We start from the raw sequence: 46,715 nt of genomic DNA on the forward strand, positions 1-46,715 counted from the left end.
AATCAGATCCTTCTAATTTAATTAGGGTGGATAAAATGGTTAATCAACACACCTGTAAATATATCATGGTCTTCTAAGGGGCATTTGAAAAAAGAAGCAGAGAAAAGTGAGATAGGATAAATGTCTTTAAAATGGAAATTGAAGAAACAATAAAAGCTACCATCATATACATCGAGTAAGATGGGCTGCTTTTACTGTTTTTTCAGTGGGTGGGTAATACATAACATTTATTCCTACTTCCTTTATAACTTAATACTTCAACAGCAGCATTGCGTATTAACAAGGATAATAGGGCTATTTTAATCATTTTTATAAACTACAGAGGGCTTGTTTTTTAATTTGGTCCTGCAATTGAAGCATGTTAAAATAATATAAAATATGAAGATTAAGATTTATGACCAAACTTTTAATGAACGAAAGAGGTGATGGTTGTGAGCGAAAAGGCTTTACGTAGAATTCCGCTAACGAAATTGATGGATCTGAAAGTAGACTATGCATTTAAGCAAATGTTTGGTAGTGAAAAAAATAAACGTATAACCATTGTTTTTCTTAATGCGATTTTAAAACGCACAGGTCGAAATACCATTCAAGAAGTAGCTTTTATGAGCCAAGAAGTTGGTGGTGAATACAAGGAGGTTAAGCAGTCAAGATTAGATATTGTGGTGAAAACACAGGATCAGCAGATGATCAATATTGAGATTCAATTGTCTAATCAGCACGATATGTTCAAGCGTACATTATATTATTGGGCACAACTATATACATCACAATTACAAAAGGGTATGGGATATTATAAACTGGTGCCGACTATTACTGTTAATATATGTAATTTTACGGTGTTTCCTCAAAATGTAGATTATCACAGCACCTTTCATTTATATGAGGATAAAACATTAAAGCGATTAGCTATACAGGATGATGTTTTGGAAGTGCATTTTATTGAAATGAATAAATTCCTTGAACAATGGCACAAAGGACAACTAAAGCCACTTGATGATATTTTAGCACGCTGGTTATTGTTATTAGGTATGGTCGATGCACGAAAGAAAAAGGTTTATGATAAAATTTTTTGCGAATTGGAGGAGCTGGCGATGAAGGACGAACATCTATTAGAGGCATTCAATGCCTGGGAAGAGTTAAGTTTATCTCAGGAAGATGTTATTGCCTATCAATCACGGTTAAAGTATATCCTTGATGAAGAGGCGAAGCTAGAGGATGTGAAGCATATGGCAGAGCAAAAGGGTATAGAAGAAGGGAAAAAAGAAGAAAAAGAAGAAATTGCCAACAATCTTTTAGCGAATAATATGGATATTGATTTTATTAGTAAAATAACAGGCTTATCTGTCGAGCGTATTGAAGAAATCAAGGAAGGGCTAATCCAAAAAAATGACGAATAAACAACGTTAGGGTTAACGAGGCTACGATTTCAAGGAAGAGCTAAGTTATGAAATGTAGGGTGGTTTGAGCAGCAATTGTACGACAATGTGTGTAAAATCAGCAGTATGGGAATATTTGCATTAATTAATAAATTACCAATAAATAGTATTTACTTTAAGGGAATGTCTTTAAAATGGAAGTTGAAGAAACAATAAAAGCTGCCATCATCTACATTGAGTAAGATGGGCAGCTTTTACTGTTTCTTCAGCGGGTTGGTAATACATAACATAACTATCGTTCCTACTTCCTTCATAACTTATTACTTCATTTACGGCTTAAATGAAATTCGGAAAAAATGTTGCCTAAAAAATTTATCTAGTTTTGTTCGCACGACTCTGATGATTCGGCCTTTCGCAAAATGTTGGCAAGAAATTGGTGTACCATTTGCCATTAATGGGAGGAGTTACGTTCACACATATTCAAGATATTGAACAGAAGAAGGTAACATCAATTAATGATAAAAAATATCACACGCTTGCGACATATGGTCAAAGCCTTCTTGGTCGTGAAAACAGGCTTACTGTTTGTTCACTTATCTCGTCATGTACATTTACTATGCGGGTTAAAACAAAGAATTTCTAAGGGAAAGTGTTCACTTTTATTTGATTTCTTAGATGATTGATTACACCCGTCATCTTTCAACACAATATTCAATTGTAAGCCCGCTGAAGTTGTTTAATCTGTTAAAACATAGTTCTTATACATCACTGAAATAATGAACGTACAGAACAAATTAATGTTCTGTACATTTATCATACAGTATTCTGAAAAATTAGTCAATTGAAAGGATCTAACTTTTTTTACTTTTTATCGAGAAGAGAGGTTACTTAGCTTTCAACTCCTCTAAACTATACAGTATAATCGTAAAGGAAGGGAATGAATAAAAAATATGAACAATTTAATGAACAAAGTACGTGGGATTTATGAACAGTTTGATGCTAGCCATGATTTTCAACATATTGAACGTGTTTATCAAAATGCGTTAGCGATTTTACATACTGAACCGGAAGCTGATGCGGAGGTCGTAAAAATTGCTGTGCTTTTGCATGATGTAAGCGATAAAAAGTATACCGATAGTAAAGAGCAGGAAAATAAGTTAATTGCCGAGTTGTCTTTAAGCGAGGAGAAAAAGCAACATATCCGAGATTGCATTGCACAAGTATCGTTTAATGGTGGCAATGAGTTAGAAGCAACTTCTATTGAGGCAAAAGTTGTACGAGATGCAGATCGATTAGATGCCATTGGAGCAATCGGCATTGCACGCACATTTGCTTTTGGTGGGGCTAAAGGTAGAAAGCTTTACGATGAGGAAGAGGACGCTCGTACGGATATGACAGAGGAGGAGTATCGCAGTAAAAATACATCCTCAGTTACCCATTTTTACGAGAAGCTTTTATTGTTGAAGGATTTAATGATTACAGAGAAGGGCAAGCAAATGGCTAACGAACGCCATCAATTTATGGTACAGTTTTTAGAGCAATTACAAAATGAAATAGGTAAATAAAAATGTACACTGCTTTTCAAAGCGGATGCAAATTTATCATCTAAAAGTTAGATATGAGCAACAGGAAAAGGTATAAGCTTCTATTGAATAGTAAGCTTATACCTTTTCGTTTGCCTTCATCTGTTTATTGTTGATCTAATCCTTCGCGTCTAAAATACAAAGCACAAACATTTCATCATTATTTAATTAAATATTTACCAAAGCCATTTTCTGTTTCTCCTACATATTCGATATTGCTACCTTCAGGAATAACTTTTTGTGCTTCCTTAGCAGAGAGGTAAATGATTTTTGTATTTGCTAGGAACGGTATAAATGACCAGTTGTTATCTGCAGCAGGATTAATTGTTTTGTTTACCATAATATAATCAATGATAGTTTGTTACGTTAGTGCCATCTGTTTCTATCAGTGATGAGGCACTAAGTTAGATCGAGTAGAAAGTTTAAGCTTCTTCATTTTGCGGTTAATGGAGGAGGTGTGTTTTTTCGATAAAGAAACAGAGTTTGTTGTCCTTTGTTTACCTGTCATTTGGTGTTATGATAAAAATGGATATCAATAATAAACTACATATAAAAGTAGTGTGGGCATTAAACAACACCTAAATGAAAGAGATGGACAGTGTAATGAGTCATTTAATTGTACAAAATTTAACGAAAACAGTGGGCGATAAAACGCTCTTTCAAAATATTGAATTTACGATTTATGAGGGGGAGCGAGCAGGGCTAATTGGTATTAATGGTACTGGTAAATCTACATTGCTTTCTATTTTAGCAGGTGAAATCGAAGCGGATTCAATGAATGTAGACCGCCCAAATAAATACCGTATTGCTTATTTACCACAGGAGCCTACTTTTAACAGTGGCGAAACTGTGTTACAGGCAGTATTTGCAGGAGATTCACCTATTTTAAAACTTAATCGTGAATATGAGGAGACGGTTGCTGCACTTGCACTAAATCCAACGTCAGAAAGTTTACAAAAAACGTTATTTAGCTTACAGCATCGCATGGATGAAGAGCAGGCGTGGGATGTCAATGCACTGGCTAAGACAGCACTTACGAAGCTTGGGATTGAAATGTTTGATAAGGAAGTATTAACTCTGTCAGGTGGACAGCAAAAGCGCGTCGCATTGGCTAAAGTCTTAATTGAGCCAGCAGATCTTTACTTATTGGACGAGCCGACCAACCATTTAGATGTGCAGTCAACGGAATGGCTACAAGAAATGGTTTTACGATTAAAGGGAGCAGTCATATTCATTACCCATGATCGTTATTTCTTAGATGAGCTATCCACTCATATTTATGAGCTTGCTGACCAAACAATGTATCGCCATACAGGGAATTACGGAGATTATCTCGAAGCACGTGCTATTCGTGAGGAAATGAAAGCAGCCTCTGCTCAAAAGGACCGCAATCGCTATCGTTCGGAATTAAAATGGATTCGTCGTGGAGCGAAGGCGCGTTCTACGAAGCAAAAGGCACGTATCCAACGCTTCGAACAGTTAGAGGATAACCTAGAGCGTAAGTCAGAAGATGTTTCTCTTGAGATGGGCCTAGCTACAACGCGTCTCGGTCGAAAGGTTTTAGAGGCAGAAAAGATTTCGAAGGCATTTGGCCATCAAAAGATTCTAGAAGACTTTTCATTTTTACTGCAACAGGGCGACCGAATTGGTATTATCGGAGCTAATGGTGTAGGAAAATCAACATTATTGAACATGCTTGCAGGTGAACTTACACCTGATTTAGGTGAAATTCATGTTGGTTCGACGGTGAAGCTAGCGCATTTTAAACAAACATTACCGAAAATGAATGAAAATGAGCGTATGATTGAATATATTCGAGAAGCTTCAAATGATATAACAGATGCAGAGGGTGTGCGCTATTCGGCAGCTCAAATGCTGGAGCTTTTCTTATTCCCGCTTAATGCGCATGGTACACCGATCGGTAAATTATCGGGTGGCGAGCGTAAACGTCTCCATTTATTACGATTATTAATGGAACAACCAAACGTACTGTTACTAGATGAGCCTACAAATGATTTAGATATTGAAACACTAGGTGTGTTGGAGGATTTCATTGAGCATTTCCCTGGGGTCGTTATAACGATATCCCACGATCGCTTTTTCTTAGATCGTATTGTGAAAAAGTTATGGATTTTAGATGGTCTTGGACATGTTGAAGAGACACTTGATGTTTACAGTGACTATTTACAAAAACGTGAACAGGAAACCGTTGTAAAGGTAGAGGCGCCAAAGGTCGAAAAACCTAAGACGGAAAAGCCTAAATCGGACAAGAAAAAATTATCCTTTAAAGAGCAAAAAGAATGGGAAACGATTGCTGATGACATAGAAAAGACAGAGACAGCGATTATGGAAACCGAAGAGGGTATTGCCAACGCTGGTGCTGATTTTACAAAGTTACAGGAGTTAACGGCGAAGCTAGATGAGCTAAATGCACAATATGAACATCTTATTGAAAGATGGTCGTATTTAGATGAAATCGTAAACGGATAAGGAGCGATATGTATGAAGATTATGACAATTGAACCGACACCAAGTCCTAATTCTATGAAGATTGTCGTTGATACAGAGTTACCTTTTGGCAAAAGCTATAATTTTACAAAGAATAATAAAGATGAAGCAACTGGAGAAGCAGCGGCGATTTTAGCAATTGAAGGTGTGAAGGGCGTTTATCATGTAGCCGATTTCTTTGCTGTTGAGCGTAACGCAAAGTATGCATGGGAAGGTATTTTAGCAAGCATTCGTCAAGTGTTAGGTGAAGACGTACAGGAAGAAAATGAAACACAGGTAGCTAATGAATTTTATGGTGAAGTGTACGTTCATGTACAGTTTTATAAGCAGGTGCCACTACAAGTAAAGGTGTTTGATAATCAACGTGAGCACCGTATAAGCTGTGGTGAGCGCTTTGTCGAAGCTTTCAATAAAATTATTGAGACAGCAGTTGATGAAAATTATATTTTCCAACGTAAGTGGATTGACTATGGTGTACGATATGGCGAGCTTGAGGAAATTGCGGAAGCAATAAAGCAGGAAATCGATGTGACATATTCTGAGGAACGATTAGTAGAGATTGTCGAAATGATGAATGACGCCGAAAAAACAATTGAGAAACCAGCTAAGCTAAAAATTACTGTTGCACAGTTTAAGCAACCTGAGTGGGAAAAACGTTTCCAATTACTTGATCAGATGGCAGATCCAGAGCTAGATGATTTACCACTTTTAGATTTGGCGTTACAAGATGAGCAAATGTCGATCCGTCGACTGGCAACCGTTTATTTAGGAATGATTGAAGATGTGTCGGTTGTTCCATATTTAGAAAAGGCATTACAAGACAAAAGTGCAGCGGTACGCCGAACTGCAGGAGATTGTATGAGTGACCTTGGCTTCGTGGAATTTGAAGTCGCGATGCAGCAAGCATTGCAAGATAAAAATAAGCTTGTTCGTTGGCGTGCAGCCATGTACTTGTATGAGGTCGGTACTGAAAAGTCATTAGCGGCATTAAAGGCTGCTGAAGAGGATAAAGAGTTTGAAGTGAAACTACAAGTAAAAATGGCGATTGCTCGCATCGAACAGGGCGAGGAAGCAAAAGGTTCTGTTTGGAAGCAAATGACAGAGTCTCGCCAGCGATAAAACGAATAAACCAGCATCTATTTGAGCTATTCAAAATAGATGCTGGTTTTTTATATTTCATTAGTTAAATACAATTTTCCCCTGACAATTTCAACCTCGGGTAAATGATAAAACGTACTTGTCGTTTCGAAATTGTCTACATCTTCATTTGGTGAATAAAATATATTTTTTTACTTGTCCAAGTGCTATTCCAAATTCTATATGGCGTCCTTTTCTGGTTGGCAAAATGACGATAAGAAAGTCTGCTTGCAAGACCGCATTTCTTTCGGAGGTTCCAATTTTTCTTATATTTTCAAATGTTGTAGCTCTATCATTTTGTTCATCGGACGCCCCCCAGGAAGCTTTGCTCTGTGCGAAAGCGAAGCGTCAGCAACAAAGCGCCCAGTCGGAACGGAAATCAACCCCATGTTATGGTAATGATCCAGTCTCTTTTTATCGGGAAATAACAAAAAGTAGATAATTTTGACGTTCTCTAGCTTTTTAATACTAAACAAAAAGTTAATAGCATTATATGTTTTATTAACAAATTGTCTAATACATATCTATAAGGACAATGTTAAAATAATTTGAATTCAGAATATTCGCTTTAAATAAGGGGGGCCTTTAAATGACAGTAACAAATTTAAAGAAAACGGAATCTTATTTGCGTGATCGAGAAGTAGTTATTGAGCTTACACAAAAGCTAGTTCGTATTGAAAGCGTTTATCGAGAAAATGATCCAAATGGCAATGAACAAGAAGTGGCAACTTTTGTCGCTCAATGTTTACGTAATATCGGGATTGAAACACATGTGGAGGAGGTTGTGCCAGGTAGGCCGAATGTGATTGCTATTATTGATTCGGGTAAACCAGGGAAAACGCTACTCTTTGAAGGACATACAGATGTCGTTACTGAAGGAAATCGTGAAGCATGGACGTACGATCCATTCGGTGCAGAAATTATTGATGGTCGAATGTATGGCCGAGGTACAAATGATACAAAAGGAAATCTTGCATGTATGATTACAGCTTGCCAGTCGTTGTTACTGGATCAGGAGGAATTTACAGGCAAGATTATTTTATGTATTCCTTGTGATGAAGAAGGGTTGATGCTTGGCATTAAACATTTTATAAAAAATGGTTGGGCAGATGATGTAGATGGGGCTATTATATGTGAACCACAGGAAAATAATGTCAGCATTGCGCAGCGTGGAGCGATACGTTTGAAGGTGGATATTTTTGGGAAGATGGCGCACGGTGCAATTTCTTGGAGCGGTATTAACCCGAATTGGCGTATGGCACGTTTTATTGTGGAGCTTGAAAAATTAGAAAAAGAAGAGCAAGCACGTTTAGGACGTGATCCAATGCTTAATTGGCCAACCATTACGCCGACAATTTTACGAGCACCAGTAAAAGGGGATGCGCAAATTAATGTCATACCTGATCATTGTATGACGACGCTTGATATTCGTACAGTACCTGCACAGGATCATGATGAGCTTCTTAGTAAAATTGAGGCAATTATCAAACGTCTGCAAGCGGATGATCCGGATTTTAAGGTAGAGCTAACAGTGCTTGACAACCGCCCGGCCACAGCTACAGCGAAGGAGGAACCTGTTGTACAAGCTATTTATGAGGCAGTTGCTGAAGTAACGGAGAAAGAGCCGAAATATAATGGTGTTCCAGGGGCTACAGATGGAACATTCCTTCATGTGCATGGTATCCCAATTGTTACGATTGGTGCGGGTGATCGTGATATTCCCCATCAAATTGACGAATATGTCGATATTGAAGAATTGGCAGAAACAACAGCTATATATCGTTTAGCAGCATTAAAGTTTTTAGCAGGTGATGCACAATGACTCACAAAAAAATCGCCGTCATTCCGGGTGATGGCATTGGAAAGGAAGTCATGGAGGAAGCGTTAAAGGTTTTGAACCATCTTCAGGAACAAGATACGTCTTTACAAATAGAAACAACGATTTTCCCTTGGAGCTCCGATTATTATCTTCAGCACGGTCGTATGATGCCAGAAAATGCACTAGACATATTAAAAGAGTTTGATGCGATATTATTCGGGGCTATTGGAGATGCTCGTGTGCCAGATGATGTTACGGTATGGGAATTAATTATGCCGATACGCAAAAGCTTCCAGCAATATGTTAATTTCCGTCCGATTAAATCGCTACCTGGCATAACCTCACCACTTGCCGATGGAAGGGATATTGATTTCGTGATCTTCCGAGAAAATGCGGAAGGGGAATATTCCGATAGTGGTGGTCGAATGTATCATAATCAGCCGCAGGAAATGACGATTCAAAATACGATTATGACACGTATCGGTATTGAAAAAATTGTACAAGCCGCCTGTGATTATGCTTATAAATATGGCAAAACAAAAATTACGAGTGCAACAAAATCGAATGCCATTATTCATTCAATGAAGTTCTGGGATGAGCATACGAAAAGGATTCTTGCTCAAAGCTCACCAATGCTAGAGCTAGAATCTATTTATATCGATGCTTTAGTAGCTTACTTTGTGGAGCGACCACAGGATTTTCAAGTTGTTGTTGCCTCCAACTTATTCGGGGATATTTTATCTGATTTAGGGTCAGCTATTGTTGGAGGTCTTGGATTGTCACCATCAGCTAATGTGAATCCAGAAAAGGAATTTCCCTCTATGTTTGAGCCTGTGCATGGGTCAGCGCCAAATATTGCAGGAAAGGGGATCGCAAATCCAATTGCACAAATTTGGTCACTTGCTTTATTGCTTGGACATATTGGAAGACCGGATATAGAAGAGTTGATTGTTAATGCGATTGAGACGGTGCTTCAAGAAGGTGTTGTGAAAACGGCGGATATTGGTGGGCAGGCGACGACAGCGCAAATGGGTGATGCGATTTGTCAGGAGATTGTCAAAATGAAATTAGTGGCAAGGGGTGTATAGCATGGCAGTAGAACAACAGGTCATTATTGTCACAGGTGCTGGTGGGGGTATGGGAAAAGCCATTATTCAGGAGCAGCTTGCGAAGGGCAATGTTGTAGTTGGGCTTGATCTATCGGTAGCATCACTAACAGATTTAGCACAGGATGCCTTGCAATGCTTTGAAGTCAATGTTTTGCAGGAGGAGCGTGTGAACGACATATGCAAGCAGGTTATTGACAAGTATGGACGTATTGATGGCCTCGTCAATGCACTTGGCATAGCGCAGGCAGCAACACCGATTGAACAAGTAACGATGGACGAATGGAATCGGTTAATGGATGTCAATGTGAAAAGCTTATTTATTACAACTAAGGCTGTCGTTCCTTATATGAAGGAACGGCAGAAGGGCTCAATTGTAACGATTGCCTCTATTTCTGCCGTACGTCCGAGACCTGGTTTGCAGGCGTATATTGCCTCTAAGGGGGCGGCAGAGAGCTTTACACGCGCAATGGCTATTGAATTAGCGCCGTTCCAAATACGTGTTAACACAATTCATCCAGGTCCAGCCGATACACAGATGTTGGGACAGTTTGCCGCACAAGGAGCAGATATCGAGCAAACAAAACAAAATGTCTTTGTTCAATCGGTACCTCTTGGACGTTTAGTGAATCCGTCAGACATTGCAGGTGCGGTAAATTATTTACTTTCAGATGATGCGAGTATGGTTACAGGGACGACGTTACATGTAGACGGTGGTCGCGGACTATAGGAGGGATAAGGTGAAAAAAATTCCAATGTTTATTAACGGTGAGTGGATTCACGCTGACTCGGAGGCATTATTAGATGTTATGAACCCCTCTACTGGTGAAGTTATTGCCCAAATTACGAATGCCAATAAAGCACATGTTGATGAAGCTGTTCGTGCTGCACGAGTAGCATTTGAAAGTGAAGAGTGGCGGAAAATAAAGGCACATGAACGAGGACAGTTACTTGTTGAATTCGCTCACTATATTCGCAAGCATGCAGAGGAATGGAGTTTATTAGAATGCCGTGATGTTGGAAAGCCGTTAACACAAGCAAGGGCAGATATTGAAGCAGCAGCTCGTTATTTTGAGTTTTACGGGGGAGCTGCTGATAAAGTGATGGGGGATACTATTCCAATTGAAGATGGCATTTTAAATGCGGTAGTGTTAGAGCCAGTCGGAATTACCGTACATATCGTTCCTTGGAATTATCCTATTCAAATAACAGCAAGAAGTGTAGCAGCCGCCATCGCAACGGGTAATGCAGTGATTGTTAAAAGTGCTGAGGATACGCCATTGACAACACATGCCATAACTGAATGGTTTGAGGGAAAATTGCCAAAAGGTATTTTTCAGCATATTACAGGTTTAGGTCGTGATGTCGGTCCGTATTTAACGTCACATCCTGATATTAATCATATTACGTTTACGGGCTCTGTTCCAACGGGGATTGCTGTTATGAAATCAGCAGCTCAAAATGTAGTACCTGTAACATTAGAGCTTGGTGGGAAATCGCCGAATATTGTTTTTGCGGATGCAAACATGGAGCAGGCGCTTGAGGGAGTAGTTCGTGCCATTATTCAAAATGCCGGACAAACATGCTCTGCTGGGGCAAGATTACTAATTGAAGAAAGTGTAAAAGAGACATTCATCACGCAATTAGTGCGGAAATTTCAAGCACTAAAAGTTGGTCCGGGTGAAGCGGACGTTGATATGGGTCCACTTTTAAATGAACGACAATATACGAAGATTTCAACATTATTGCAAAAGGCGAAGGAAGATGGCTATGTGGTCACTGGTGGCGAAACACTGACGATTAAAGGCTATGAAAATGGCTATTATGTTGAACCAACAATACTTGCTGGGGTAGATGCTAATGATCCACTTGCTCAGGAAGAAATTTTCGGTCCAGTGTTGACTATATTTACATTTACAACTGTCGAAGAAGCGATTGCCTTAGCGAATAGTACAGACTACGGTTTAGTTGCAGGCATTTGGTCCAAGGATTTGGATACTGCTCATTTTGTCGCAAGCCGAGTGCAGGCTGGTCAAGTTTTTGTCAATAACTATGGAGCTGCAGGCGGAATTCAAATGCCGTTCGGTGGCTATAAAAAGAGCGGCATTGGTCGAGAAAAAGGTTTTATCGCGTTAAGAAATTATACCCAAATGAAAAATATCGCGATACGCTATGCACCACCTAATCAAATGTGAGAGGGAGACGCATATGGAACACCAAAAAGAAAATCAAATGCTACTAGAGGTAAATCATTTAAAAATAAATTTTCATTTAAAAAATGGCAAACAGGCAAAAGTTGTTGATGACGTGAGCTTTACGATTCATAAAGGAGAAACGGTAGCACTAGTAGGTGAGTCTGGAAGTGGAAAAAGCATTACATCGTTATCAATTATGCGATTACTACCCATGCCACCAGGAGAAATTACAGCTGGTACCATTAAATTGAATGGCAAAAATCTACTAGACTACAAAAATAAAGAGATGAGCAACATTAGAGGCAATGAAATTAGTATGATTTTTCAAGAGCCGATGACCTCTTTGGATCCTGTTTTTACAATCGGTAATCAAATGATAGAAGGAATACGCAGGCACCAAAAGATTTCTAAAAAAGAGGCATGGGAGAAATCACTACAGTTTTTAAAAGAAGTTGGTATTGCCAATGCAGAAAAGGTTATTTCTGAATATCCGCACCAATTATCAGGAGGGATGCGGCAGCGTGTCATGATTGCGATTGCAATGTCCAATAACCCTCAGCTGTTAATTGCTGATGAGCCAACGACGGCACTTGATGTAACAGTACAGGCACAAATTTTAAAGCTTATGATGAAAATGAAGGAAGAGCATCATTCGGCCATATTATTTATTACGCATGATATGAGCGTTGTAGCAGAAACGGCAGATCGTGTCATGGTCATGTACGCAGGGCAAATTGTAGAAGAAGCACCGGTGCGAGAGCTTTTTCTAAATCCGAAGCATCCGTATACGACTGCTCTTTTAAAAACAATGCCTAATCTTGAGACGGATGTCAAAAGATTACCTTCTATTCCAGGTACCGTCCCGCCAGCTTATGCATTACCAGAAGGTTGCCGTTTTGCACCACGCTGTCCATTTGCGATGGAACAATGCCGTGACACGCAGCCAAAGGTAATCCATATTCAAGACGAGCATAAAGTTCGCTGTAATTTATTTACAGAGGAAGGGGCGCTTGATCATGACGAAGAAAGAAGTTTTGCTTGAAATTAATCATTTAAAAGCCTATTTTCCTGTGAAACGTAAGTCGATGAAGGAAGAGAAAAAAGTCATTAAAGCAGTCGATGATATTTCCATTGAGATTTTCCGAGGTGAGACACTTGGCATAGTAGGAGAATCTGGCTCAGGGAAATCCACGTTTGGACGGACAATTTTAAAACTCGTTGAACCGACTTCAGGAGAAATATTATATAAAGGGCAGCCTATCCAGCATTTAAAAGGCAACAAGCTACAAACCTATCGCAAGCAAATGCAAATGATTTTCCAGGATCCCTTTGCATCACTTAATCCTCGAATGCGAATAGGTACTATTATCGAGGAACCGATGAAGCTGCAATTAACATTAACGAAAGAGCAACGCAAAGAACGTGTGAAGGAGCTTTTACACAAGGTAGGCCTTTCAGAGGATGCCATGCAAAAGTTTCCACATGAGTTTTCTGGCGGTCAACGGCAACGAATCGGTATTGCTCGCGCTCTTGCTATTCATCCAGAGTTCATTATTGCAGACGAGCCGGTATCTGCGCTTGATGTGTCAGTGCAGTCACAGGTGTTGAACTTAATGATGGATTTACAGGATGAATTTCATTTAACTTATTTATTTATCTCACATGATTTAAGTGTTGTGAAACATATAAGTGATCGAGTGGCAGTGCTGTATTTAGGGAGAGTAGTGGAAATTGGTACGAAGAAAGAATTATTTGCAAATCCCTTGCATCCATATACGAAAGCATTGCTGTCGGCGATTCCGGTAGTTAATTTTGATAAGCCGAAACAGGAAATATCATTACAGGGGGAATTGCCAAACCCAATGCATCCGCCTGTTGGCTGTGTGTTTCATACACGTTGTCCATTTGTGATGGAAAGGTGTCATCAGGAACGACCAGTGCTTCAGGAAGAAAATAGACAACAAGGAGTAGCCTGCTTTTTATATAAAGAACAATCGGAATATTCAGTCTCTAAAAAGTGAGGTGTGTATAGTGTTTGGAAATATTACAGATGTGCCTGGAGTTAAGGTCGGGCATGCAGAAAATAGTGAAGGCATTACAGGATGTACAGCGATTTTAGTAGAAAATGGAGCAGTTTGCGGTGTCGACGTAAGAGGCTCTGCACCGGGCACTCGAGAAACCGATGCACTTGATCCTATTAATGAAATTGATCGAGTTCATGGGATTTGCCTTTCTGGAGGAAGTGCATTTGGATTAGATGCAGCAACAGGGGTTATGCAATATTTAGAGGAGCAAGGTGTTGGTGTAGATGCGGGTGTTACTACAATACCGATTATTCCTAGTGCGGTGCTGTTCGATTTATTTATTGGCGATCCAAAGATAAGACCTACAGCTCAAATGGGCTATGAAGCGGCCAAAAGTGCGATTGTTGGGCCATTCGTAAGTGGTAATACAGGGGCTGGTTATGGTGCGACAGTAGGCAAATTGGCAGGACCTCAATTTTGCATGAAAGGGGGACTGGGTAGTGTCTCTATAGCAGGCAAAGATGATCTTGTAGTCGGTGCAATTGTAGCTGTCAATGCTGTTGGGGATATAAAAGACCCTAATACAAGAGCAATACTAGCAGGTGCAAGGAATCCTAAAACAGGAGAATGGATGGATTGTTGTGCTTATTTAGAGGAACATGTGCAATCAGAAGCATTGTCAGGCACGAATACGACAATTGGTGTCATTGCAGTGAATGCGAAACTAACAAAAGCTGAGGCGAAAAAAATAGCTCAGCTCACACAAAATGCCCTCGCACGGACCATTTATCCTGTTCACACAATGCTGGATGGAGATACGGTTTTCGTACTAGGTACTGGAGATAAAACATATCCAGTTGACTATTTGGGCCATTTGGCTACAAGAGCAATGGAGGAAGCGATACTTGCTAGCATTAAAGCTGCTGATAAATTGCTAGACGTAGAAAGCTATAAAAGCATTCAAAAAATAAGCACTTAAGGAATAGGGGGAATATGACATGAGGCTGAATAAAAATTGGTTAATGCTGTTGTTAACATTGATAGTAGGCTTACTAATAAGTGCATGCTCAAGTGATGCTGGAAAAGAAGGAAGTTCAGGTGAAAAGTCAGTAGCAGAGTTACCTCAAGAAATTGTAGTGCGTATAAATGATGACCCTGACTTTTTAGATCCACATAAAGCAACAGCATCAATATCGTACCAAATGATTCTCAATATTTTTGAAGGATTGATGGCACCAAAAACAGATGGATCCTTAAAAGAAGGGCTAGCAGAAAGGTATGAAATATCAAAGGATGGCTTAACATATACCTTTAAAATTCGCCCAGGTGTAAAATTTCATAATGGTAAGGATTTAACTATGGAGGATATTCAGTATTCGTTTGATCGCTTAATGGGGAAAAACGGTGGCGAAAAGATGTCAAACAGCTTTGATAATGTTGTGTCAACAGAAGCACCAGATGCCAATACATTTGTCATAAAACTGAAGGAGCCAAACTCCAATTTCCTCTATTCATTAACTGCTCGACAATCAGCCATTGTACCAAAAAGCAATGATGGCAAGCATAATGAAAATCCAATAGGCACTGGGCCATTTGCTTATGTAAAATACTCTCCTGGTACAAATTTAGAGCTAAAGAAAAATGAAAACTACTGGAAGGAAGGTCTTCCATACTTAAATAAAGTGACGTTTACATTCCAGTCGGATGATCAAGCAGCGATTATGAGTTTAATGGCCAATGAAGTAGATGTAACGAGTGTTCCTTGGCATCGTGTAAGTGAAGTAGAGGGGAATTATAATTTATCTCATCAAAATAATAACTCATCGTTAATCATTACATTCAACGAAACTAAAGCACCTTTTGATAATGTCAAGGTCCGTCAGGCAATCAACTACGCCATAAGTAAGTCCGATATTATTGACTCAGTGTTTGCAGGATATGCTGTTCCACTTGGTTCAAATATGAGTCCAGCGATGGGAGACTATCAAAAGAAAGATTTAGAAAGCATGTATAAGCGAGATGTGGAAAAGGCAAAAGCATTATTAGCTGAGGCGGGCTACCCTGATGGCTTTAAAACAAAAATTACAGTGTCTTCGCATAATGATATTTATTCGAATATCGCACAAATTGTTGTAGATAATTTAAAGGAAATCGGTATTGATGTGGAAATTGAGGTTGTAGAATGGGGAATTTGGCTAGACCGAGTTTATTTTGGACGCGACTATCAAATGACAACGATCGATTTAACGGGTCGTGCATCTGCCTACGAAATTTTAAATGATTACATTTCAACGAATGATAGTGAAAACTTCTTCTTATTTAAAAATGATGAATACGACAAAATTATGGCGGATGTTTTGAAGGAGTCGGATCAGGCAAAACAAATTGACTATTACCATCGCGCACAGGAAATTTTAGCTGAGCAGGCAGCAGCAGTTTATGTTGCGGATTATCAGATTGTTTGGGGCTCTGACAAGCAAGTTACTGGATTAAAGAGCTACCCTTTCTGGTTCCATGATATGTCAGAGGTTAAATTTTCTAACTAGAAAGGGATGAGTGCTAGATGATGTATATTATACGTCGATTCATTCTGTTAATAACAACCATCCTTCTAGTGTCAATTATTACATTCGGTGTTTTTCAAATTTTACCTGGTGATCCGGTTCGGACAATGTTAGGCACTGAAGCGGATCCCACACAAATTGAAAATTTGCGATCAGAGCTTGGCTTGAATCGCCCCCTTTATGAGCAATATACGGATTGGATGAAAGGATTATTGACAGGGGAATTAGGGAATTCCATTCGTTTTTCAATGCCGGTAAAAGAATTACTCTTTGACAGACTACCTGTAACGATATCATTGGCTGGGCTCACCCTCTTAATTGTATTAATCATTTCCTTACCATTAGGGATGTTTGCGGCGAGAAGACAAAATAAGCTAAGTGATGTGTCGTTGTCGACAGTAACGCAAGTCGGCATGGCCGTTCCTTCTTTCTGGCTGGGCATGATGCTCATTCTATATATTGGCATGCAATTTAGCTTCTTTAAAATTAGTGGATATATTCCATGGACGCAAAGTGTAGCAGGAGCGCTAAGCACGCTTGTTCTACCTGCATTAACCATTGCAATTCCGCAAATTGCTGTCAATTTCCGCTATGTTCGTACTGCAATTTTAGAGCAAGTTCAGCTCGATTATGTGCGTACGATTCGCAGTAAAGGGATGTCTGAGCAAAATGTCATGTATAAGCATGTCTTAAAAAATTCGATGATTCCGATATTAACGGTCTTTGGACTGATTATGGCGGAGGTTGTTGCAGGAACAATTATTGTGGAGCAAGTATTTTCATTGCCAGGCGTTGGCCAACTGCTTATCACGGCTATTAGTAATCGTGATTTTCCATTAGTGCAGGGAATCGTCATGTATATTACTGTAGCGGTGGTCATGATCAATTTTATGGTCGATATTTTATATTCTGTGATAGATCCTAGAATCCGATTACGATGAGGGGTGGATACGATGAAAAATATACAGAGGTACACGAAAAATATCAATTTAATCATTGGTCTACTAGTCATTGTCGGTTTTCTAATTGTAATGGTTGTTAGCTTTTTTTACACGCCACACGATGTGAATTCTATGAATATACCTCAAAAGCTACGTAGCCCAAGCAGTGATTATCTTTTTGGTACGGACGAATTTGGTCGTGATATTTTTAGCCGCATTATGAAAGGAACACAAACGGCCTTTGCAGTCGGTTTATTAACAGTATGTATTGGAACAATTTTTGGCATTTTAATTGGTGGTATAGCGGGCTATATGGGTGGATGGATCGATGAAATTTTTATGCGCATGATGGATGCATTAATGGCCTTTCCAGGAATAATTTTAGCTTTAATGCTCGTTGCGGTATTTGGACCAGGGATTGTTAATACTGCTATAGCATTAGGCATTATTGCCATACCGGCCATTGCCAGAATTGCACGCAGTGGCTTTGTCCAACATCGTGACAGCGAATATGTATTAGCTGCAAAGTTAATTGGTGTAAAACCTTATAGCATTATGTTCCGCCATATATTACCGAATATTTCATCACAGATTATTGTCGCGGCAACTGTGACCTTTGCAACTGCAATGCTTGCGGAGGCCGCTCTGAGTTACTTAGGGCTTGGCGTGCAACCACCAAACCCTAGTTGGGGACGAATGTTAAAAGATTCACAAGCCTATTTGGTTGGAGCCCCGTGGTATACTTATGCGCCAGGTGGAGCCATTACAGTACTCGTGTTAGGTTTGTATATGCTAAGCAATGCGTTACGTGATTTTATGGATCCACGTTCAAAAGCGTAGTAGATCAGGTGCTGTTTTTTTCAATAATTCATAGGCCTTCACCGCAATTTCTATATTGAGACGATAAGGGGCCTGTAAAAAATCAGCACCTAAAATATTTTCTAGTCGTTCAATTCGCTTATAAAGTGTTTGACGGACAATAAAAAGTTGTTCAGCTGTATCATTTTTCGCACCATTGCATGCTAAATAAACACAGAGCGTTTGATAAAGGTCAGTACCGTTTTTTTGATCAATGAGCAATATTTCTTGTAAATAATCTTTGACGTATTGCAAAAGGGCTGCATGTTCCTGATATAATAACAATCTGTAAACACCTAAATCTTTGTAGTAAATAGAAGTAGCTAGTTCATTGTGCTGCATTTGAATGGTTGTTTTTGCCTCCTTATAGCCTTGCTGCACGCTGTTGATGGATTGATAAACATTGCTGATGCCAAAGGTAAGAGTTATTTGCTCAAAGAACTGTGGTGTTTTTCGAGCAACAATCTGCTGAATGGCTTGATTAAAGGAGTCACGATTTTCATTCATATAATCTGCCGCAATGTAAAAAGCAAGGATAATAATTTCATGTTGTCGAACCGAAACGGTAGGGAAAAAGCCGAGCTTCTTTAGGATGGAACGAACAAACATAACATTTTGTAGCTGTATTTCTTGCCAATCTTCCTCTGAAAAGGTATTGGCATAGTCGGAAATATTAAACACCACTACACGATAAAATAAGTTGCGATTTTCCATTGGCAAATAGCTTTGATAATACTGAAGATCAACGGGCTGACCTTGTATTAAGGCGAGGACAAATTCATCCTCACGGCTTTGTTGGCGTTCCTGTAACATTCGATTACGCATTAATATTTGGGCAATAGACATCGCTGCACGTTCAAGATTTAATAACGTATAATCACTAGGCTTCGGCAGTACAGAATGCATACATAAATAGCCCCATACTTGTCCAAGTCCATTGACTGGAATGATGACGAAATGATCGTTGTCAATGGACAGAAGTTGAATGGGCTCTTGTAAATCTAGCTGCCGACAGTGCTCCTCCATTAGTCGTAAATACTTTTTGGCTTCTATAGGATAATAAAAGCTTTTCGTATCTTCGGAGACAAATAAAAATAAAGTATCAGTATCTTGATGAAGCACCTGCAAAATTTTTAAAATTCCATTAGGCATTAACGATAATTCCATAAAAGTCTTTGAAATCGTATCTAGCTGTATTAATGCTTGCTGATGCTGATTTATAATGTACGTATGTAGATCCTGCGTTATATCGATAAACCGTACAATATCTTCAAAAATGATAATAGGAAAATGTTGAGCATTTGCTAAAGCAATCAGTTCTGCAGGAACATGATCAAAATAATCACCAATCTCTATACAAAGTGCTGCAGCACCATTGCGAATAAGGTTTTGTAAATAGGCAATTTGTGTTTCAAGCTCTAGCTGTAAACCAACACCAGTTGTTAAAATGAGTTCACCCCCATTTATTAAAGTATCAAAATCTTTAATTTCTAAAATATGTGTCCATAGTACTTGCCGATTTAGGCCTTGCTGTCCTGCGATAAGCTTGGCAGATTCAAAATGCTTTCGCTTTAATACATCACGTACGAGTAGAGGATGTTTTGCCATAAATAGCACCTGCCCTTCGAATGTACAATCTTACTTAATTATGTGAAAGAAATCAGAAAATTTCAATATTAAGTAGAATTATAGCAAAAAGATCGTGAAAACGTTTGGCATCACATGTCATTGTACAACTCGGCGCAAACGACGGTCTTAGCGGCGGAAGAAAGAATTTTACCGGCGTAAATGACGGTTTTAGCGGCGGAAGAAAGGACTTTAGCGGCGCAACAGCCAGTCTTAGCGGCGGAAGAAAGGATTTTACCGGCGCAAACGACGGTTTTAGCGGCGGAAGAAAGGACTTTACCGGCGCAAACGACGGTTTTAGCGGCGGAAGAAAGGACTTTACCGGCGCAACAGCCAGTCTTAGCGGCGGAAAAAAGGATCTTACCGGCGCAAACAAAGTTTTACCAGCACAGACAACCTTTCAATCTGCAAAAAAAGTCATTAAACGAGGAGAAATATCAAAATGAACACAATAAAAATTACAGACGAAAAAGCTTTACAAACAGCCTTTGCCATTCGTCAAAAAGTTTTCATAGAGGAACAAAAAGTATCTGAGGAAGAAGAATTTGATGAATTCGACACACTGGATGCAGCATGTGATCATATACTTGTGTACTATAACGATCAACCAGTTGGCACAGGTAGACTGCGAGTTGTTGATGACTACGGCAAACTAGAGCGTATATGTATATTAAAGGAATTCCGCAGCTTTGGATTAGGTAAAGTCATTATCCAAAGTTTAGAGGGAATAGCACTAGAAAAAGGTTTAACAAAATCTAAATTAAATGCGCAATCCTATGCAGAAGGCTTTTATGAAAAATTAGGGTACAAACGTGTGGGTGAAGAGTTTATGGATTGTGGAATCCCACATATTTTAATGAAAAAGCAATTTAATAGGGTGTAGGTTGCAGAAACTATACATAAGCTGAATTTGTTTTTTCGATGACATTCAACGTGATACTCCTGAAAAATAGCAAACTAGGGTAGATGCTAGTTTGCTATTTTATTTTAGCATAATAGCTCTTTGATTTTTTCCCATAATGGTTTAATTTCTTCTTGATCCGGCACATTGTCGAATATCCAACTGGATTCATTGTGGAAGGCGTTCACTAATTTCTTTACTGCCACCTCGTATGTTACAAGGCTCATACAATTCATAATATCGACGAACTCATCTAATCGGTCAGGAGGTAACGAATGATGTAAAGCTTTAAGTCCAAGGGATGCCCGTTCAGGACAATATTTATGTAATAGTACTTTGGCGAAGTGTTCTAAACTATGCCGCAGTAAATGAACGCACCAAATTGCATTTCCACGTTTAGCACTCAAGTAATATTGATACAAATACCAAACAGTATCATCTACAGCATCTTGAAATTCGAGTGGACTTAATGACAAAGTGGTATTCCTCTGTTTAGAGGTAAGAATTCCATTTGGATCAAATAATACTTTTATTGCATCTTTATTACTTATTTCAGTGGGTGTTACGGTGAATAAATCAATATGAATCATATCTTCATATACGACTAATAACTGAGGGGCAATAATATAGATATCATCAATGAACAACGTTTGTTTATATGTTTTAATATGTTTGTTCCGGTTTGGCAAAAATACTTCGATATTTTCTTCTTTGACAACACAATACATATCAATATCTGAAAATTCATCATGCTCATCTCTAGCCATTGATCCTCTTAAAAATACAGCTTCGATATATTGATCATCTTTTAGACTTTCGAGTAAAACCTCAACAACATGATCCAATTTCAATTGTAAAGTTCCTCCCTCGTTGATTCTCGATATAATAAAACAAGCTACTCAAAATTATATTTGAGCAGCCTTATCTGCTAGACTTCCTTTACAACTGTACCTGAAAAGTTGTCGTGAGGAAGAAGTTGACCATTTTGTTGTTCAAATGCTTTTGGACTTTTTAAGTAATCAAAAGTGCTAATTGTATCTCGATAAGCCATTCTTTTAATAATTTGAGGGGCTGTTAGCTTTGACCCATTTTCATTTGCGAGTTCGAGTCCCATTGTTTTATAGCCAACTGTTTGTCCACTTTTACGTAATTGTGCAAATTCAAGAGACCACATAACGACTGTTGGTGTGATAATGGCATGAATTGCTTCGTTTTTCACTTTTTTTTCGCAGAACGTATTCTACACCAGTAGCGACAACTGTTGATATTGCCAAATCAATGAAAAAGGCTTTTGTCCGCTTTTTAGTAATTGATTTCACCGTCGTTCCTCCTTTTATTTAATCTGTCTCTACCTAATACGAATGTCAATAAAATAAGTTCCGAAATATTCAAAAAATAATATCGTTTTTAAATGACAGCTCATGCTTGGCAAGATAAGATGCAATGGCACCATGTTTTTCTGTCGATGCCCCAGCATAACGATTCGCGAATGTCAGGAGAGGGATAGTTTGCTGCTTACAAAAGTCGATTAGATTGATGGCTGTTATCTGCTTACTAAGGAGAATAGTTAACACTGCTCCAATAAAGGCATCACCCGCTCCAGTTGTATCTATCGCATGGACATTGTCAGCTGGCACTTTGACGTGGAGCTCATTAGTATATAGACTTGCACCTTCTGCTCCACGTGTAATTATGAGTACTTGTACTTGCCCCTGAAATAATGATTGGACTGCTGAATTTTCATCCTCAATCGCCGTTAAAAACAAAAGCTCTTCTTCGGACAATTTAACAAGATGGGCCTTTGGTAAAAATTCTAAAATGGTTTGACGACATGCCTTCTCATCGTTCCAAAGAGGTAATCGAACATTGGGATCAAAAGAAACAAGACTACCTGCCTGATGAGCCTGTTCTATCAAAGCCATATGTGCGTGCTTCATTGGACTTTCCACTAAATTAACTGAACAAAAATGGAGAATATCATTACTTGTTAATAGATTTGGTGGAAGTTGCTCTTTGTCGTAAAGCAAATCTGCTGCATGACGACGATAAAATAAGAAGTCACGGTCCCCATCATTTGTCAGGGAAACGAAGGCTAGACTTGTTTCACCCTCAACAGTTTGAACGATATAGTTTGTATCGACATTAACCTTTTTTAACGTTTCTATAAGAAAATCTCCAAAAGCATCACGACCTACTTGTGTGATTAGAGCTGCTTGCTGCCCAAGTTTTGCACAAACAGCAGCAACATTGGCAGGGGCCCCACCAGCATTTTTAGTAAATTGCTCAACTGCAGTAAGGAAGGCATTTTGTTTAGTAGGCGTAAAATCAATTAATAATTCACCAATTGCATAAAGTTTACTCATGAAAAAACTCCTTTACATAGAAAAAGACTAAGCCTGAGGTACACGCCTTTTCTTTGGCACGTAAATTGTGTAAAAAATGCCACCAAAAATTAATATAATACCAATTGTTTGCATGAAGCTCGGCATAAAGTCAAGCAATACCATGTCGAGCAAAATAGCTACAACAGGGTCAACAAATACTAATACTGAAACTAGAATTGTAGAGAGACTACGAATGCTGTCAAAAAATAAATAGTAAACAAATCCTGTATGAATAAAGCCTGTTCCTAAAATATAAAGCCAGTTTGTTGTCGTTAAGCCTTCAAATAATGAAAAATCAACAAATGGGAATAGTATGACAATTCCGACTGCCGTTTGGATATATGTTAAGGCGTAAGAGCTAAGATTTTTGATCGTTTTACTTGTTAGCATCGTAAATGCGTAAAATAATGCAGACAGTAATGCCCAAATAAAGCCTGATTTCATAAATTCAGAGAGTGACAAAAAATTATTTAAGCCGATAATGAACATACTGCCGATAAAACAAGTTACTGTTGCGAGCAATGCTTGGATAGTCATCTTCTCTTTTAAAAACAATGCGCCAAAAATTAATACAAATATAGGTGCTAAATTATAGATAGAAATAGCAATAGAAATCGACATTTCTTCAAAGGCTTTAAATAAAAATACCCAGTTTAAGACGATAAAGACACCGCAAAGAAGTGTACGAAGTATTTCTTTTTTTTCCCACTTCTCCGTTTTATGACCACCTGTGACAAGCCACATAGCTCCTAGAAAGAGGGTAGCGCAAATACATCTGACAAATACTAGCTCGATAGCAGGTACGCCTGTATGGACAGTAAAAAAACCAATGGAGCCAAAAAGTGCCATTGAAACCGTTAATTTAATTATCGCTGAAGTGTTCATTCTAAACCTTCTTTCTATAAAAGTTATTATCATCCTGATGCTTACATAACTCCGTTTTTTCTCTCGGCTACAAACTCATTCAATCCGTAAGCAAAGAAAGCCGACAGCGTGTGTCAACTGTCGGCTTTTCATTAATAGTTCTACAATTATTCTCGGATTTGGCCGTTACCGTGAATGTAATACTTTGTAGATGTTAACGCTGGTAAGCCCATTGGTCCACGAGCGTGTAATTTTTGCGTACTAATGCCGATTTCTGCACCGTAGCCAAATTCAAAGCCGTCTGTGAAGCGAGTTGAGGCATTATGATAAACAGCTGCAGCATCCACACTATTTAAGAAGGTATCCGCTGCTAATTGATCCTCTGTCATGATTGCTTCAGAGTGGTTTGTGCCGTATTTATTAATGTGCTCAATTGCTTCATAAACGTTTTCCACAATTTTAACGCTTATCTTTAAATCTAAATATTCAGTTGCATAGTCTTCAGTTGTTGCTAGTTGAGCGAAATCAAGAGCTTGACAAACGAATTCATCACCGATAATTGTGACGCCTGCTTGATGCATAGCACCTAGAAGCTGTTTGCCGTGCGCATTAAACCAATCGGGATGAATAAGTAAGCTTTCTGCTGCATTACAAACAGAAGGACGTTGTGTTTTCGCATTGATGCAAATTTTTTCTGTTTTTATGTAATCGGCAGTTTGGTCTACATAAATATGGCAGTTGCCAGCACCTGTTTCTAATACTGGAACAGTGGCTTCATTTACAACTAAGTCAATAAGTGCCTTTCCGCCACGAGGAATTAAAACATCTAAGTATTCTTTTAAATGGAATAATTCTTTGACAGTTTCACGATTTGTATCCTCGATTAATTGTACAGCGTCCACAGGGATAGACGTTTTACTAAGTGCACGATGAATACTTGCCACAAGAGCTACATTAGAAAATTTGGCCGAAGAGCTACCACGTAAAATGACAGCATTGCCTGTTTTCAATGATAATGTTGCTGCATCCACTGTTACATTAGGGCGCGCCTCGTAAATCATTCCGATAACACCAAGTGGCACAAGACGTTTTTCTATCAGTAAGCCATTATCTTTTTCTATTCGCTCTAAGAGACTGCCTATTGGATCATTTAACTGTACAAGTAACTGAATGGCACTGGACATAGCTTCTACTCGTTCTTTGTTTAACATGATGCGATCAAGTGTAGAAGCGGGCATTCCTTGTTTTTCGCCATTTGCTAAATCTTTTGCATTTTCAGCAATAATAGTATCTTGGTCGATTATTAACTGCTCAGCAATTTTTGTGAGAGCATCATTTTTTTCACTGGTTGTTTTAATATTTAAAATATAGCTTGCAGCTTTTGCTAGTTTTCCTTTTTGTTGAACTTCACTTGTCATGTAAATTCCTCCTTAATTTGTTTGATTTTTTAGCCATTTGTCCCGGTGAATGACTTCAATCGGATAGTTTGTCAATTCATCTGTACGTTTGCCCATCGCATGTGCTAACTCTAGGGAAGAATATAAGACCTCACCCCGACCAAGAAGTCCATTGTCACTATAGACCTCAACAACGTCGCCATTTGCAAAATCACCTTCGACACGAAATACACCAGCAGGCAACAAGCTTTTCCCATTTGCCAATAGTGCATGTTCAGCACCGCTATCTATAAAAATTTTACCAGATACTTCCGTGAGTGCAATCCACTGTTTATTATTTGTTAAAACAGCTAGCGCCTCATGCTCAACATACGTACCATCCCCGCGTCCTTCCACTATATCGACAAGCTTATTCGCACCGTGACCAGTTCCGATAAACACCTTCACGCCTGCATTTAAAGCTGCTCGAGCTGCTAGTAATTTGGATTCCATACCACCTGTGCCTATCTTAGAGCCTGAACCATCTGCAAAGCCTAGCATCTCATCAGATACCTCTGTTAAACGATCAATGCGTTTAGCATGTGGGTTTTTATTTGGATTGGCGTTATACAATCCATTGATGTCTGTTAAGATAATGAGTTGATCGGCATGAACAAGACCACTCACAAGTGCCGATAACATGTCGTTATCTCCAAAGGTTAATTCGCTGACAGATACCGTATCATTTTCGTTAATGATGGGTAGCATGGAGCGCTCTAATAATTCCTCAAATGTGGCATAGGCATTTTTATAGCGTTCTTTTTTTGAGAAATCAGTGCGTGTAAGTAAAATTTGAGCAGGCACAATGTCATAAATGCTAAATAAAGCATTGTAGGTTTGAATAAGTAAACTTTGCCCAACTGCTGCCGCAGCTTGTTTACCTTTTACTGTGACGGGGCGAGAAGGGTAGCCTAATTGTTTAAAACCTGCTGCAACTGCACCTGATGAAACAAGTAATACTTCATGTCCGTATTTTTTTAATTCAGCTATCGCTTGAACATGATCCATTAAACGTATTTTATCAATTTCACCTTTTGCATTTGTTAAGGAGCTACTCCCAATTTTGACGACGATTCTTTTTCTTTCCATAACAATACCTCCAATTCGCCATTACACTTTTAATCTATTATGCCTCGACATAATTCCGTGCCACCCGCTGAAAGAAATAAAAAAACCTTTTCATCCTAATAAATTAGGACGAAAAGGCTTGCTTTCCGTGGTACCACCTACATTGAACGTCATTGACATTCCACTTTGCTCATAACGCTTGAGACTGCGCCTAGTTAAGCTAGGACGTTTTACGAAGTAGGTTCTTTAGTCTTTCTTGTACAATGCCTTACAGCCGGGTGGGCATTGCTCTCTGAACAAGCAGTTTCTAGGTACTAGTCTTCGCACGCTTTTATTGTATAGTTTAACATGAATGGGTCCTCATCAAATCTTTTGGTTGATGCCCCATTTCTTAAAAAGTAATTGAATAAAGAATGCACTACTTCAGCATGTCTGTCAAGCTGATTAGAAAAGTTAATAGAAAGTTTTGAGTAAATAAGTAGGTAATGCTGAAACGAGAGCAAATTATGAGGGAACATATCTTTGTTTATTTGAACCACCAAATTGCGATTAATAGTGGGAGCATCGCTAAAACAATGACGAAGAAACTCCATAATACTTGTTTTCCTGAAGACATATTTTGTGGTTTAATACTTATTTGTTCATATAGTTGGTTGATGGCACCTTGTTCTTTTGAATAAAGCATGGCTTGAAATTCATCATAATCTTGAATATAGCTTGAGGGAGGGCGTGGACTGAAGCGTAAATTTCGAATATCGTCAGTAATCTCTTTTTCACCCATCCAATAGGTAATAACAGGCGCTAAACCTGAATTTTGCGTAGCCTGTACATCGATATCATATGTTTTCATTTTGTAATAGATATTTCCTTGCTCGTCTTCATATTGCTTTACAATATCACTTACTGCCATCGACAAACACCTCTTTAACAATACGATTTTTATAAACGATATTTTTATTATAAGGGATTAAAAGAGAAAAGTATTGTTTAAACGAGCATTATTAGCTGGGTGATTTTTTGTAAAATTCAGAATAAAACGACGTTATGTAGTATAATGGGAGTAATATTATTTTATAATGTTTTTTCTAGGCTTGTCACCAAAAGATGGAGATGACATGTGTTGAAACGCTAGCTGGAACGGAAATCAACACGTTATAGTGATGCGCCTATTTCTAAAAGTAATGGAAAGAAGGGAATGTTTTGGAATTTTCAACGTTATTAGCGTTTTTAGGTGCCGCAATTATTTTAACCTTAATGCCAGGACCAGATAATTTATTTGTACTTGCACAAAGCATTACACAAGATAAGAAGGCTGGTATAGCAACATCACTCGGACTATGTACAGGTTTGCTCGTTCATATAGGAGCTGCTGTTCTCGGTATCTCGGCCATTATTTATCAATCAACAATTATTTTTTCCATTGTTAAATTTGCGGGAGCGGCGTATTTATTATATTTAGCCTGGCAATCATTTCGAGCAAAGGGCGATCCACTCACATTGGAACAGCAAAATAAACAAGCCTATGTGACGTTATATAAAAAAGGTATTGTAATGAATATTTTAAATCCAAAAGTATCTTTATTTTTCTTAGCACTATTGCCACAGTTTGTAAATCCATCTAATGTTTATGTAGGTTTACAAATGTTAATATTGGGTATTTTATTTTTAGTACAAGCACTACTACTATTTTCATTATTTAGTATTTTTGCCGGTAAAGTAAGAAAAGTGATTATTGGGAAGCCTACAATTGCTAAACGATTAAATTTAATTCAAGGGATCCTTTTCACTTTTATTGGGATACAAATAGCGCTTAGTAAACAGTAAAAGGGGTGATTTTTATGGCAATTTTACATATTACCTTTAGCTTATCTACACAAGGTTCCATAAAACATGCGATACGACAAAACCAATTACAGCGAGATGAGTCGGTGCTTAGCGTCGATGATATTTTTTCGATAGGCCCACTTAGCAGCTTTGAAGAACGAAAAAGCTGGTTAGAAGGCTATTTATATAAGGATAATGAAGACCGTGAATTGTACGAGGATATTCATGAAGAATGGAAGGGAAAAATTGCAGGTTTAACGAGTGATGTGGATGTCTGGGTTTGGTATAGCCAAAATACTCATGAAGAGATTGGGCTACGTTTTGTCATGAGCGAGTTGATTGATAAAAGTAGTATGGTATACGGGGTTGATGCCACAGAAGGTTTGAAAAGTATACAGCCAAACATGATGATTCGTCATACAGGTGAGCTTGCGCCAAACTTACTAATGAAGCTCCGTACTGAGGCAAAGCGCTTTTCAATTGATGAATGTCAGCGACTTGCAAAGGAATGGGAAGTGCTGAAACAAAACTCCAGTACATTGCGGGTTTGGCAAAATGGAATTAAACATGTAGCGGAAGATGCGTTAGATCCTATCATTATTGAATGTGCACAAAGAGCCCATGTCGAACTAAATGAGGAATGGCTAATACCGATGCGCATAATCGGAGAAACACTTGGTACAATTGATGACTATTTAAGTGAAGAGTTTGTGGAAAAACGCCTGTTGGCCCTTGCAAAGCAGGGACTTTTTGAGATTGATGGCGATACAAAAGATATGTATTCTTATCAAGTGAAATATGTAGGGAAATAAAAAATAGTTTTTGGGTCAAAATTGATTAATCTATTAAAAATTTCTCTAATTAAACATAGATAGAAGCGAGTAACAATGACGCAGAGCGGAAATTGTTACTCGCTTTTATTCATTAGTCCAATAGGAGCTTCAATTATTTTTCTCGTAAAAATCGAATATAAATTGCTGAAACTGTCGTGCTGATGGTGGAAGATATCGATTTTCTATCCAAGCCATACCTATTATACGTTCACAAACCATATCCTCCACACGAATTTTAGCCAATTTATTTGGATTCAAGTCTTCGTCAACAGGCAACAATGACACGCCAAGCCCAGCGCCTACAAAACCAGCAACTGTTGATACCTCATCACCTTCAAAGGTAATCTTCGGCTTGATACCTGCAGCATTTAATAATCTATCAGCGGTACGGCGCAATGCGTAACCCTTTTTCATCAGAACAAAATTTTCATTTTCAAGTTCCTTCATTTTAATGCTTTTACGGGTGGCGAAGGGATGGTCAATCGGCACCATAATATAAAGCTCATCACGCCATAGCTCCTTCCAGCAAACAGGGGGCTCCGTGTCAATCGCTGCAAGTAAACAAAGGTCTAACTCTCCCGCAAGCAATTGCTTCAACTGGGAGTGTGAGTAATTTTGTGTAAAGTGAAAGCGAATATGCGGATGGTTCTGACGGAATGCGCGGATTAAATCAGGTACGATGCTAGTCCCCAGAGTGTGTAAAAAGCCGAGTGACACATCACCAAGCTCTGGGTTATTAAGTTCCTGTAATTCTATAACTGCTTTTTCATATTCCTTGCGCATGCGTAGGACACGATACAAAAAAAGCTCGCCATATCGGTTGAGCATAATCGAACGTCCTTGTCGGTCGAATAAGGGTACTCCTAATTCCTCTTCAAGCTTTGAAATCGAGCGACTTAATGCTGGCTGAGAAATCGCTAATGCTTCAGCAGCACGTGTCATATGCTCAAGCTTTGCAACTGTGACAAAATATTCTAATTGCTGCCACTCCATTTTTTTTACCTCTATTCCCGTTATTTTTAAGTTAACTGCATTATAACGATAAAAGAGTAGGAAGTATAGGCACATAAAATAATTTTTAAAAAACGGAGAACTAAAAAAAAGCAAAATTAAAATAGTAGAAAGCGTGATATAACAGTCATTAACCTCACATCGTTCATGCATGAAATACATTAATATGATAAAAACTATAAATTGTACATTATGAATAAAGGGTGTTAAGATAGACACATAAAATACACAATTACGAAATTTCCGTGAAGGGGATATTATAAAATGAAGTTTAAAAAGCCACAACCTCTAACAATTGAGGGAGGCAATAAAGCCGTACTATTACTGCATGGATTCACAGGAAGCACAAAAGATGTGAAAAAGCTAGGAGAATTTCTAGCTCAACGAGGATATACTGTTCATGCACCGATTTATAGTGGGCACGGCGTAGAACCAGAAGCATTACTTGAAACAAAACCAGAAGATTGGTGGAACGATGTCGTGGAAGGTTATAACTTCCTGCAGAGTAAGGGTTATGAAGAAATCGCTGTAGTTGGGATTTCACTTGGCGGCGTATTCTCGCTAAAAGTAGCAGAGAAGTTTCCAGTGAAAGCATGTGTTGCAATGTGTGCACCAATCACACGAGACAATTCTAAAGGCTTATTTACTCGCTTATATCATTATGCTCGTTTATATAAACACTTTGAAAATAAATCAAAAGATCAAATTATTTCAGAGTTACATGAACTTCGTATTACACCAAAAGATTCATTAGATGGTGTTACACGTTTAACTACAGAAACACGCGATGAATTATCAACAATTAAAGCACCTACATTAGTATTACAAGGTTCATTAGATGATGATCTTTATCAAGAAAGTGCACCTTTCATTCTTAATACAGTAGAAACTGATGATAAAGAGATCATCTGGTATAAAAATTCTGGCCATATTATTACATTAGACAAAGAACGTGATAAAGTGTACGAGGACGTATACAAATTTTTAGATCATATAGAGTGGTCTGTAGCAAACTAAGGGCTGTCAGCAGACAGCTCTTTTCGTTTTGACCACTTAAAAGCTAGGAACTGTACAATTAATGATAATAAAAGAAAAAACTATTGTTTTTAAAATAAATGGCTGATACCATAGTGGAATTGTAGTGAGAAATCCCTTCTATTTAAATTATTTGCAATAGATCAATTTCGCCTTGGCGTAATTGTAGCTGACGCTTCGCTTTCGCACAGATAAAACATTTGCTGTCGCTTCGCTTTCGCACAGAAAACATTTGCAGAAAGAAGTTAAATACATCTAAGGAGTACATCAAAATGCAACAAAAAATACCTTTTTCAACATATGCAGTCATTGGCACGATGCTTTTCGGACTGTATTTTGGAGCGGGGAATCTTATTTTTCCAATTCAGCTTGGACAATTAGCAGGGACCAACTTTTGGTTTGGACTAATTGGATTTTTAATAACAGCTATCGGTTTACCGTTTCTAGGTATTTTAGCTATTGGTTTATCAGGTAGTAACGGTTTGCGTGACTTAGCGAGCCGTGTTCATCCATTATTTGGCGTCATCTTTTCTTTAGCGCTCTATTTAACGATCGGTCCTTTTTTTGCGATTCCACGTACAGCGACAGTTCCGTTTGTTGTTGGCTTTGAACCATATATTCAAGCAGAGCATACAACACTTCTACTTGCTTTATTTAGCTTTGTATTTTTCGCCATCGTTTTTTATTTCTCATTGAATCCTGCGAAAATTATGGATTATATCGGTAAATATTTAACACCAGCATTTTTGATTGTGTTATTTATTTTAATTATTATTAGTATTTTAAAGCCGATGGGGCATTTCCAACAGCCAATGGGAGACTATATTGATTCAGCATTTATGACAGGCTTTAAAGAAGGCTATAACACAATGGATGCGCTAGCGTCATTAGCTTTTGGTATTGTCGTTATTAACGCGATTAAAAACGCAGGAATTTCTGATAGAAAAGAAATTGCTAAGGCAACGTGGAAATCTGGTATTTTTGCCATGGCATTAATGATGCTAATATATGGTTTAATAACGTATATGGGGGCATCGAGTATTGAGGCTGTTGGTACATTTGATAACGGTGGTTTAATATTTGCTGCTGTTGCTGAACACTATTTCGGATCTTTTGGTGCAATTTTATTGGCATTTATTATTGTCCTTGCTTGTTTAAAGACAAGTATTGGCTTAATCACATCTTGTAGTGAATTTTTCCATGAAGTGTTCCCGAAAATAAGCTATAAGTGGTTTGTATTCATATTGTGCCTTGTATCATTTATAATTGCCAACTTCGGATTAAATAATATCATTAAATTCGCCATTCCAGTACTAATGTTCTTGTATCCTCTGGCAATTGTTTTAATTCTACTTGCTTTAAGCTCATCGCTATTTAACAATAAGCAAACGGTTTATGCAATTGCGATGATTTTTACATTTTTTATTAGTTTAATTGATGGCTATAAAGCATTAGTGAGTAGCATTCCAGCGGCGAAATTAAGTATTTTTGATTCGATTGAGAAGGTTTATTCAGACTTCTTACCATTCTATGACATTGGTTTAGGATGGATACTACCTGCGTTAATTGGTGCTATTATAGGAAGCATGTTCCCAGCGAAAAGGGCGTAATATAATTAATTTATTAGAAAAATAAGCACGCACATGAAATTTTTTTTATTAAAAGTCAAGTTATTAGTTGAAACTATTTTAAATAGTGAATTCTTATTTAATGTCACACAGTATAGAAATTAAAAGGATAGAAGAGCTTAAATAAATTCGCTCTATCTATCCTTTTTTTTACCACAGATAACCCTATTTACTACAACAATTAAATCAATCTAATGATTCCTTAGAAATCAGATTTGTTAATGAAGATATAAGAGAAAATATCTTTAAAATTGACATTCGTCCTTCAAAAAATAAATTGAACTTCAAAAATAAACTGAACTTAAATGGTAAGGAGTATAAACTTCAAGATGGTACCAAAGGTATTTATTTCGAAGACCGATTATTTAACTTTTTTGTCTTTGAAAAAAATAATTTGCAGTATTTGTTGGGGATATATAATAAAGTAGCAGATACAGAAACACCTGACATATTAGTCAGAATAGCTAATTCAATTGACTAACTTCTTCAGTGAAAGTCCATTAGTGGTCTTCTTCTCCAATATAACGGGGCGTTAATTAAATATCATTGAGTTGCTTTAGCAAACTCCTATGAAAGAACGTAATAATCTTTTATTTTCTGTGGTGTAGCGATGATTTTATGCGACATGGATGGCTAACGGGTGCTTGTGCAACAAAGATTTATAAAGTAGAATCAATTTCATAAATCGAAAGCCTTACTGGGCTTGAAATTTTAAGGCATAAAAAAAGGAGTACCTCCCCAAATCTCGAAGTGTTTAGTACCACTACCACACACTAGAGAGAGAAAGGAAGAACTCCAGATGTATAGTATTCGACATTACAACCATGAACGCATTCATTCATCAATAGGATACAGCACGCCATCTAATTTTGAATGCCAGTACTACTTTAATACGTTAAATCATTAAATTTTGTGTCTGCTATCTTGACAGAGGTCCAAAGATAACAAAAGTAAATAAAACACGGATATTATTAGATTGGAATGATAACATGAATTTAATGGAACTAAGAATACCACAAGGTTTCGCTATTTATTATAATAGGTTTTATGATGTTGAACCGATATCAGACCCCAATGAAGATGATTTCTTAACAAATTGGACATTCTTTACACAAGACCTACTTCAAATAAGTAAAATGGAACTTGAAAAAGGGAGTTGGAATGTACCTAAAGATGAAAATAAAAGGATACATATTGTTTTAGGGTGGTATCCAGATTCAAGAGCGAGCGGCGAGTATGGATTAGCAATCACTAATGGGAAATGGGATACGCTAATGGAAATTAGTTCAAGGGATAGGTTTGAGATAAAACGGACGCTTGAAAAATGGTTAGAAAAGTTGAACGAAGATCAGAATTATTTAAAAAATGGTTGATGTTTAAGTTGACTTAAGCTTTATTTATCTTTAGAGGAAAAAAGGTTGAAGCCATTTAGAAGTAAAAAGGCTCAAAAAGTAGCTGTTTAACTTCAATTTTCAAAAAAACGATGTTTATATTCGGTTGAGCGGATCACTGAGAAAATGATTTATGAAATTGATTCACTTAACAATGATATTAAGACATGTTCTATATTCTTTACAATTGACGGTTCCAACGTAGGTGGTGAACATACGATAAGCAGGCACTTGTGTAAAGGGTAAACATATTGGAGGGCATTTACGCGACGGGCTATAGGACTAAGTCAATGAACAAATGAACTTCTTTCCGGAGGTATCACAAGAAGAAACTCCTATTTCCGAGCCGGAAAAGCCGAAAAAACGCGGACGCAAAAAGAAAGAAGAAAGAGAACAATGGCTTAAGGAACAAGCAGAACTTGAAGCTGCCAAAACGATTTTTGAAAAGACGTTAGATCAATTGGTTGACTACTCCTATGAAGAAATCGAAGCAGAAATTCCTCTTGATCCATCATGGGGTACCAAGAAAAACACGGATAATAAAAAGTTTTTCTGGTACGGCTATAGAGGTCATCTGGCCGTTGATTGTGAAAGCCAATATATTTTGTTAGCCTTGTTTTCTTCAGCCCATGTCAATGATGGAAAAATGTCGATTCCTTTACTTAAAGGCTTGGCAAAACGGCATCCTTATTTGAATATTGAATACGTTTTAGCCGATGCAGGATATGATTTTAAAGCCGTTTATAAACAGATTAAAAGGATTGGAGCGCGACCCCTGATCGATTACAACAGGAAGAATGAGGCTGAAATCGAAGGAAAAGACAAATACTTTCGTCCCGTGTGTAAAGAAGGGCACTCTTATGTGTACGATAGCTTTGATGAAAAATATGAATCGCTCAAATACACTTGACCAAAGGGCCTGACCGTATCCAACGTTTAATAGTTTCTTCGTGTTTACCCAATAAATCAGCTACTTCTTTTACTTTATATTCTTTCAAGCTATTGCCTCCAAATCGAATGTACGTTCTATTTTACCGCAACATTTAATTGCTGTAAATATTTCCTTTAGTAGGTTAGTTGTGGTAGTTAATGAGTTCATTTAGAGGTCTAACAAACAAAAAAAGTACACCACTATATATAAGTGATGTACTAATTATTTAATATAATGTGTGACATTAAAGACAACCTCTTGATATTACTGTTTTATAATACATTCACTTGTCTTTAATTTTACAGAGTAATTCTGTGCGTGCTTATTTATTTTTAGTAAGCTGTCCAACCACCATCAACAGCAATGACTTGGCCGTTGACAAAGCTTGCTTCATCGGAGCCAAGGAAAATAGCTAGTTGAGCGATTTCCTCTGGCTGTCCGGCACGTGGGTTAATGGACATACCTAATGCTTGGCGAGCTGCACCTGTTTGACTCACATTTGTCATGGAAGAGGCAATGTTTGTAATAACAGCCCCTGGTGCAATACCGTTACAACGAATGTTTTTATCTGCATACATAAATGCTGTATTTTTTGTTAAACCAACGACAGCATGCTTAGAAGCAGTATAGGCAGCCCCAGCACGAGCACCATATAGACCGCCAGCGGAAATATTGTTAACAAAGACACCGTGACCTTGAGCAAGGAAAATCTCTGTCGCCATACGCATCGAACGCATAACAGCAGTCGTGTTTACCGCAAATACTTTATCCCAACGTTCATCAGAAATTTCACCAACTGGCTCCATACCATCCATAATGCCAGCATTATTGACTAAAATATCTAATTGACCATAAGCATTTTTTGTCTCATCAAATAAGCGTTGTAAGTCTTCTGTTGATGCGACATTTGTTTGAATTGCGATCGCTGAGCCACCAGCTGCTTTAATACCTTCAACAACAGCTTGAGCACCTTCTAAATTCAAGTCAGAAACTATAACCTTTGCGCCTTCTTTTGCATAACCTTCTGCAATTGCTTTTCCCATACCTGACGCTGCACCTGTTACGATTGTTACTTTACCTTCTAATCTCATCACGAGGACCTCCTATTATTTATGTTTTTCACCGTGTATGAACATTTCACGGATGTATTATGTTAGATATTGAACATGTGTTCATTAAAATCATATAATAATATTGTAAGCGATTTCAATATGCAAAAAACTAAGAACTGTTCAGTAATCAACACATATAAAAAATCTGTTTAGTAAGGGGATGAAAAGTTTGAGTGCGAACGATTTAAGAATTGTTAAAACGAAGCAAGCATTACATAATGCTCTGTTAACTTTATTGAGTGAGAAGCCTTTAGAAAATATTACGATTGCAGAAATTTGTCGGGTAGCAAAGGTGAATAGAGGTACCTTCTACTTGCATTATGAGCAAAAAGAAGGGCTATTTGAGGAATACTTCCAGGAAATTATGGAGGATTTGTATAATTCCTATGAGGAACCATATCGTGCAGCAACAACATTGGATAAGAATCAATTAGATCCAAATACTATTCGTATTTTTCATCATATAGAGCGTTTTAAAATGTTCTATCGCATTGTTTTTTCAAAAAATGTGCCATTGACTTACTATTACATGTTATTTGATGGAATTCATTCGCTAATGAAAAGGGACGTAACCGCTCATTATCAAATGCATGATGAAATATCCATTGATTATTATAGTGCTTATCAAGCAAACGCAATCATTGGCCTAATCATCCAATGGTATCGCCAAGATTTTGAGGATAGCGTTAGTACCTTGAATAAGCAACTTGCGGCTATTTTGCGAATTGGTGAAAAGTAATGAGGAGCAACTTTATTTAATAAGACACTGAATTTGATTAATATAATAGTCGTTCAACAACTTTAGCGATGTACTGACTCGTCATTAGTACATCGCTTTTTTTTATCATAATATTATTGAACAGAAGTAGGGATAATTTGCTCGCTTTCACTTTTCCCTTTTGATCTTTTAAAAGCAACGACCATAGTAGAGATGGCTAAAGTTACTGCAATAATAATTCCTAACGAGCTACTATTGCTTATTAGATTGTCTGAGCTTCCTCCAAAAATAATTGTGTAATAGCCATCTGCCCCGTAAGTTGCTGGAAGAAGAGAGGCTAGTTTATTGTAAAAATCAGATAGCATTGCTTGTGGAACAAGAACGCCTGATGTAACAAGCTGTATCGAAAGGGCACAAATATTAAAAATCATACCAAGATTACCAAAAACTATGACAAAGGCTTGTGCCAAGCAGAGGAAAGCCCAGAACATTAATGCTTGAAAAAGATAGATTGAGAAAAAGCTTTGTTCACTTGAAATATTAAAAAGATGCATTAAACCGATTGTTAAGAATGGAAGGGTAAGGGCTACACCAATATTAATAATTTGCCGTGCTAGGAACAATTGCCATTTAGAAATTGTATTTTGCAGAAGTTGTGCAGCTTGCTGATGCTGCATAATCATTACCATTGCACCAACAAACGACGAAATAATCACCATTAATGGCACAAAATTCGCAGCAAACTCTTTTACATTATTGGTTTTAATAATAGTAGAATCTATTGCACGATCCTTTACACTCATAATTGTTGAAGCGACGGTTTCGTTAATTTGTTGTGCTGTATTTTGTTCCATTGGGAGCTGTGAGAACTTTTGAGAAAATACCTCAACAGTCTTGCCTTGCTGTAAAGGATAAATATTGTGATTAATTTCCTCTGTTACTTGTTTAGCTACTCCTTCCATCATGTTTTTGGCGATGCTCGCATTTGCTTGATTAATAGAGTAAATAATTTCAGCCTCTTTACCTGCTTGTAATTGACTCGTAAAGTCGTTCGGAATCTGAATAATCATATGGATAGTACGTTGGTTTAATTCCTGTTCAGCTTTATTTAGAGAGGTGAAATTTTTTATTGTAAAGGGCAGTGATGCTTGTATTTCGTTTGCTACCTGTTGCCCCAGCTCAGTATCTTCACTAATTAGTCCGATTTGTAAATTTTCTACTCTGTCATTTACACCATCATACGCGGTCATCCAAACAGAAAAGAAGATTAGTTGAAATGCAACTGTGATGGCAATGCCGATATATGTTTCTCGAATTTTAAATAAAGCTTGTAAACCTTTCATAAATAGACCTCCGATATAAGTAAGTACTTACTTGCATTTAAGGGAAAAATTTTTTCTAGGGAGCTAATCCCCTAGAAAAAATTGAAACGCTCGTTTTTAACAATTCTTCAATTGGCATATCAGACACGAGTGTCTCTAAGCGAGCCCGTGACATGAAATGCCCGAAATTAATAGCAATCAATGATAACGCTGCTGCTTCCATATCAATTTCTCTAATTTTCCCTCTTTCATGCATTTCCTCAAAATAATGAATTAGCTCATTTTTAATATGAAGTGGGATATTTGCAATTTCTTCATTAATTTCAGGGAATTGCATCGCTTCTTTAAAACCAATCATTACAAAGTCCTTAATAGACATTAAAAAGTTAAAATGTTTAATGGAGAGATTTAACAAATCTGTTTCTAAATCCCATGTAACATTTTTATTGAGTTCGTGCTGCAAAAGCGGATAATAGGAAAATTGCTCAATAATGGCTTTCAAAATCCCGCGCTTATTACCAAAATGGCGAAAAATTGTTACTTCATTGACCCCTGCTAATTCAGCGATTGATTTCGTTGTTGCTGCGGTATATCCCTTCTCGCTGACAAGATGTAAAGCTGCTTCAATGATCTTTTCTGCAGTTCCTTTCGTTGACAAAAAAATACTTCCTTTCATGCAAGTAATCACTTACATACTAACATAGAGCAATTCCTTATACAACAAAAATATGAATATGCTAGAAAAAAGACAAGAAAGTCGCTTTGATGGATCAAAACTACAAGGTGCTACACTTAGAGTAAGGAAAGCTCTAGTAACTTATTATGAAAGGATCAACATTGACAACTATATCGTCAGCTGATATATTTTTAATGTATCGTCGGTCGATATATTGTTTGACGATATAAAGGAGGGGAATTGTATGTCGCAGGAGCATCCGCCGTTAACAGAGGGCGTTTATTATATTTTATTAGCTTTATTTGATGCAAGGCACGGTTATGGCATTATGCAATTGGTAGAGGAAATGAGCAATGGCCGAGTTCGACTTGGAGCTGGAACGATTTATGGTGCAATCAAAACATTACTCGAGCGAGGGTGGATTGAGGCACTAGATGAAGATGGACGAAAAAAGGAATACATTATTACAGAGAGTGGAAAAAAAGTTGTGGAATACGAAATTTTGAGATTAAGGGAACTTTTTGACAATGGCATCCGTATAACACAGGAGGATGGAACAAATGCATAAATATCGATTAGTCGTCAACCCGTACGAGATTGAGCAATGGGTCAATGATATGGCTAGCCAAGGCTGGTATTTACAAAAATTCACTTGGTTTCGTTTTACATTCGAACGTGGTGAACCAGGTAGCTATATTTACCGCCATGATGAATTGGAGAGATTTGGTGCCTCATACGAAGAAGAATACTTAGAATTTCTGAAATCCTCGGGAATAGAACAGGTAGACCGTTCTGGCAATTTTGTATTTTTTAGAAAGCCGGCATATGAAGGACCATTTGAACTATACACTGATAAAAAAACAAAAATCAGTAACCTTTCCAAAAAAGTTACAGTACTATTATGGGTGATCTTGCTTAACTTAATGATCGGGATCATTGGGCTCAATGGGGATTTTTCAGAGTACGAAGTAGACTGGTTTGGGTTATCTCTTAATGTAATGAACATCTTAGTAGTTTTAGTATTTTCTATACCATTGTTCAAACTCATTCGATTACGAAAGCATTTAAAAAGAGACTTAGATGTTTTTACAGATTAAAAAGGAGGATAAGTTTTCATATATTTTAACAGGCGTTTGATAAGGAAAAATAGGTTTATTATTGAGTGATTAAAGGATTTTTTTGTCGTTATTTTTCTAATATATACCAATTTTAACTGATTGTAGCATAGGGTTACTCGAGTGCACCTGTCGCTTTTCTTTCGACTCAGAGCAAAGCCTCCCATGGGAAAGCGAGACAGAAGAGACCCTGCACGGAGCGAATGTTTTTCTATGCGAAAGCGTAATGCTGACGTAGCGGCTCGACGCTCGTCTGCAGTGGAAATCTGAGTCTTCTAATTAATTTGGTTGGCTAAAAGTGGTTTATTAACACACCTGATATTTTAACAATGGCAGCTTTGGTAAATATATTTATGGTTGTAAGGATACTTTAAGAAAAGAAGGAGCTACCATTAAATTTATTTCCTAGGAAATTAGAGGATTTTAAATATTTTTAAAATTCACCATCTTTATGTGAGGTATATTACTTTTTCATCCATTTAACCAACCATGTCGATGAATTTACTGGATATATTTTTAAAAATTTTAAGTTCATTTCTTTTAGAGTAAGTGAGGAGATTACATGAAAAAAAGAGTCTATCGAATTTTTCTAGATTATGAAAAAGAAGAGTCATGGGTCAATGATATGGCAGCTCATGGATGGAATCTTAAGAAAACAATTTTAGGTTACTTTGTATTTGAAAAAGGGGAACCTGGTCAATACATTTATCGCAGTGAATTAGTGAAAGGGAAAACGAAAGATTATTTCGAATTTTTAGAGGCAATGGATATTGAGTGTGTTTCCAAGTTTGCGGGTTGGGCCTATTATCGTAAAAAGGCATCAGAAGGACCATTTGAATTATTTTCGGATAATTCTTCGAAAATTCATTATCTACAAACACTAAACCGTCTCTTTATTCCTCTAGCATTATTCAATCTTTTTATGAGCATTACTAACTTTTCACTCGGATTAACAGTAAACCTCTTAAATTCAGCTATGGGATTTATTAACTTTTTAGTAGCAATGACTATGTGCATACTTATATTGAAAATTGAAAAGCGAAAAAAAGGATTGCAACAGGAATTACATATATTTGAAGGATAGGGAGGACATAAGATGACATTACAATTACAACATGTCACGAAGAAGTATAAAGATTTTACAGCAGTCAATGATCTAAATTTCACCATTGAGAAAGGAGAAATTTTTGGATTGATTGGACAAAACGGTGCTGGTAAAACGACAACGTTCCGTATGATCTTAGATTTACAGGAAACAACAGCCGGCACAATTACATGGGATGGCAAGGCAGTTAATATTATAAACCGTGATGTTCTTGGTTATTTACCAGAGGAACGAGGGATTTTTCCAACGATGAAGGTAGAAGATCAGCTTTACTTTTTTGGCGAGCTACGTGGCATGAAAAAAGCTGAACTGAAAAAAGAAATTGATTTTTGGATTAACCGTTTCGAGCTTGAAGAAAGGCGAAAAGATAAAGCCGAGACATTGTCAAAAGGAAATCAACAAAAAGTACAATTAATAGCAAGCTTTATTCATAAGCCACAATTCTTAATTTTAGATGAGCCGTTTAGTGGTCTTGATCCGGTAAATAAGGATTTACTAAAGGATGCTATTCTATTGTTAAAGGAACAAGGAACTACCATTTTATTCTCTAGTCACCAAATGGATAATGTTGAAGAGCTTTGTGACCATCTTTGTTTATTAAAACGCGGTGTTTCCCTTTTTTCAGGTAGTTTACTAGATTTAAAGAAACAATATGGCAAAATTAAACTGGCGGTTCGTACAGACTGGTCGACAACACAATTGTTGACACTTGAAGGCGTTAAAGATGTTCGAGTAGAAAAAGAGCAAACAGTGCTTACATTAGAAAATGAAAGTTTTGCACAGAGCATTTTTGACCAGCTTTCAAATGGGAAATACATTGAAAAATTCAGCTTAGATTATTTAACACTAGATGAAATTTTTAAAGATAAGGTAGGTGGCAACGTTGTCGAAGTTTAATTTATTGATGAAACAATTATATAAATCAAAAATAAAGTCTAGATCCTTTGTGTTTATGACTTTACTGTACGTGGGCATTATGTCCGTCGCCGTTTTTTGGTCGGATATTAAAGAGCTTTTTACAGGTAATGAAGAGGCGCAGAAAATTGCGATTGTGAATGAAACATCAGCGGATTTTAGTGAGATCTTTGTGTCAAACGAGGACATAAAATATGTTCAGGATGAAACGAATATAAAAGACTTAGAGAAAAAAGTTAAAGATGAGAAACTCGCAGCAATTATTACAATAAGTGATGAAAAGGGTCAATTACATGCTGAAATTGCAACTTTTACTCCTTTAAAATTAAATGATCAATCAACGATTTCTTCATTATTGCAATATGCAGGTAAAAATTATGCAGTTCAGCAGCTAGCGTTATCGCCAGAGCAGGCTGCTCAAATTATGGATGCACAAACAGTTATTTCGAATAAAAATTTAAATGAAAAAACAGTAGGCGGTAAAAGTGAGGAAGAAAAACAATCAGGGTTAGTAGTATCATATGCAGTCGGAATTTTAATCTACTTCTTTATTTCTACTTTCCTATCAATGATTACAACTGAAATTGCTTCAGAAAAAGGTTCTCGAGCGATGGAAATGCTCTTAGTAAGTGTTAAGCCAGCTACCCATTTTAAAGCAAAAATTGCGGGAGTATTACTACTTGCTTTAACACAGATGGGTATTATTGCAGTGGTATTTCTTATCTACGCGAAATTTGTGAAAGATGGAGCTGTTTGGGATATGGCAGCCGGTATTGTAAAAGAACTTTCGGTTGGCTATGTCATATATGCTGTAGTATTCCTACTATTAACAATTATTCTTTACTTAATTATTGGAGCATTATTTGGCTCGTTAGTTTCTAAAGTAGAGGAAGCTGGCCAAGTTTTAATGCCTGCAATTATTATTACAATGATGGGATTCTATGTAATGCTTTCAGGTATGGGCAATCCAGACACGATTTTCATTAAAATATTCTCTTATATACCGTTAACTTCTGGTATGGTTATGCCGATGCGTATTGGTGCAACAGATGTTGGAGTAATGGTACCACTTATATCTTTAGGTATTTTAATAGCAACAATTATTGTGGCATACGTATTTAGTTTATCATTCTACAAACGCAGTGTGCTAACATATAGTACAGGTGGCGTAATCCAAAAAATTAAAACGGTATTAAAAGTTACAACATGATGATAAAAGCAGCTACATGAGGTGGCTGCTTTTTTAAGTGCAAATATGCTAATACTAGAAAACAATGTAAAGTATTTGGCGGATTCAGTCGAATTTTTAAATGAAACAAGCTATAATTTATGAAAAGGGTTGAAGCCATGTTATCTCAAGCAAAGATTGAAGCTTACAGTAACAACTACCAATATTAAAAGACTCTTATTTTGCAATGCTTGAATAAAACGAAACTTTTTCAGCTTTAAATCGTATGTAATAAGAGAGATAAATCGCAGGGGGTAAAACTTTATGTCTGAATTCGACAACGACCTATTTAAATCAAAAGATCCATTCGCATCAGAAAATCCATTGTTACAACCGAATCCATTATTACAGATGGAGCAGGAACAAAAACAAAAACCTGTACTTGTTTCTGAGCAAGAGCTATCACAAATTGCTCAAAATCAACTTGCGTTGAAACAAGATCCCCAGGTTCATGCACTAGCACAAAAAATTGATGTTAAAGACCAAATTGCCATGTTAGAGCTTGGAAAAGAAACAGCAAATGGTATTTCTACTTTTTCAGATAAAATGCTGGCAACGATGAAATCAAGTAAGCTTGAGGAATCAAGTGTATTATTAAACAATTTAAATAAAATTATGGATAAATTTGATCCTCAAGATTTTGCAGAGGATAAAAAAGGTGGCTTCCTTACTAAGTTATTTAGTAAAGGGAAGGAACAATTAGAAAAGTTTCTATCCAAGTATGACAGCATGAATAAGGAAGTTGATGTCATTTTCCGTGAGGTTCAAAAATACGAAGGTGAAATGAAACGTAATACCATTGATCTTGAAAACTTATATGATCAAAACTTAAACTACTTCCAAAGTTTAAGTAAATTTATTGCGGCAATTGAAGTGAAAACAGATGAGGTTCGTTCATCATTACCAGCACTTGAACAAAAAGCACAAACTGGTGATCAATTAGCAGCAATGGAATATGAAACGATGCTACGTGCAGTGGATTTACTAGAACAACGTCGTTATGATTTAGAAATGGCACAGCAAGTTTCATTCCAGTCTGCACCACAAATTCGTTTAATGCAGCAAGGTAATAACCATTTGATTGCTAAAATTAACTCTGCGTTTGTTACGACAATTCCTATATTCAAGCAAGGGCTTATCCATGCAGTAACGTTAAAACGTCAAAAGCTTATTTCTGATTCCATGGTTGAACTCGACCGACGTACAAATGAAATGCTTGTACGAAATGCAGAAAATATTAGTAAAAATAGTGTTAATATCGCGCGTGCTGCTGGTAGCCCAAGTATTAAAATCGAAACAATTGAAACGACATGGCAAACAATTATGTCCGGTATTCAAGAAACGAAGCAAATTCAAGCAGAAACAGCGAGAAATCGTGAGGAAGGCCGTAAACGTATAGAACGCTTGCAGCTGGAATACGAAAAACTGAAAAAAATGTAATCTTGAAGCTTCTTGCATCTCTCTTACGCAAGAAGCTTTTTTTATACAAATTAAGATGGTGGCGATTACCTGACACAAATGTCAAAATCCCTGCCAGAGTGATAATTTTCTGGAAGCTTCACATGATGTTTAACCCCAACATTGGAATAGAAGCTTATTTATTTTGACAAAATAACAATTACTCATTATGATAAGTTGAATTACAATGATTATCAGAAATGAAGGAAGAGAAAAGATGTTAAACAAAGCAGTACCATCACACGAACTATTTAGTAATGGAGTGAGGAAAAGACTATGAAGAAAATGAATCCAACTACGTTATCGTGTGAACACTTGAAGGATGGAACGCTTGCCATTAATATGACAGAAAATCTTATGCTAGTATCGCAAAGTCGCTATCAGGAATTAATGCATATAGAAGAACTTTACAATACTATGCATACAGATATAGATAAAAAGCATCATTTTTTGGAGCAGGAGCGAAAAATTTTAAAGAAACAAAATATGCAGCTTGTGGAAGATATGCAAAAAGTGAAGCAGCAAAATGCAGTTTTGCAAAAGAAATTAACGGAATATAATTGCGTTGTCAATGAGCTGAAGGAGCTTCGTCAACAAAATACAGAACTATTAATTGAACTAAGTAAACATACAGCTTTGTCCAAGGAATCACTGTCAGGTCCACTCAAATCAATGATACGGGATATGCGAGAACAGGGCGTAGGTATTAAAGAAATTCATATTCGTATTAAACGTCAAATTAATCCAGATATCAGTTATAGTATGGTGCGTAAATATATTTCAGAGCTAGAATCTGAAAATAAAGAGTAACGACAATGTCGACATTATTCAAATTCGGCATTTACAGTTTCCAAGCAAAGTCCTATAATTAGTCTATTCTTTAAGATGTTAATTGTTAAATTTATGCTAAGTCATAATTGATACAAATAAGAGTAGGAGAGTTAGAGGCAATGTCAAACGAGAAAAAAGGGATTTTATCGGCATTTTTAGCCTATGCATTTTGGGGTGCATTTCCTCTTTATTGGAAATTACTTGAGCATGTGCCGAGTATGGAAATTTTATTATCGCGCGTCATTTGGTCCTTTGTCTTTACGGTAATAGCAGTAATAGTATTTGGAATGCGCAAGGATCTTCTCGCAGATCTAAAATATTTGTGGTCACACCAAAAGCATTTCTGGCAGCTTGCTGGAGCTTCATTTGTTATTTCAATGAACTGGTATTTATATATTTGGGCAGTTACCCATAACCACTTAATAGAGACGAGTTTAGGCTATTATATTAATCCTTTACTATCAGTTATTTTTGGGGTTATTTTCTTTAAGGAAACGCTTAGTCGAGTACAATGGGTTGCTACTGGAATTGCCTTTATTGCTGTAATTATTTTGACGGTTAACTATGGTTCAATCCCATGGGTAGCATTGCTAATTGCCTTATCTTTTGCCATTTATGGTGTACTAAAAAAGAAAATTTCACTTGATGCTACAAGGGGTCTAGCCATTGAAACGTTATTTATTTTACCGTTTGCAGTAGGTTATTATGTTTACCTCTTTACAACGAATCAAGCCTCATTCTTACATGTCGATGTCAAAACAGACATTCTCATGATCGTCAGTGGTTTAGTAACAGCAGTGCCGTTAATTTTATTTGCGAAAGGCGCACAAAATATTCCGCTCTATTTATTAGGCTTTATTCAATATGTCTCACCGACAATTGTGTTAATTTTAGGTATCGTGCTTTATAAAGAACCGTTCAGTCAAGTAGAGCTATTGGCATTCAGCATTATTTGGGCAGCCTTACTACTGTTCTCAGGCTCGAAAATCATTGAAACGAGAAGGGCCCATCATAAATCTGTCTAAAAGAGGCTGGGACATAACTGGTCAAAACCTTAAAAGCGCGAGAAATCAATTATAGAAACGTTGATTTCTCGCGTTTTTGATGTTAAATTTTTAAATTTTGCGTAAAAAAATAGCTTATGTCATAAGCGACGTAAATTATCAGTGCGGTCAGAGAGTGTTGCATGAAG

46 protein-coding genes and 1 pseudogene are annotated in these 46,715 nt (G+C 37.3%); 32 read left to right on the forward strand and 15 right to left on the reverse strand.

The window, feature by feature from the left end:
* Positions 1-473: 473 nt before the first annotated feature.
* Positions 474-1,397 (forward strand): Rpn family recombination-promoting nuclease/putative transposase, encoded by a 924-nt coding sequence (locus tag QRN68_RS08905; RefSeq protein WP_285396457.1) that lies wholly within the window; start codon positions 474-476, stop codon positions 1,395-1,397.
* 929 nt (positions 1,398-2,326) lie between these two features.
* The gene (locus tag QRN68_RS08910) at positions 2,327-2,941 is read left to right on the forward strand and encodes an HD domain-containing protein (RefSeq protein ID WP_285396458.1); all 615 of its coding nucleotides are present in this window, start codon (positions 2,327-2,329) and stop codon (positions 2,939-2,941) included.
* Positions 2,942-3,119: 178 nt separating this feature from the next.
* Here the strand turns inward: QRN68_RS08910 and QRN68_RS08915 are convergent, their stop codons facing one another.
* Complete coding sequence (locus QRN68_RS08915) at positions 3,120-3,299, reverse strand: hypothetical protein (protein ID WP_285396459.1); 180 nt, start codon at positions 3,297-3,299, stop codon at positions 3,120-3,122.
* Between the two features lie 263 nt (positions 3,300-3,562).
* On the opposite strand from QRN68_RS08915, the gene QRN68_RS08920 reads away from it, so the two are divergent.
* The 13 genes from QRN68_RS08920 to QRN68_RS08980 all read left to right on the forward strand — a co-directional run bounded on the left by QRN68_RS08920 (position 3,563) and on the right by QRN68_RS08980 (position 18,093).
* Positions 3,563-5,449, forward strand: a complete 1,887-nt coding sequence (locus QRN68_RS08920; protein WP_285396508.1) for an ABC-F family ATP-binding cassette domain-containing protein — start codon at positions 3,563-3,565, stop codon at positions 5,447-5,449.
* Between the two features lie 12 nt (positions 5,450-5,461).
* Positions 5,462-6,586 carry a conserved virulence factor C family protein gene (locus QRN68_RS08925; RefSeq protein WP_285396460.1) on the forward strand — a complete coding sequence of 375 codons (1,125 nt, stop codon included), beginning with the start codon at positions 5,462-5,464 and terminating at the stop codon, positions 6,584-6,586.
* Positions 6,587-6,832: 246 nt separating this feature from the next.
* Positions 6,833-7,003 (forward strand): hypothetical protein, encoded by a 171-nt coding sequence (locus tag QRN68_RS08930; RefSeq protein ID WP_285396461.1) that lies wholly within the window; start codon positions 6,833-6,835, stop codon positions 7,001-7,003.
* A gap of 190 nt (positions 7,004-7,193) precedes the next feature.
* Positions 7,194-8,426, forward strand: coding sequence for a M20 family metallopeptidase (locus tag QRN68_RS08935; protein WP_285396462.1), 1,233 nt, complete (start codon positions 7,194-7,196; stop codon positions 8,424-8,426).
* Entirely contained in the window at positions 8,423-9,511 is a 1,089-nt protein-coding gene (locus tag QRN68_RS08940; protein WP_285396463.1) for a tartrate dehydrogenase, read from the forward strand. The genes QRN68_RS08935 and QRN68_RS08940 overlap by 4 nt, the downstream gene beginning before the upstream one ends.
* A gap of 1 nt (position 9,512) precedes the next feature.
* Complete coding sequence (locus tag QRN68_RS08945; protein ID WP_285396464.1) at positions 9,513-10,259, forward strand: SDR family NAD(P)-dependent oxidoreductase; 747 nt, start codon at positions 9,513-9,515, stop codon at positions 10,257-10,259.
* A gap of 10 nt (positions 10,260-10,269) precedes the next feature.
* Positions 10,270-11,724 (forward strand): aldehyde dehydrogenase family protein, encoded by a 1,455-nt coding sequence (locus tag QRN68_RS08950; RefSeq protein ID WP_285396465.1) that lies wholly within the window; start codon positions 10,270-10,272, stop codon positions 11,722-11,724.
* 13 nt (positions 11,725-11,737) lie between these two features.
* Positions 11,738-12,766 carry an ABC transporter ATP-binding protein gene (locus QRN68_RS08955; RefSeq protein ID WP_285396467.1) on the forward strand — a complete coding sequence of 343 codons (1,029 nt, stop codon included), beginning with the start codon at positions 11,738-11,740 and terminating at the stop codon, positions 12,764-12,766.
* Positions 12,741-13,745 (forward strand): ABC transporter ATP-binding protein, encoded by a 1,005-nt coding sequence (locus QRN68_RS08960; protein WP_285396468.1) that lies wholly within the window; start codon positions 12,741-12,743, stop codon positions 13,743-13,745. The genes QRN68_RS08955 and QRN68_RS08960 overlap by 26 nt, the downstream gene beginning before the upstream one ends.
* Before the next feature lie 10 nt (positions 13,746-13,755).
* On the forward strand, positions 13,756-14,727 hold the full coding sequence (locus QRN68_RS08965; protein ID WP_285396469.1) for a P1 family peptidase: 972 nt from the start codon (positions 13,756-13,758) through the stop codon (positions 14,725-14,727).
* 19 nt (positions 14,728-14,746) lie between these two features.
* Complete coding sequence (locus QRN68_RS08970) at positions 14,747-16,294, forward strand: ABC transporter substrate-binding protein (RefSeq protein WP_285396470.1); 1,548 nt, start codon at positions 14,747-14,749, stop codon at positions 16,292-16,294.
* A gap of 17 nt (positions 16,295-16,311) precedes the next feature.
* Positions 16,312-17,253 (forward strand): ABC transporter permease, encoded by a 942-nt coding sequence (locus QRN68_RS08975; protein ID WP_285396471.1) that lies wholly within the window; start codon positions 16,312-16,314, stop codon positions 17,251-17,253.
* Between the two features lie 12 nt (positions 17,254-17,265).
* Positions 17,266-18,093 (forward strand): ABC transporter permease, encoded by an 828-nt coding sequence (locus QRN68_RS08980; protein WP_285396473.1) that lies wholly within the window; start codon positions 17,266-17,268, stop codon positions 18,091-18,093.
* Here QRN68_RS08980 and QRN68_RS08985 read toward each other — a convergent pair.
* A complete protein-coding gene (locus tag QRN68_RS08985) occupies positions 18,082-19,719 on the reverse strand; it encodes a PucR family transcriptional regulator (RefSeq protein WP_285396474.1) in 1,638 nt (545 codons plus the stop codon). The genes QRN68_RS08980 and QRN68_RS08985 overlap by 12 nt on opposite strands.
* Before the next feature lie 104 nt (positions 19,720-19,823).
* Here QRN68_RS08985 and QRN68_RS08990 point away from each other — a divergent pair, with 104 nt between their 5' ends.
* Together QRN68_RS08990 and QRN68_RS08995 are read left to right on the forward strand one after the other, a co-directional pair.
* On the forward strand, positions 19,824-20,183 hold the full coding sequence (locus tag QRN68_RS08990) for a hypothetical protein (protein ID WP_285396477.1): 360 nt from the start codon (positions 19,824-19,826) through the stop codon (positions 20,181-20,183).
* Positions 20,180-20,620: a GNAT family N-acetyltransferase gene (locus QRN68_RS08995; RefSeq protein ID WP_285396478.1), complete on the forward strand. Its 441-nt coding sequence runs from the start codon at positions 20,180-20,182 to the stop codon at positions 20,618-20,620. The genes QRN68_RS08990 and QRN68_RS08995 overlap by 4 nt, the downstream gene beginning before the upstream one ends.
* Before the next feature lie 104 nt (positions 20,621-20,724).
* Here QRN68_RS08995 and QRN68_RS09000 read toward each other — a convergent pair whose 3' ends face one another.
* From QRN68_RS09000 to QRN68_RS09030, 7 genes and pseudogenes are all read right to left on the reverse strand, one after another.
* Positions 20,725-21,489, reverse strand: a complete 765-nt coding sequence (locus QRN68_RS09000; protein WP_285396479.1) for a nucleotidyltransferase domain-containing protein — start codon at positions 21,487-21,489, stop codon at positions 20,725-20,727.
* A 77-nt stretch (positions 21,490-21,566) separates the two neighbouring features.
* A pseudogene (locus QRN68_RS09005) lies at positions 21,567-21,957 on the reverse strand (RDD family protein).
* Between the two features lie 69 nt (positions 21,958-22,026).
* Positions 22,027-23,001, reverse strand: a complete 975-nt coding sequence (locus QRN68_RS09010; RefSeq protein WP_285396480.1) for a carbohydrate kinase family protein — start codon at positions 22,999-23,001, stop codon at positions 22,027-22,029.
* 27 nt (positions 23,002-23,028) lie between these two features.
* Positions 23,029-23,907, reverse strand: coding sequence for a DMT family transporter (locus tag QRN68_RS09015; RefSeq protein ID WP_285396481.1), 879 nt, complete (start codon positions 23,905-23,907; stop codon positions 23,029-23,031).
* Between the two features lie 146 nt (positions 23,908-24,053).
* Entirely contained in the window at positions 24,054-25,304 is a 1,251-nt protein-coding gene (locus QRN68_RS09020) for a glutamate-5-semialdehyde dehydrogenase (RefSeq protein ID WP_285396482.1), read from the reverse strand.
* A gap of 12 nt (positions 25,305-25,316) precedes the next feature.
* Positions 25,317-26,411: a glutamate 5-kinase gene (gene proB / locus QRN68_RS09025; protein WP_285396483.1), complete on the reverse strand. Its 1,095-nt coding sequence runs from the start codon at positions 26,409-26,411 to the stop codon at positions 25,317-25,319.
* A 505-nt stretch (positions 26,412-26,916) separates the two neighbouring features.
* The gene (locus QRN68_RS09030) at positions 26,917-27,300 is read right to left on the reverse strand and encodes a sodium:proton antiporter (protein ID WP_285396484.1); all 384 of its coding nucleotides are present in this window, start codon (positions 27,298-27,300) and stop codon (positions 26,917-26,919) included.
* A gap of 290 nt (positions 27,301-27,590) precedes the next feature.
* On the opposite strand from QRN68_RS09030, the gene QRN68_RS09035 reads away from it, so the two are divergent.
* Complete coding sequence (locus QRN68_RS09035) at positions 27,591-28,214, forward strand: LysE family translocator (protein ID WP_285396485.1); 624 nt, start codon at positions 27,591-27,593, stop codon at positions 28,212-28,214.
* A 14-nt stretch (positions 28,215-28,228) separates the two neighbouring features.
* On the forward strand, positions 28,229-29,026 hold the full coding sequence (locus QRN68_RS09040; RefSeq protein ID WP_285396486.1) for a DUF1835 domain-containing protein: 798 nt from the start codon (positions 28,229-28,231) through the stop codon (positions 29,024-29,026).
* A gap of 129 nt (positions 29,027-29,155) precedes the next feature.
* Here the strand turns inward: QRN68_RS09040 and QRN68_RS09045 are convergent, their stop codons facing one another.
* Positions 29,156-30,040, reverse strand: a complete 885-nt coding sequence (locus QRN68_RS09045) for a LysR family transcriptional regulator (protein WP_285396487.1) — start codon at positions 30,038-30,040, stop codon at positions 29,156-29,158.
* Positions 30,041-30,322: 282 nt separating this feature from the next.
* Here QRN68_RS09045 and QRN68_RS09050 point away from each other — a divergent pair, with 282 nt between their 5' ends.
* The gene (locus tag QRN68_RS09050; protein WP_285396488.1) at positions 30,323-31,075 is read left to right on the forward strand and encodes an alpha/beta hydrolase; all 753 of its coding nucleotides are present in this window, start codon (positions 30,323-30,325) and stop codon (positions 31,073-31,075) included.
* Positions 31,076-31,217: 142 nt separating this feature from the next.
* Here the strand turns inward: QRN68_RS09050 and QRN68_RS09055 are convergent, their stop codons facing one another.
* Positions 31,218-31,364 carry a hypothetical protein gene (locus QRN68_RS09055; RefSeq protein WP_285396489.1) on the reverse strand — a complete coding sequence of 49 codons (147 nt, stop codon included), beginning with the start codon at positions 31,362-31,364 and terminating at the stop codon, positions 31,218-31,220.
* A 1-nt stretch (position 31,365) separates the two neighbouring features.
* Here QRN68_RS09055 and brnQ point away from each other — a divergent pair, with 1 nt between their 5' ends.
* The 3 genes from brnQ to QRN68_RS09070 all read left to right on the forward strand — a co-directional run bounded on the left by brnQ (position 31,366) and on the right by QRN68_RS09070 (position 35,022).
* Positions 31,366-32,703: a branched-chain amino acid transport system II carrier protein gene (brnQ, locus tag QRN68_RS09060; RefSeq protein WP_285396490.1), complete on the forward strand. Its 1,338-nt coding sequence runs from the start codon at positions 31,366-31,368 to the stop codon at positions 32,701-32,703.
* Positions 32,704-33,710: 1,007 nt separating this feature from the next.
* The gene (locus QRN68_RS09065; protein ID WP_285396491.1) at positions 33,711-34,094 is read left to right on the forward strand and encodes a hypothetical protein; all 384 of its coding nucleotides are present in this window, start codon (positions 33,711-33,713) and stop codon (positions 34,092-34,094) included.
* Positions 34,095-34,410: 316 nt separating this feature from the next.
* On the forward strand, positions 34,411-35,022 hold the full coding sequence (locus QRN68_RS09070) for a transposase (protein WP_285396492.1): 612 nt from the start codon (positions 34,411-34,413) through the stop codon (positions 35,020-35,022).
* Here QRN68_RS09070 and QRN68_RS09075 read toward each other — a convergent pair.
* Both QRN68_RS09075 and QRN68_RS09080 read right to left on the reverse strand, forming a co-directional pair.
* Positions 35,009-35,110, reverse strand: coding sequence for a helix-turn-helix domain-containing protein (locus QRN68_RS09075; protein WP_285396493.1), 102 nt, complete (start codon positions 35,108-35,110; stop codon positions 35,009-35,011). The two genes, QRN68_RS09070 and QRN68_RS09075, sit on opposite strands and share 14 nt — an antisense overlap.
* 265 nt (positions 35,111-35,375) lie before the next feature.
* Positions 35,376-36,134: an SDR family oxidoreductase gene (locus QRN68_RS09080; protein WP_285396494.1), complete on the reverse strand. Its 759-nt coding sequence runs from the start codon at positions 36,132-36,134 to the stop codon at positions 35,376-35,378.
* Between the two features lie 190 nt (positions 36,135-36,324).
* On the opposite strand from QRN68_RS09080, the gene QRN68_RS09085 reads away from it, so the two are divergent.
* The gene (locus tag QRN68_RS09085; RefSeq protein WP_285396496.1) at positions 36,325-36,894 is read left to right on the forward strand and encodes a TetR/AcrR family transcriptional regulator; all 570 of its coding nucleotides are present in this window, start codon (positions 36,325-36,327) and stop codon (positions 36,892-36,894) included.
* Between the two features lie 113 nt (positions 36,895-37,007).
* Here QRN68_RS09085 and QRN68_RS09090 read toward each other — a convergent pair whose 3' ends face one another.
* Both QRN68_RS09090 and QRN68_RS09095 read right to left on the reverse strand, forming a co-directional pair.
* Positions 37,008-38,216, reverse strand: a complete 1,209-nt coding sequence (locus QRN68_RS09090) for a YhgE/Pip domain-containing protein (protein ID WP_285396497.1) — start codon at positions 38,214-38,216, stop codon at positions 37,008-37,010.
* Between the two features lie 55 nt (positions 38,217-38,271).
* Positions 38,272-38,871: a TetR/AcrR family transcriptional regulator gene (locus QRN68_RS09095; RefSeq protein ID WP_481817444.1), complete on the reverse strand. Its 600-nt coding sequence runs from the start codon at positions 38,869-38,871 to the stop codon at positions 38,272-38,274.
* 244 nt (positions 38,872-39,115) lie between these two features.
* On the opposite strand from QRN68_RS09095, the gene QRN68_RS09100 reads away from it, so the two are divergent.
* The 8 genes from QRN68_RS09100 to rarD all read left to right on the forward strand — a co-directional run bounded on the left by QRN68_RS09100 (position 39,116) and on the right by rarD (position 46,548).
* On the forward strand, positions 39,116-39,439 hold the full coding sequence (locus tag QRN68_RS09100) for a PadR family transcriptional regulator (RefSeq protein ID WP_285396499.1): 324 nt from the start codon (positions 39,116-39,118) through the stop codon (positions 39,437-39,439).
* The gene (locus QRN68_RS09105) at positions 39,432-39,968 is read left to right on the forward strand and encodes a DUF2812 domain-containing protein (RefSeq protein WP_285396500.1); all 537 of its coding nucleotides are present in this window, start codon (positions 39,432-39,434) and stop codon (positions 39,966-39,968) included. Before QRN68_RS09100 ends, QRN68_RS09105 begins: the two co-directional genes overlap by 8 nt.
* A 580-nt stretch (positions 39,969-40,548) precedes the next feature.
* Positions 40,549-41,070 (forward strand): DUF2812 domain-containing protein, encoded by a 522-nt coding sequence (locus QRN68_RS09110; RefSeq protein ID WP_285396501.1) that lies wholly within the window; start codon positions 40,549-40,551, stop codon positions 41,068-41,070.
* A 12-nt stretch (positions 41,071-41,082) separates the two neighbouring features.
* Complete coding sequence (locus tag QRN68_RS09115) at positions 41,083-41,988, forward strand: ABC transporter ATP-binding protein (protein ID WP_285396503.1); 906 nt, start codon at positions 41,083-41,085, stop codon at positions 41,986-41,988.
* A gap of 7 nt (positions 41,989-41,995) precedes the next feature.
* The gene (locus tag QRN68_RS09120) at positions 41,996-43,216 is read left to right on the forward strand and encodes an ABC transporter permease (protein ID WP_285396504.1); all 1,221 of its coding nucleotides are present in this window, start codon (positions 41,996-41,998) and stop codon (positions 43,214-43,216) included.
* A gap of 282 nt (positions 43,217-43,498) precedes the next feature.
* Entirely contained in the window at positions 43,499-44,674 is a 1,176-nt protein-coding gene (locus tag QRN68_RS09125) for a toxic anion resistance protein (RefSeq protein ID WP_285396505.1), read from the forward strand.
* A 294-nt stretch (positions 44,675-44,968) separates the two neighbouring features.
* The gene (locus QRN68_RS09130; protein WP_285396506.1) at positions 44,969-45,502 is read left to right on the forward strand and encodes a hypothetical protein; all 534 of its coding nucleotides are present in this window, start codon (positions 44,969-44,971) and stop codon (positions 45,500-45,502) included.
* Between the two features lie 140 nt (positions 45,503-45,642).
* The gene (rarD, locus tag QRN68_RS09135; protein ID WP_285396507.1) at positions 45,643-46,548 is read left to right on the forward strand and encodes an EamA family transporter RarD; all 906 of its coding nucleotides are present in this window, start codon (positions 45,643-45,645) and stop codon (positions 46,546-46,548) included.
* Positions 46,549-46,715 lie beyond the last annotated feature (167 nt).

This window comes from Lysinibacillus sp. fls2-241-R2A-57, assembly GCF_030209535.1.
In the GTDB taxonomy this organism is placed as follows: Bacteria; Bacillota; Bacilli; order Bacillales_A; family Planococcaceae; genus Lysinibacillus.

What these genes read in the sequence shown, in the direction of transcription:
- QRN68_RS09020 (WP_285396482.1), bottom strand. Translation starts at nt 25,304, where the DNA reads ATGACAAGTGAAGTTCAACAAAAAGGAAAACTAGCAAAAGCTGCAAGC.
- QRN68_RS08975 (WP_285396471.1), top strand. Translation starts at nt 16,312, where the DNA reads ATGATGTATATTATACGTCGATTCATTCTGTTAATAACAACCATCCTT.
- QRN68_RS08960 (WP_285396468.1), top strand. Translation starts at nt 12,741, where the DNA reads ATGACGAAGAAAGAAGTTTTGCTTGAAATTAATCATTTAAAAGCCTAT.
- QRN68_RS08970 (WP_285396470.1), top strand. Translation starts at nt 14,747, where the DNA reads ATGAGGCTGAATAAAAATTGGTTAATGCTGTTGTTAACATTGATAGTA.
- QRN68_RS09015 (WP_285396481.1), bottom strand. Translation starts at nt 23,907, where the DNA reads ATGAACACTTCAGCGATAATTAAATTAACGGTTTCAATGGCACTTTTT.
- QRN68_RS09050 (WP_285396488.1), top strand. Translation starts at nt 30,323, where the DNA reads ATGAAGTTTAAAAAGCCACAACCTCTAACAATTGAGGGAGGCAATAAA.
- QRN68_RS09080 (WP_285396494.1), bottom strand. Translation starts at nt 36,134, where the DNA reads ATGAGATTAGAAGGTAAAGTAACAATCGTAACAGGTGCAGCGTCAGGT.
- QRN68_RS09040 (WP_285396486.1), top strand. Translation starts at nt 28,229, where the DNA reads ATGGCAATTTTACATATTACCTTTAGCTTATCTACACAAGGTTCCATA.
- QRN68_RS08915 (WP_285396459.1), bottom strand. Translation starts at nt 3,299, where the DNA reads ATGGTAAACAAAACAATTAATCCTGCTGCAGATAACAACTGGTCATTT.
- QRN68_RS09045 (WP_285396487.1), bottom strand. Translation starts at nt 30,040, where the DNA reads ATGGAGTGGCAGCAATTAGAATATTTTGTCACAGTTGCAAAGCTTGAG.
- QRN68_RS08945 (WP_285396464.1), top strand. Translation starts at nt 9,513, where the DNA reads ATGGCAGTAGAACAACAGGTCATTATTGTCACAGGTGCTGGTGGGGGT.
- QRN68_RS08910 (WP_285396458.1), top strand. Translation starts at nt 2,327, where the DNA reads ATGAACAATTTAATGAACAAAGTACGTGGGATTTATGAACAGTTTGAT.
- QRN68_RS09070 (WP_285396492.1), top strand. Translation starts at nt 34,411, where the DNA reads ATGAACTTCTTTCCGGAGGTATCACAAGAAGAAACTCCTATTTCCGAG.
- QRN68_RS08935 (WP_285396462.1), top strand. Translation starts at nt 7,194, where the DNA reads ATGACAGTAACAAATTTAAAGAAAACGGAATCTTATTTGCGTGATCGA.
- QRN68_RS08905 (WP_285396457.1), top strand. Translation starts at nt 474, where the DNA reads ATGGATCTGAAAGTAGACTATGCATTTAAGCAAATGTTTGGTAGTGAA.
- QRN68_RS09105 (WP_285396500.1), top strand. Translation starts at nt 39,432, where the DNA reads ATGCATAAATATCGATTAGTCGTCAACCCGTACGAGATTGAGCAATGG.
- QRN68_RS09115 (WP_285396503.1), top strand. Translation starts at nt 41,083, where the DNA reads ATGACATTACAATTACAACATGTCACGAAGAAGTATAAAGATTTTACA.
- proB (WP_285396483.1), bottom strand. Translation starts at nt 26,411, where the DNA reads ATGGAAAGAAAAAGAATCGTCGTCAAAATTGGGAGTAGCTCCTTAACA.
- rarD (WP_285396507.1), top strand. Translation starts at nt 45,643, where the DNA reads ATGTCAAACGAGAAAAAAGGGATTTTATCGGCATTTTTAGCCTATGCA.
- QRN68_RS09125 (WP_285396505.1), top strand. Translation starts at nt 43,499, where the DNA reads ATGTCTGAATTCGACAACGACCTATTTAAATCAAAAGATCCATTCGCA.
- brnQ (WP_285396490.1), top strand. Translation starts at nt 31,366, where the DNA reads ATGCAACAAAAAATACCTTTTTCAACATATGCAGTCATTGGCACGATG.
- QRN68_RS09095 (WP_481817444.1), bottom strand. Translation starts at nt 38,871, where the DNA reads ATGAAAGGAAGTATTTTTTTGTCAACGAAAGGAACTGCAGAAAAGATC.
- QRN68_RS09130 (WP_285396506.1), top strand. Translation starts at nt 44,969, where the DNA reads ATGAAGAAAATGAATCCAACTACGTTATCGTGTGAACACTTGAAGGAT.
- QRN68_RS08940 (WP_285396463.1), top strand. Translation starts at nt 8,423, where the DNA reads ATGACTCACAAAAAAATCGCCGTCATTCCGGGTGATGGCATTGGAAAG.
- QRN68_RS08995 (WP_285396478.1), top strand. Translation starts at nt 20,180, where the DNA reads ATGAACACAATAAAAATTACAGACGAAAAAGCTTTACAAACAGCCTTT.
- QRN68_RS08985 (WP_285396474.1), bottom strand. Translation starts at nt 19,719, where the DNA reads ATGGCAAAACATCCTCTACTCGTACGTGATGTATTAAAGCGAAAGCAT.
- QRN68_RS09120 (WP_285396504.1), top strand. Translation starts at nt 41,996, where the DNA reads ATGAAACAATTATATAAATCAAAAATAAAGTCTAGATCCTTTGTGTTT.
- QRN68_RS08920 (WP_285396508.1), top strand. Translation starts at nt 3,563, where the DNA reads ATGAGTCATTTAATTGTACAAAATTTAACGAAAACAGTGGGCGATAAA.
- QRN68_RS09065 (WP_285396491.1), top strand. Translation starts at nt 33,711, where the DNA reads ATGAATTTAATGGAACTAAGAATACCACAAGGTTTCGCTATTTATTAT.
- QRN68_RS08955 (WP_285396467.1), top strand. Translation starts at nt 11,738, where the DNA reads ATGGAACACCAAAAAGAAAATCAAATGCTACTAGAGGTAAATCATTTA.
- QRN68_RS09090 (WP_285396497.1), bottom strand. Translation starts at nt 38,216, where the DNA reads ATGAAAGGTTTACAAGCTTTATTTAAAATTCGAGAAACATATATCGGC.
- QRN68_RS09100 (WP_285396499.1), top strand. Translation starts at nt 39,116, where the DNA reads ATGTCGCAGGAGCATCCGCCGTTAACAGAGGGCGTTTATTATATTTTA.
- QRN68_RS09110 (WP_285396501.1), top strand. Translation starts at nt 40,549, where the DNA reads ATGAAAAAAAGAGTCTATCGAATTTTTCTAGATTATGAAAAAGAAGAG.
- QRN68_RS08925 (WP_285396460.1), top strand. Translation starts at nt 5,462, where the DNA reads ATGAAGATTATGACAATTGAACCGACACCAAGTCCTAATTCTATGAAG.
- QRN68_RS09010 (WP_285396480.1), bottom strand. Translation starts at nt 23,001, where the DNA reads ATGAGTAAACTTTATGCAATTGGTGAATTATTAATTGATTTTACGCCT.
- QRN68_RS08980 (WP_285396473.1), top strand. Translation starts at nt 17,266, where the DNA reads ATGAAAAATATACAGAGGTACACGAAAAATATCAATTTAATCATTGGT.
- QRN68_RS09030 (WP_285396484.1), bottom strand. Translation starts at nt 27,300, where the DNA reads ATGGCAGTAAGTGATATTGTAAAGCAATATGAAGACGAGCAAGGAAAT.